This is a genomic window from Streptomyces sp. NPDC002276 (assembly GCF_053891435.1).
Map to the genome: position 1 here is coordinate 1 of NZ_JBSFCQ010000004.1, position 57,671 is coordinate 57,671.

The 57,671-nt window shown below is 69.0% G+C and carries 30 protein-coding genes (1 of these 30 running past the window's edge); 20 read left to right on the forward strand and 10 right to left on the reverse strand.

Annotated elements, in window-relative coordinates; all coding sequences use genetic code 11:
- The first annotated feature begins 18 nt into the window (after positions 1 to 18).
- The 7 genes from ACWIHT_RS12150 (at position 19) to ACWIHT_RS12180 (ending at position 33,018) form a co-directional block, all read left to right on the forward strand.
- Entirely contained in the window at positions 19 to 12,321 is a 12,303-nt protein-coding gene (locus ACWIHT_RS12150) for an amino acid adenylation domain-containing protein (RefSeq protein WP_456167125.1), read from the forward strand.
- Positions 12,322 to 12,379: 58 nt separating this feature from the next.
- Positions 12,380 to 25,657: an amino acid adenylation domain-containing protein gene (locus ACWIHT_RS12155; RefSeq protein ID WP_456167127.1), complete on the forward strand. Its 13,278-nt coding sequence runs from the start codon at positions 12,380 to 12,382 to the stop codon at positions 25,655 to 25,657.
- 65 nt (positions 25,658 to 25,722) lie between these two features.
- The gene (locus ACWIHT_RS12160) at positions 25,723 to 25,941 is read left to right on the forward strand and encodes an MbtH family protein (RefSeq protein ID WP_456167129.1); all 219 of its coding nucleotides are present in this window, start codon (positions 25,723 to 25,725) and stop codon (positions 25,939 to 25,941) included.
- 279 nt (positions 25,942 to 26,220) lie between these two features.
- Entirely contained in the window at positions 26,221 to 29,640 is a 3,420-nt protein-coding gene (locus tag ACWIHT_RS12165; RefSeq protein ID WP_456167131.1) for an amino acid adenylation domain-containing protein, read from the forward strand.
- A 16-nt stretch (positions 29,641 to 29,656) separates the two neighbouring features.
- Positions 29,657 to 30,718 (forward strand): 2,3-diaminopropionate biosynthesis protein SbnB, encoded by a 1,062-nt coding sequence (gene sbnB / locus ACWIHT_RS12170; RefSeq protein WP_456167133.1) that lies wholly within the window; start codon positions 29,657 to 29,659, stop codon positions 30,716 to 30,718.
- A gap of 15 nt (positions 30,719 to 30,733) precedes the next feature.
- Positions 30,734 to 31,732, forward strand: a complete 999-nt coding sequence (gene sbnA, locus ACWIHT_RS12175) for a 2,3-diaminopropionate biosynthesis protein SbnA (RefSeq protein ID WP_456167135.1) — start codon at positions 30,734 to 30,736, stop codon at positions 31,730 to 31,732.
- Entirely contained in the window at positions 31,729 to 33,018 is a 1,290-nt protein-coding gene (locus ACWIHT_RS12180) for a condensation domain-containing protein (protein WP_456167137.1), read from the forward strand. Before sbnA ends, ACWIHT_RS12180 begins: the two co-directional genes overlap by 4 nt.
- Before the next feature lie 113 nt (positions 33,019 to 33,131).
- Here the strand turns inward: ACWIHT_RS12180 and ACWIHT_RS12185 are convergent, their stop codons facing one another.
- Positions 33,132 to 34,310 (reverse strand): magnesium and cobalt transport protein CorA, encoded by a 1,179-nt coding sequence (locus ACWIHT_RS12185; RefSeq protein ID WP_456167993.1) that lies wholly within the window; start codon positions 34,308 to 34,310, stop codon positions 33,132 to 33,134.
- A gap of 252 nt (positions 34,311 to 34,562) precedes the next feature.
- Between ACWIHT_RS12185 and ACWIHT_RS12190 the strand changes: the two genes are divergently transcribed.
- Entirely contained in the window at positions 34,563 to 35,675 is a 1,113-nt protein-coding gene (locus tag ACWIHT_RS12190) for a winged helix DNA-binding domain-containing protein (RefSeq protein ID WP_456167995.1), read from the forward strand.
- A 73-nt stretch (positions 35,676 to 35,748) separates the two neighbouring features.
- Here the strand turns inward: ACWIHT_RS12190 and ACWIHT_RS12195 are convergent, their stop codons facing one another.
- Positions 35,749 to 36,396 (reverse strand): LysE family translocator, encoded by a 648-nt coding sequence (locus tag ACWIHT_RS12195; protein ID WP_456167997.1) that lies wholly within the window; start codon positions 36,394 to 36,396, stop codon positions 35,749 to 35,751.
- Between the two features lie 76 nt (positions 36,397 to 36,472).
- On the opposite strand from ACWIHT_RS12195, the gene ACWIHT_RS12200 reads away from it, so the two are divergent.
- Positions 36,473 to 37,375, forward strand: coding sequence for a LysR substrate-binding domain-containing protein (locus tag ACWIHT_RS12200; RefSeq protein WP_456167139.1), 903 nt, complete (start codon positions 36,473 to 36,475; stop codon positions 37,373 to 37,375).
- A 58-nt stretch (positions 37,376 to 37,433) separates the two neighbouring features.
- Positions 37,434 to 37,649 (forward strand): 4-oxalocrotonate tautomerase DmpI, encoded by a 216-nt coding sequence (dmpI, locus tag ACWIHT_RS12205; protein ID WP_456167999.1) that lies wholly within the window; start codon positions 37,434 to 37,436, stop codon positions 37,647 to 37,649.
- A gap of 112 nt (positions 37,650 to 37,761) precedes the next feature.
- On the opposite strand, the gene ACWIHT_RS12210 is transcribed toward dmpI, so the two are convergent.
- From ACWIHT_RS12210 to ACWIHT_RS12220, 3 genes are all read right to left on the reverse strand, one after another.
- Positions 37,762 to 38,553, reverse strand: coding sequence for a S1 family peptidase (locus ACWIHT_RS12210; RefSeq protein ID WP_456167141.1), 792 nt, complete (start codon positions 38,551 to 38,553; stop codon positions 37,762 to 37,764).
- Positions 38,554 to 38,756: 203 nt separating this feature from the next.
- Positions 38,757 to 41,567, reverse strand: coding sequence for an ATP-binding protein (locus tag ACWIHT_RS12215; RefSeq protein WP_456167143.1), 2,811 nt, complete (start codon positions 41,565 to 41,567; stop codon positions 38,757 to 38,759).
- A 184-nt stretch (positions 41,568 to 41,751) separates the two neighbouring features.
- On the reverse strand, positions 41,752 to 42,585 hold the full coding sequence (locus ACWIHT_RS12220) for a response regulator transcription factor (RefSeq protein ID WP_456167145.1): 834 nt from the start codon (positions 42,583 to 42,585) through the stop codon (positions 41,752 to 41,754).
- Positions 42,586 to 42,710: 125 nt separating this feature from the next.
- Here ACWIHT_RS12220 and ACWIHT_RS12225 point away from each other — a divergent pair, with 125 nt between their 5' ends.
- Complete coding sequence (locus ACWIHT_RS12225) at positions 42,711 to 44,387, forward strand: AMP-binding protein (RefSeq protein ID WP_456167147.1); 1,677 nt, start codon at positions 42,711 to 42,713, stop codon at positions 44,385 to 44,387.
- A 32-nt stretch (positions 44,388 to 44,419) separates the two neighbouring features.
- Positions 44,420 to 46,045 (forward strand): AMP-binding protein, encoded by a 1,626-nt coding sequence (locus tag ACWIHT_RS12230; protein WP_456168001.1) that lies wholly within the window; start codon positions 44,420 to 44,422, stop codon positions 46,043 to 46,045.
- On the opposite strand, the gene ACWIHT_RS12235 is transcribed toward ACWIHT_RS12230, so the two are convergent.
- Positions 46,042 to 46,749: a hypothetical protein gene (locus ACWIHT_RS12235; protein ID WP_456167149.1), complete on the reverse strand. Its 708-nt coding sequence runs from the start codon at positions 46,747 to 46,749 to the stop codon at positions 46,042 to 46,044. The genes ACWIHT_RS12230 and ACWIHT_RS12235 overlap by 4 nt on opposite strands.
- A gap of 181 nt (positions 46,750 to 46,930) precedes the next feature.
- Between ACWIHT_RS12235 and gcl the strand changes: the two genes are divergently transcribed.
- The gene (gene gcl, locus ACWIHT_RS12240) at positions 46,931 to 48,715 is read left to right on the forward strand and encodes a glyoxylate carboligase (protein ID WP_456167150.1); all 1,785 of its coding nucleotides are present in this window, start codon (positions 46,931 to 46,933) and stop codon (positions 48,713 to 48,715) included.
- A 71-nt stretch (positions 48,716 to 48,786) separates the two neighbouring features.
- On the opposite strand, the gene ACWIHT_RS12245 is transcribed toward gcl, so the two are convergent.
- The 3 genes from ACWIHT_RS12245 to ACWIHT_RS12255 all read right to left on the reverse strand — a co-directional run bounded on the left by ACWIHT_RS12245 (position 48,787) and on the right by ACWIHT_RS12255 (position 51,224).
- Entirely contained in the window at positions 48,787 to 49,026 is a 240-nt protein-coding gene (locus ACWIHT_RS12245) for a hypothetical protein (protein WP_456167152.1), read from the reverse strand.
- Positions 49,027 to 49,465: 439 nt separating this feature from the next.
- Positions 49,466 to 50,359 (reverse strand): 2-hydroxy-3-oxopropionate reductase, encoded by an 894-nt coding sequence (locus tag ACWIHT_RS12250; RefSeq protein WP_456167154.1) that lies wholly within the window; start codon positions 50,357 to 50,359, stop codon positions 49,466 to 49,468.
- A 25-nt stretch (positions 50,360 to 50,384) separates the two neighbouring features.
- A complete protein-coding gene (locus tag ACWIHT_RS12255; RefSeq protein WP_456167156.1) occupies positions 50,385 to 51,224 on the reverse strand; it encodes a TIM barrel protein in 840 nt (279 codons plus the stop codon).
- 161 nt (positions 51,225 to 51,385) lie between these two features.
- Between ACWIHT_RS12255 and ACWIHT_RS12260 the strand changes: the two genes are divergently transcribed.
- The 7 genes from ACWIHT_RS12260 (at position 51,386) to ACWIHT_RS12290 (ending at position 56,907) form a co-directional block, all read left to right on the forward strand.
- The gene (locus ACWIHT_RS12260) at positions 51,386 to 51,637 is read left to right on the forward strand and encodes a hypothetical protein (protein WP_456167158.1); all 252 of its coding nucleotides are present in this window, start codon (positions 51,386 to 51,388) and stop codon (positions 51,635 to 51,637) included.
- Complete coding sequence (locus ACWIHT_RS12265) at positions 51,634 to 52,002, forward strand: helix-turn-helix domain-containing protein (protein WP_093629992.1); 369 nt, start codon at positions 51,634 to 51,636, stop codon at positions 52,000 to 52,002. Before ACWIHT_RS12260 ends, ACWIHT_RS12265 begins: the two co-directional genes overlap by 4 nt.
- Before the next feature lie 123 nt (positions 52,003 to 52,125).
- Positions 52,126 to 52,641, forward strand: a complete 516-nt coding sequence (uraD, locus tag ACWIHT_RS12270) for a 2-oxo-4-hydroxy-4-carboxy-5-ureidoimidazoline decarboxylase (protein WP_456167160.1) — start codon at positions 52,126 to 52,128, stop codon at positions 52,639 to 52,641.
- Positions 52,638 to 53,045: a hydroxyisourate hydrolase gene (gene uraH, locus ACWIHT_RS12275; protein ID WP_456167162.1), complete on the forward strand. Its 408-nt coding sequence runs from the start codon at positions 52,638 to 52,640 to the stop codon at positions 53,043 to 53,045. The genes uraD and uraH overlap by 4 nt, the downstream gene beginning before the upstream one ends.
- A gap of 3 nt (positions 53,046 to 53,048) precedes the next feature.
- Positions 53,049 to 53,933, forward strand: coding sequence for a factor-independent urate hydroxylase (pucL, locus tag ACWIHT_RS12280; RefSeq protein ID WP_456167164.1), 885 nt, complete (start codon positions 53,049 to 53,051; stop codon positions 53,931 to 53,933).
- Positions 53,934 to 53,943: 10 nt separating this feature from the next.
- Positions 53,944 to 55,323, forward strand: coding sequence for an 8-oxoguanine deaminase (locus ACWIHT_RS12285; protein WP_456167166.1), 1,380 nt, complete (start codon positions 53,944 to 53,946; stop codon positions 55,321 to 55,323).
- A gap of 207 nt (positions 55,324 to 55,530) precedes the next feature.
- On the forward strand, positions 55,531 to 56,907 hold the full coding sequence (locus ACWIHT_RS12290) for a nucleobase:cation symporter-2 family protein (protein WP_456167168.1): 1,377 nt from the start codon (positions 55,531 to 55,533) through the stop codon (positions 56,905 to 56,907).
- Positions 56,908 to 56,935: 28 nt separating this feature from the next.
- On the opposite strand, the gene ACWIHT_RS12295 is transcribed toward ACWIHT_RS12290, so the two are convergent.
- On the reverse strand, positions 56,936 to 57,671 hold the 3' portion of the coding sequence (locus ACWIHT_RS12295) for a helix-turn-helix domain-containing protein (protein WP_456167170.1). The gene runs 65 nt beyond the window's last position; the window shows 736 of its 801 coding nt (coding positions 66–801); its start codon lies off the right edge, out of view; it ends in the stop codon at positions 56,936 to 56,938.

Here is a 57,671-nt window from a genome sequence, read left to right on the forward strand (position 1 = left end):
CCGGCGGGTGTCGAGGGCGTGCTGCAATACAGCAGTGACCTCTTCGATGTCACCACCGCCGAGAAGCTCTGCTCCCGGCTCGTGCTGTTGCTTGCCTCGGTCGTCGCCTGTCCGGACGGTGCCCTCAGCGGTATCGATCTCCTCCTGCCGGGAGAGCGGCACACGCTGCTCGCCGAGTGGAACGCCGACGCGCACACCGCATCCCAGGCCTCCGACACGACACTGCCCGAACTGTTCACGGCACAGGCAGCACGCACACCCGAAGCCCCGGCGGTCGTCTTCGAGGGCAAGACGCTGACCTACGCGGAAGTCAACGCGCGCGCCAATCGGCTCGCCCATCTGCTGATCGCACACGGCGTCGGTCCCGAAAGCGTCGTGGCACTGTCGGTACCTCGCTCCGACAACATGATCGTGGCGCTCCTCGCCATCCTGAAGGCCGGCGCCGCCTACCTTCCGGTGGACCCCGGTTACCCGGCCGAGCGGATCGCCTACATGCTCGACGACGCCGAGCCGCGGATGGTGCTCACGGTCACCGGGACGACCACGACCCGGACCGCGGCCGACGGCGGGACCGTACTGCTCCTCGACACCCCCGAGACGGCCGAACTGCTCGCCGGGCACCCCGACCACAACCCCACCGACGCCGACCGTGCCGCACCGCTGCGGCCGCAGCATCCCGCGTACGTGATCTACACCTCGGGCTCCACCGGCCGGCCCAAGGGCGTCGTGGTCTCCCACTCCAGCGCCGTCGACCTCGTGACCTGGGCGGCCACCGACATCGGACCCCGACAGCTCAGCCGCGTCCTCGCATCGACTTCGCTCAACTTCGACGTCTCGGTCTTCGAGATGTTCGGACCACTGTGCTGCGGCGGGAGCATCGAGGTGGTGCGAGACCTGCTCGCCCTCACCGAACGGACCGCGGACGGCTGGTCGGGCAGCCTCGTCAGCGCCGTGCCGTCGGCGATCGCCCAGGTCCTCGCGCACGGCGAGGTGAACGCCCGCGCAGAAACCGTTGTCCTGGCCGGCGAGGCCCTGTCCGCCCACGCCGTCACCGCCATCCGCTCCGCCATCCCGGGCTGCCGTATCGCCAACATCTACGGCCCGACCGAGGCCACCGTCTACGCCACCGCCTGGTACAGCGACCGTGAAGCGGACCCGGGCACACAGGCACCGCCGATCGGCCGTCCCATCTCCAACACCCGGGCGTATGTGCTCGACTCCGGGCTGCGGTTGGCGCCCGTGGGCGTCACGGGAGAGCTCTACCTCGCCGGTGACGGTCTGGCCCGCGGCTATCTGAGGCGTCCCGGGCTGACGGCTGAGCGGTTTGTGGCGGATCCGTTCGGTGGCCCGGGCGGCCGGATGTATCGCACGGGTGATGTGGTGCGGTGGCGTGCGGACGGGGTGATCGAGTACGTCGGCCGTGCGGATGAGCAGGTGAAGATCCGCGGTTTCCGGATCGAACTGGGCGAGATCGAGGCGGCTCTGGCGCGGCATCCGCAAGTGCGGCATGCGGCGGTGATCGCCCGGGAGGACCGGGCGGGCGAGAAGCAGCTGGTGGCGTATGTCGTGGCCGACGATGCGGCGGATGTCGCGGGGCTGCGCAAGCACCTCGGCGCGGAGTTGCCGGAGTACATGGTGCCGTCCGCCGTGATCCCACTGGACCGCCTGCCGCTGACACCGAACGGGAAGCTGGACCGGAAGGCGCTGCCCGCCCCCGTGTACGCCGCCGCTGCTCCCCGTGCCCCGCGCACCCCGCACGAGGAGGGGCTGTGCGCTCTCTTCGCCGAGGTGCTGGGGGTGGAGACGGTAGGCGTCGACGACAGCTTCTTCGACCTCGGGGGGCATTCCCTCCTCGCCACCCGGCTCGTCAGCCGTATCCGCACGGTGCTCGGCACGGAACTGCCGATCAAGGCTGTCTTCGAAGCACCGACGGTGAGCCTGCTGGCCGAGCGCTTCGGCGACAGCGAAAGGCGCCGCATGCCTCTGGTCCCCGTCGAACGGCCGGGCATCGTGCCGCTGTCGTTCGCGCAGCGCCGCCTCTGGTTCCTGCACAAGCTGCATGGCCGGACGGCGACGTACAACCTGCCGGTGGCACTCCGGCTGACCGGGCCGGTGGACGTCGAGGCACTACACGTGGCCCTGCTCGATGTGCTGGCCCGGCACGAGTCGCTGCGCACGGTGTTTCCCGAGTTCGACGGTGAGCCGTTCCAGCTCGTCATGGACCCGGAGGACGCGGAACTCCCGTGGGAACGGCGCTCGTTGACGGAGGCCGAATTGCCGGCGGCTTTGGAGGAGGCCGCCGGGTACGGATTCGAGCTGGCCGCCGAAGTCCCCGTACGCGCCTGCTACTTCGACGTCGGCCCCGACGACGGCGTCCTGCTGTTGCTGCTGCATCACATAGGCGGCGACGGCTGGTCGGTGAGCCCGCTCGTGCGTGACGTCCTCTCCGCCTACACCGCCCGTGCGCGTGGAGAGGCGCCTTCGTGGGCCTCGCTGCCGGTTCAGTACGTCGACTACACGCTCTGGCAGCGTGCTCTGCTCGGCGACGAGCACGACCCGGACAGCATCTACAACAGCCAAGTCGGTTACTGGCGTCGGCAGTTGGCAGGGTTGCCGGAGCAGCTCAGCCTTCCCGTGGACCGGCCGCGTCCCGTCACTCCCTCGCACCTGGGGGACTCCGTGCTCCTGGAGTGGAGCCCGGAGCTGCACGAGCGGCTCGTGGCGTTGGCGCGGAGGACGAACACCACCCTCTTCATGGTGCTACAGGCAGGACTGTCCGCCCTGCTGACCCGCCTCGGCGCGGGCACCGACGTCGCCCTGGGCTCCTCCATCGCGGGCCGGATGGACGATGCTCTGGACGACCTCGTGGGCTTCTTCGTCAACACGCTCGTCCTGCGCACCGACACCTCCGCCGACCCCACCTTCGAGGAACTCCTCGCCCGCGTGCGCACGACGAATCTGGCCGCCTACGCGCACCAGGACGTGCCGTTCGAGCATCTGGTCGAGCTCCTCAACCCGCCGCGCTCCGCCTCACAGCACCCCTTCTTCCAGATCATGCTCGTCCTCCAGGCCGGCCTCACCCCCGAGTTCGATGTCCCCGGCCTGTCGGTGGGCGCGGAGCAGGCGGACCCCGAGACGGCCAAGTTCGATCTCGCCGCGCACCTCAGGGAGCAGTACGACGAAGCGGGCCGGCCGACTGGCGTTTTCGGCGTACTGCGGTACGCGAAGGACCTGTTCGACCGCCCGACGGTCGAGGGGCTGCTGGCCCGGTGGGCGCGATTGCTGGAACAGGTGGCGGCCGACCCCTCGCTGCGCATCGGGCAGGTGGACCTGCTGGGCGACACCGAGCGCGGCCGGATGCTGACCGAGTGGAACGACACGGCCGTCGAGGTGCCCGAGGCGACCCTGGCCGAACTGTTCGAGATCCAGGTGCGGCGAGCACCGGACGCCGTGGCCCTGGTGTGCGACGAAGAGAGCCTGGTGTACGGCGACTTGAACGCCCGGGCCAACCGCAGGGCGCACTGGCTGATCGCGCGGGGCGTGAGGCCCGAGGATCTGGTGGCGGTGGTGCTGTCGCGATCGGTCGACCTGCTGGTGGCGATCCTCGCGGTGCTCAAGTCCGGTGCTGCCTACGTACCCGTGGACCCCGAATACCCGGCCGAACGCCGCGCGTTCATCCTCGCCGACTCGGCACCGGTCGTCGTCCTGGACGAGGAGACGATGCGCCTCGACGTCTCCTCGTTCCCCGACACCGATCCCGAGCCCGACGTCGATCCGCGGCATCCCGCCTACGTCATCTACACCTCGGGTTCCACGGGAACCCCCAAGGGCGTCGTGGTGGAGCACCGGTCCATTGTCAACTACCTCAACTGGTCGACCCACCACTACCCCGCGGCACGCGGCGCCACCCTGGTGCCGACGTCCATGGCGTTCGACCTCACGATCACGGGCCTGTACACCACCCTGACCGTGGGCGGGCGGGTCTACCTGTCGACGTTGCAGGACGCGCCGTCGAACAACGCCGATGTCCCCGTGGCCCTGCTGAAGGCCACTCCCTCGCATCTGCCGATGCTGGCGAAGCTGCCGAAGGCATGGTCGCCCGGCGAGATGCTGATCCTCGGCGGTGAGGCACTGACCGGCGAGGCCGTCGCCCAATGGCGCAAGGACCACAAGCGGGTCACGATCGTCAATGACTACGGACCGACCGAAACCACCGTCGCCTGCACGGAGTTCCGTATCGGTCCCAGGGACACGGTGCCGTCGGGGCCGATCCCGATCGGCCGCCCCTTCTGGAACATGCGCGTCTACGTCCTCGACTCCCGCCTCGACCTGGTGCCCACCGGCGCGGTCGGTGAGCTCTACGTGTCCGGCGAGCAGCTGGCACGAGGCTATCTGGGCCGTACAGGCCTCACGGCCGAGCGCTTCGTGGCGAACCCCTTCGAGCCCGGCGCGCGCATGTACCGGACGGGCGACCTGGCCCGCCGGCTCCCCGACGGCCAACTGGTGTACGTGGGGCGCAGCGACGAACAGGTCAAGATACGGGGGTTCCGCATCGAGCCCCATGAGATCGCCACCGTCCTGCTGACGCATCCCGCGGTGGACCAGGCCGTCGTCGTGCCCCGGGAGATCCACGGGAGCGTCCAGCTGATCGGCTACGTGGTGGCCGCGGCCGCTGCGGACGCGTCCGAAGCCGTCGAGCGGGACGGTGTGGACACCGGCGCGCTGCGCGACTATCTCGCCGACCGCCTGCCCGAACACATGGTCCCGGCGACCGTGGTGGCGATCGACGCCGTGCCCCTGACGCCCAACGGCAAGGTGGACCGGCGGGTGTTGCCCGCACCGGACTTCGGCAGCGCGGGTGGGCGCGCGCCGCGCACCCCGCAGGAGGAGACGCTCTGCGCGTTGTTCACCGAGGTCCTGCAACTGGACCGGGTGAGCATCGACGACAACTTCTTCGGCCTCGGGGGCCACTCGCTCCTGGCGACCCGGCTGGTCAGCCTCATCCGCTCGGAGCTGGGGGCGGAGATCCCCATCGCCGCCGTGTTCGAGGCTCCGACCGTCGCCGGACTCGCGGCACTCCTGGAGCTGGGCGGTTCCACTCGCGCCCCCCTGGTGCCCATGCCCCGGCCCGATGTGCTGCCGCTCTCCTTCGCTCAGCGTCGGCTGTGGGTCCTGGATCGCCTTGAGGGCCCGACGTCCGCCTACAACTGGCCCTTGGTCGTCCGCTTGTCCCCGTCGCTGGACGAGGACGCGCTGCGGGCGGCCCTGCGGGATCTGGTGGAGCGCCATGAGCCGCTGCGCACGGTCTTCCCCGAAGCGGGCGGCGAACCGCGCCAGGTGGTGCTCGCGCCGGCCGAAGCCCCGCTCGACCTGCGGGTCGAGCGGGTGGCGCGGGACCGGCTGCACCAGGCCGTGCAGGAGGCGATCGGCCGCCCCTTCACCCTCGACAGCGCACCGCCTGTGCGGGCGTCGCTGTTCGTACCCGACACAGAGTCCGGCGGCATGCCCGAAGGGCCCGTCCTGGCGGTCGTGATGCACCACACCGTCAGCGACGGCGCTTCACGGGCTCCCCTGATGAAGGACCTCAAGACGGCCTACGAGGCACGGCTCGCGGGGAGGGCCCCCAACTGGCAGCCGCTGCCCGTCCAGTACGCGGACTACGCGCTCTGGCAGCACGAGTTGCTCGGTGACACCGACGACCCGGACAGCCTGATGTCGCGGCAGGTGGCGTACTGGAAGGACGCCCTCGACGGCATCCCCTTCCAGATCGAACTGCCCACGGACCGGCCCCGGCCGATGGTGTCGAGCTACCGCGGCGACACCGTCACCTTCGCCCTGGACGCCGAACTGTACACCGCGCTGCGCGGCCTGGCGGCCGACTCCCGCTCGACCATGTTCATGGTCCTCCAGGCGGGTTTCGCCGCCCTCCTCAGCCGGCTCGGCGCCGGAGACGACATCTCCGTCGGCGTGCCCATCGCGGGCCGCGCCGACGAGGCGCTGAACGACCTGGTCGGCTTCTTCGTCAACACCCTGGTGCTGCGGACGGACACCTCGGGCGACCCCCGGTTCGACGAACTCCTCGCACATGTCAGGGAGCGCTCACTCGGGGCGTACGCCCACCAGGACCTGCCGTTCGAGTACCTGGTCGAGGCACTGAACCCGGTGCGTACCCGGTCCGGCAACGCCCTGTTCCAGGTGATGTTCGCGCTCCAGAACACGGACATGTCGACGCTTCACCTCCACGACGAAGAAGTCGCCGACTACCCCTTGGACCAGGACAGCGCCAAGTTCGACCTCTCCTTGCATCTCGTCGAGATCGAGTCGGACGAGGGCGGGCCCGCCGGGATCGCCGGGGTCCTGGAGTACGCCACGGAGCTGTTCGACGCCGCCACGGTGGAGCGGATCGCCGCCCGGTACGAGCGGCTGCTCCGGGCGATGACACTCGACCCGACCGCGCGGATCTCGGAGGCCGAACTGCTCTCCGCCGAGGAACGGGCAACGGCGCTGGACGCTCCGGCGTATACGGCGACGCCACCGGCCGCCACGCTTCACGGACGCTTCGAGTCGCAGGCGGCGCTGACGCCCGCTGCCGTCGCCGTGTACGCCGGAGCCGAGCGGAGCGACTACGCCACCCTCAACGAGCGCGCCAACCGACTGGCTCGCCTGCTCGTCGGCCGAGGGATCGGCGGTGAGGACGTCGTGGTGCTGGCACTCCCTCGGTCGGTGGACCTGGCCGTCGCCATGCTGGCCGTCCTCAAGGCCGGTGCGGTCTTCCTCTGCGTGGATGCCGACGGCGGTCCTTCCGGCCTCCTGGAAGGTTTCGACGGCCCGGTACCGGACGCCCTGATCACCACGGCGGAAATCCAGCGTGGATTCACGGAGTCGCCGCCGGTCACCGTGTGTCTCGGTGTCACCGAAACCGAGGCCGGGCTGGCGGCCCACGCGCCGCACGACCTCACCGACACCGAACGGGCAACGCCTGTACACGCCCACAGCGCGGCGTACATCGCGCACACCGCGAGGACGCGGACGGGCGTCGTGCTCTCCCACGCGAACGCGGCCGAAGTCCTCGACTCGCTCCTCGAACGCGTGCCGATGGGCAAGGACGACCGGATACTGGCCGCCACGGCGGCCGGTCACGGCACCGCGGTACTGGAGCTGTTCGCCGCGCTCCTCTCGGGCGGCAGCGTGGTCATCGCGCCGTCCGCGGCCCTGCACGATGCGGCGGCCCTGCGTCGCCTCCTCGTGGACAGCGGCACGAACGTCTTCCTGACGACGCCTTCCGTCCATCGCTCGCTGATGTCCACGCACCCCGACGGGCAGGGCCGCGCATCCCTCGCCGGCCTTCGCCTGCTGATCGGTGGCGAGCCCCTGCGCGCCCCGCAGAGGGACGCGGTCGGTCTCTACGGGACGACGGAGACCACGGGTTGGGTGACCGCCGTCGAGCCGCCGCGGCCCGGTGCCGCCGACCTCGCCCCGTCGGACCGGCCGACGCTCGGAACACCCCTCGGCGACTCCCGGCTGTATGTCCTCGACTCCCGGCTGCGGCCGGTGCCGGACGGAGTCGTGGGCGAACTGTATGTGGCGGGCCCGGTCCTGGGCCGCGGCTACCGGGACCGGCCCGGGCTCACCGCCGCACGGTTCGTCGCGAACCCGTACGACGGATCCGGCAGCCGGATGTTCCACACGGGCGACCTGGTGAAGCGGCGGGCCGGAGGCGGCCTGGAGTTCGTCCGCAGGGCCGACGAACCCGTCACCGTGGGCGGGGTCCGCATGGACCTGCGGGGAATCGAGGACGCGGTCGAGGCGGAGAGCGACATCGCCGTCGCCGCCGTCCAGGTGCGGGAGGACGGTGGTGCACCGCGGCTGGTGGCCCACGTCGTGCCCGCACGCCGAGACGCCGGTGACCCGGACGTCGCGGACCTGCGCGAACGTCTGCGGCGACGGATGCCGGAGCATCTCGTACCGGCCGTTTTCGTGGCCCTCGACGGCCTGCCCCTGACCCCGGCCGGCAGGCTGGACCACGCCGCGCTGCCGGCCCCCGGCCACCAGGACTCCGATCCGGCGCGCGGGCCCCGGACACCGGAGGAGGAGACGCTGTGCGGCCTCTTCGCCGAGGTCCTCGGGGTGGAGCGGGTGAGCATCGACGACAGCTTCTTCGCTCTCGGAGGCCACTCCCTCTCGGCCATCCGCCTGCTGGTACGCGTACGTGGGGCGCTGGGCGTGGAGGTGCCCCTCGGGGCGCTGTTCGAGGCCCCGACCGTCGCCGGTCTCGCCGCCCGGCTCGACGGGGACGGCCCGGTACGTCCGTCGCCGGCGCCTCAGCTCCGTCCCGAGGCGGTTCCGCTCTCCTTCGCCCAGCGGCGCCTGTGGTTCCTGCACAAGCTGGAGGGCCGCTCGGCCACGTACAACGTCCCGTTCGCGGTGCGCCTCAAGGGCCCCGTCGACGAGGTGGCCCTGCGGGCAGCCCTCCTCGACGTGATCACTCGTCACGAGGCACTGCGCACGGTCTTCCCCGAGAGCGACGGGGAGCCCCGCCAAGAGGTCCGGGACATCGGCGAGGCCGACTTCGGCTGGCGGATCCGCCGCGCAGCTGAATCGCAGCTGTCGCAGCGGCTGACGGACGCCGCGCTGTACACGTTCGACCTGTCCTCCGAGATCCCGGTGCGCGCCGAGCTGTGGCAGGTCGGCGACGAGGAGGGCGACGTCTCCTCCCGCGTGCTGATGGTGCTCATGCACCACATCGCGAGTGACGGCTGGTCACTGCTGGTCTTCCTCCGCGACCTTTCCACCGCGTACGACGCCCGGCGCGGCGGCGGGTCGCCCCGGTGGGCCGACCTGCCGGTGCAGTACGTCGACTACACCCTGTGGCAGCGGGACTTCCTCGGCGACGAGGAGGACCCCGACAGCACGGCCGGGAAGCAGATCGCGTACTGGCGCGAGGTGTTGGCGGGGGCGCCGGACGAACTGACCCTGCCGGTCGACCGCCCCCGGCCGGCGGAGCCGAGCTACGCGGGCGCGACCGTCCCGTTCGAGCTGCCCGCCGAACTCCACCGCGCCGTCGTCTCCTTGGCGGCACACTCCGATGCGAGCCCGGCCATGGTGCTCCAGACCGCCGTGGCGGTCCTGCTGTCCAAACTGGGGGCCGGTGACGACATCGTCCTCGGCACCGACACGGCGGGCCGGGTCGACGAGGCCCTGGAGGACCTGATCGGGTTCTTCGTCAACATGCTCGTGTTGCGGACCGATCTCTCCGGAGACCCCGGCTTCGGCGAGCTGGTCCAGCGGGTCCGGGAGTCGAGCGTTTCCGCGTACGAGCACCAGGACCTTCCGTTCGAGCGCCTCGTCGAGATCATCAATCCGAGCCGGTCCGTCGCACGGCACCCGCTGTTCCAGGTCCTGGTGAGCTTCGGTGTCAGGGGAGAGAGCGCGGAGCAGGGCGCGGGAGACCTCGATGCCGAGTGGCTCCCTCTTGACACGGACGCGGCCAAGTTCGACTTGGAGTTCTCCTTCAACGAGCGCCTCGCGGAGGACGGAACGCCCGATGGGATCGTGTGCTCCCTGCGTTACGCCACAGAGCTCTTCGACCGCTCGACCGCGCTGACCTTCACCGATCGCCTGACCGCGTTGCTGGATGCCGCGACCGCCGACCCCGCCCAGAAGGTCAGTGGGCTGGACGTGCTCACACCTGAGGAGTACCGGGCCCTGGAGGCGTACGCGGCACGGGCCGGGCGCGTGACGGACGGAAGCCTCGGCACGGCCGCCACCGTGGTCCAGATGTTCGAGGAGCAAGTCGCGGCGACACCCGACGAGACGGCGGTGGTCGCGGAGGACGCGTCGCTCACCTTCGCGCAGCTCAACGCGGAGGCCAACGGACTGGCCCGCCATCTGATCGGCCACGGAGCCGCACCCGCCCAGGTGGTCGCTCTCGCGATGCCACCGTCCACCCGGGCTGTCGTCGGCCTGCTCGCGGTGCTCAAGACCGGCGCCGCCTACTTGGCGCTCGACGTCCCAGCGGGACACCAGGGATGCCCGGAGACCGCCGAGTCGGCCGCCGCGCTCCTGGTCGTCACGGAGACCGGCCTCTACGGACCGGCTGGAGACGGCGCGAGCCGGCCGCTGCTCTCCCACGGCACGCAGCGGGCCGAACCAGGCGCGGCCCACGGTGACGTGACGGACGCGGAACGTACGCGGCCTCTCCTGCCCACGCACCCGGCGCAGACCTTCGCGGAGCCCGCGGCCCGTCCTGTCCCGCACACCGTTCTGGCTGGGCTGCTTGAGGAGCACCGGCGGACCATCTGCGCGCGGGCCGCGGCCGAAGCCGGCCGGCGGTTGCGGGTGGCCACGACCCTGCCGCTCTCCGCCGCCCACTCCTGGGACGCGCTGTCCGCGCTGGTCGCCGGTCATGAACTGCATGTGCTCGGCGTCGAGGGGCGGCAGAGCCCCGAGGAGACCGTGTGGGCCGTCCGGTCAGCGGGGGTCGACCTGCTGGGCACCACACCGCTCCAGGCCGAAGAGCTGCTGTCCGTCGGCCTGTTGTCCGAGGGCGATCACCGGCCGACCACGGTCGTGCTCTCCGGGGACCCGGTCGGCGCGGCGCTGTGGCGGCGACTGACGGAGGAGCCAGGGGTCGAGACGTACGCGGTCCATCGCCCCGATGGCCACGGCGGAGCAGCACTGGCCACCCGTCTCAAGGCCGCCGCGACACCCGTACTCGGCCATCCCGTCGCCGGGACCCGGGCCTACGCGCTCGATACGGCGTCGCACCCCACAGCACCCGGCACGGTGGGCGAACTGCACGTGGCGTACGGCCCGCACCACGATGCTGAATCGCCCCGCGCCACAGGAGAGTTGGTGCGCCACCGTGCGGGCGAGCACGGCCTGGAGCTGGAGTTCGTCGCGCATGCCCGGGACTGCTCGGTCGACGGGAAACCACATCGCGAACCGCGGAACACCGTGGACACGCTCACCTCGCACCCCGCTCTGTCGCAGGCCGTCGTACTCGTACGGAAGGACGCCACGGGACATGAGGTCCTGACCGCCTACGTGGTGCCCCGGCGCACGGACGCGGATCCCGGTCAGGGCTCCGGGCACGGGCCCACCCCTGAGGCGCTGCGGTCCTACGTGGCCGAGCGGCTCTCGGAGATCCACGTCCCCGCAGCCGTGATCCCACTGGATCGGCTCCCGCTCACCGCTCACGGGGAGCTGGACCGGCAGGCGCTGCCGGTACCCCACGCCGTGCCCGCCGAGGGCTTCGGCCAGGGGCCGCGCAATCCCACGGAGGAGCAACTCTGCGCCCTGTTCCAAGAGGTGCTGAACGCACCGCGGGTCTCCGTGGACGACAACTTCTTCGAACTGGGCGGTCACTCCCTCTCCGCGGTCAAGCTGCTGGTCAGGGTGCGTGCCGTGCTGGGCGTCGAACTCCCGGTCAGGGCCATGCTGGAGAACCCCACGGTGGCCGGACTCGCGCGGCGCGTCGCAGGCGACACCGCCGGGAGCGCGCTGGCGGTCGTCCTGCCGCTCAGGGCCCATGGAGACCGTCCTCCGGTCTTCTGCATCCACCCCGGCAGCGGCCTCGGTTGGACGTACTCCGGACTGCTCCGCCACATCGACCAGGACACACCCGTCTACGCCGTGCAGGCACGTGGGCTCTCGGGTGACGAACCCCTGGCGGACTCCGTCGAGGAGATGGCCGAGGACTACGTGGCCCGCATCACCGAGATCCGCCCTGAAGGGCCGTACCACCTTCTCGGCTACTCCTTCGGTGGCGTCGTGGCGCACAAGATGGCGGAGATTCTGGAACGACGAGGGGAACGAGTCGGGTTTCTCGCCCTGCTGGACTGCAATCCGACCCCTGACGTCACCAGGCAGGAAGTCGAGAACGCACAGAACAAGGCCCGGGTGACCGACGTGTACCGCGCCATGCTCGGCATCTTCGACATCGAACTGAGCGACGAGGAAGCCGCCCGGCTCACCGACGAGACGACGGCCCGGCTGCTCAGCACGGAGAACACGGCTCTGGCCGGCATCAAGGAGGCCGAGGCCCGAGCCATGATGCACGTGACGCTCAACAACCTCCATCTCGGCCTGGAGGTGACGCACCGTCCCGTTGCCGCGTCGGCGCTGGTGTTCGCCGCGATCGACGACGAACTGAACCGCCGACTCGAACACGACGAGTGGACTCCCTACGTCAAGGGCGACGTCGATTTCCGGGAAATCGACTGCAAGCACACGCACATGCTCAATCCCGAACCGCTCGGTGAAATCGGGCCGGTCATCGCCGCGAAGCTGCGCGAAGCGTTCCAGGACGCCATGGAGTGACCCCCTCCTTCGACAGCACCATCAGCCGCCGAGCAACGGCACCGGCACTTTCAGGAGAGTGAGCAAGAAGTTGGACACCAAGGCGTCTCCGTCGAACCCCACCCCGCACAATCCTGGCGAGGGCGAGCAGTCGAACCGCACGGACGAGCAGGTACTGCGCGGTCTGATCGCCGAGGTCCTGAATGTGCCGGAGGTCGGTCCGCACGACGATCTCTTCGAACTCGGCGGCCATTCGCTGTCGGCGATCCGGCTGCTCGTCCGGATCCGCGGCGAGTTCGGCGTCACGTTGCAGATCAAGGACATCTTCGAGGCATCGACGGCGGCCGCTCTCGCCGCGCGGCTCCGTGGTGGCTCGAACGGCGCGGCGGGAGACACGGCCCATGCACTGGTGCCGGTGACCCGTCCCGCCAAGGTGCCCCTCTCCTTCGCCCAGCGCCGGCTGTGGTTCCTGCACAAACTGGAAGGCCGCTCCGCCACGTACAACGTGCCGCTGGCGCTGCGCATGTCGGGCACCGTCGACGCCACCGCACTGCACGCCGCCCTGCGCGACGTGATCGCCCGGCACGAGTCGCTGCGCACCGTCTTCCCCGAGGTCGAAGGGGAGCCGTACCAGCTCGTGCTGGAGCCGGCGAAGGCGGAATTCCACTGGGAGCACCAGCGGATATCCGTCCCCGAACTGCCCCGGGCGCTGCGTGAGGCGGCACGCCACGGCTTCGACCTGGCGACCGAAACTCCCCTCCGGGCCAAGCTGTTCCACACGGGGCCCGACGAGGCCACGCTGCTGCTGTTGCTCCACCACATCGCGGCCGACGGCTGGTCGATGGCCCCGCTGGCCATGGACGTCATGAAGTCGTACGCCGCTCGCACCGAAGGCCACGCCCCCGAGTGGTCCGAACTTTCCGTCCAGTACGCGGACTACACCCTGTGGCAGCGTGAGCGCCTGGGCGACGAGTCGGACCCCGAGAGCGACTACGCGCGGCAACTCTCCTTCTGGCAGGAGACTCTGCGGAACCTCCCCTCCGAGGTCACCTTCCCCACCGACCGCCCCCGGACCGCGGCGCCCACCTACGAGGGCGCCCGCCTCGACCTTCGCTTGGACGGTCAACTCCACCAGCGCATGGTGGAGTTGGCGCAGCGGTCGGGCAGCACGGTGTTCATGGTGCTCCAGGCGGGGATGGCGGCGCTTCTGACTCGGCTTGGCGCCGGCCACGACATTCCCCTGGGCAGTGGGGTCGCCGGACGTACCGATGAGGCACTCGACGATCTCGTCGGTCTCTTCGTCAACACTTTCGTCCTGCGTACGGACACGTCGGGGGATCCCACCTTCGAGGAACTCCTGCACCGTGTGCGCGAAACGAGCCTTGCCGCGTACGCGCACCAGGACGTTCCCTTCGAGCACCTTGTCGAACTCCTCAACCCGCACCGCACCACCAGCCACCACCCCCTCTTCCAAGTGGCGATGGTGATGCAGAACGTCCCGCGGGAGGAGTTCCGCCTACCGGACCTCCAAGTGCGGAGCGAATTCATCGGCACCGGCACCTCACGGTTCGACGTACTGATCGAAATGTACGAGCGGCACGGCGCATCAGGTGATCCGGAAGGCATCCAAATCCACGCCGAGTATTCGACCGATCTTTTTGATGGTGTGTCGGTTGAGGGTTTTTTGGCGCGTTGGGTGGGGTTGTTGGAGCAGGTTGTGGTGGATCCGTTGGTGGTGTTGGGGCGTTTGGGGGTGGTGTCCGGTGTTGAGCGTGATCGGCTTGTGGGGGTGTGGAGTGGTTCGGCTGTCGAGGTTCGGGAGGGGGGTTTGGTCGAGCTGTTCGAGGAGTCGGTGGGGCGGTTTCCTGGGGCGGTTGCTGTGGAGTGTGGGCTGGGGTCGTTGACGTATGGGGAGTTGAACGGTCGGGCGAATCGGCTGGCGCGGTGGTTGGTTTCTCGGGGGGTGGGGCCGGAGCGGTTGGTGGGGGTTCTGCTGTCGCGTTCGGTGGAGATGGTGGTGGCGGTTCTCGCTGTGTTGAAGGCGGGGGGTGCGTTTGTTCCGGTGGATCCGGATTATCCGGTGGAGCGCCGGGATTTCATGCTGGCGGATGCGGCTCCGGTGGTTGTGCTGGATGAGGCGGTTCTTGCCCAGGATCTGTCGGGGTTTTCGGATGGGGATTTGGGTGTGCGGGTGGGGCTGGGGTCTGCGGCGTATGTGATTTATACGTCTGGGTCTACTGGGGTTCCGAAGGGTGTGGTGGTTTCACATCGGGGTGTGGCGAGTCTGGCGCACAGTCAGGCGGAGCGGCTCGGGGTGAGTGCCGGGAGTCGGGTGTTGCAGTTCGCGTCGCCGAGTTTCGATGCGGCGGTGTGGGAGTTGGTGATGGCCTTCTCGAACGGCGCCACACTCGTCATACCTGAGGACACGCGTCTGGCCGGAGAGGACCTGCGAGGAACGCTGGAAGGCCGGCGCATCACACACGTGACGCTGCCGCCGTCGGTCCTGGGCACGCTGCCCGCGGGGGCTGAATCCGCGTTGCCGCTCCTGCGATCGGTGGTTCTGGCGGGCGAAGCCGTCTCGCCCGAGTTGGTGACGCGATGGTCGGCGACGGGCCGTCAGGTCGTCAACGCGTACGGTCCGACCGAATCGACTGTGTGCGTGTCGATGGGCGAAGGAACCACGGACACAGTCGTTCCCATCGGCACTGCGGTGACCAACTCACGCGTCTACGTACTGGATTCAGGCCTTGAGCCGTCCCCTGTGGGGGTCGTCGGCGAGCTGTACGTGTCGGGAGCGGGCCTGGCGCGAGGCTATGCGGGCCGTGCCGCCCTGACGGCTGAACGCTTCGTCGCGTGTCCGTTCGCGGCGGGTGAGCGCATGTACCGCACTGGCGATCTGGTGCGCTGGCGCGGTGACGGGCAGTTGGAGTTCGTCGGGCGTGCCGACGAGCAAGTGAAGTTGCGCGGCTTCCGAGTGGAGCCCGGCGAGGTGGAAGCACTCCTGACCGCCGACCCGGGGGTACGCCAAGCGGCCGTGGTGGTACGCGAGGACACACTCGGCGACCAGCGCCTGGTGGCCTATGTGGTGCCGGACCAGACGGTGACCGAAGACGCCCCGGCCGATGAGAACGCCCAGGTGGAGGAGTGGCAGGAGCTTTACGACTCCGTTTACACGGGAGCCGGTGGGTTCGCCTTCGGTGAGGACTTCTCCGGGTGGGACAGTTCTTATACCGGTGAGCCGATTCCGTTGGAGGAAATGCGGGCTTGGCGGGACGCGGCTGTGGACCAGGTTCGTGGGCTGGGTGCGGAACGCGTTCTCGAAATCGGTGTGGGTTCAGGCCTGTTGATGGCGCACCTGGCTCCCCACGTCCGGGAGTACTGGGGTACTGATTTCTCCAGTGCGGTCATCGAGCGGCTGCGGGGCGAAGTCGAAGAGGCGGGTCTTGCTGACCGGGTCCAGCTGCGCTGCCGGCCTGCTGACGCCTTCGAGGGGCTGCCGGCCGGCCACTTCGACACGGTGCTGATCAACTCGGTCATCCAGTATTTCCCCGACCGTGCCTATCTCACCCGGGTTATCGACGGGGCTCTGGATCTGCTTGCTCCGGGCGGTCGTGTCGTCATCGGTGATGTCCGCAACGGTGGAACGCTGCGTGCCCTGCATGCGGCCGTCCACCAATACCGCGGAACGGCGACCCCGACTCTCGTGGACCGTGCCGTCATGCTCGAAAAGGAACTCGTCGTCGCCCCCGAGTACTTCACGTATTTCGCCGAACACGATGAGTGTGTCACCGGGGTCGATATCCGGCTCAAGCAGGGTGAGTATCACAACGAGCTGACCCGCCACCGCTATGAAGTCGTTCTTCACAAGAGCACCCGTGACGTCATCGACCTCGCGAACGCACACCATCTCCCGTGGGAGCCGGACACCGATCTGGCCGAACTTCTCGGCAGCGTGGACGGGCCCGTACGCGTAACGGGAATCCCCAACGCACGCCTGATGACGGATATCGCCGCGGAGCGTCAACTCGACGGGCTCGATGCTCCGTTGAGGGCGGGCGTAGACCCGGACGAGCTGGTCGCACTCGGGGCTCGACACCACCGACGCGTCATCACCACCTGGTCATCCCACTCCGTAGAACTCTTCGACGCCGTCGTCCTCCCGCCGAGCGCCGACGCCGTAGCGCTGTCCGGGACTTACCTGCCGCACGCCACGTCCGGCCCCCGGACGAACAGTCCGCGCACCGCCCGCGGTATCGGAGCGGTCGTGGAGGCGGTACGCCGACGCCTGATCGAGCACCTGCCCGACTACATGGTGCCCTCGGCGGTTGTGGCACTGGGCAGACTGCCGCGTACACCGAACGGAAAGCTCGACCGCAGAGCGCTGCCGATGCCCGACCACGCGATCGGCATCGACCGTCGCGGCCCGCGCACCGCCGAGGAACAGGTGCTGTCCACGCTCTTCGCGGAAGTCCTCGGCATCGACCAGGTCGGCATCGGCGACAGCTTCTTCGACCTCGGGGGGCATTCCCTCCTCGCCACCCGGCTCACCAGCCGCATCCGCAGCGTTCTCGGCGCTGAACTTCAGGTCAGGGACGTCTTCGAGACGCCTACCGTTGCGGGGCTCGCGCAGCGGGTGAACCAGGGCAGTCGAACCCGCGCGGCACTCACCGCAGTTGAGCGCCCCAACCTCATCCCCCTCTCGTTCGCCCAGCGGCGACTGTGGTTCCTGCACAAGCTGGAGGGCCGTTCGGCCACGTACAACATGCCCTTGGCCTTCCGCCTGACGGGGGCCCTGGACTCCGAGGCGTTGCACGGCGCGCTGCGAGACGTCCTTGGCCGGCATGAGTCGCTGCGCACGGTCTTCCCGGAGATCGACGGCCGGCCGTATCAGCGGGTGCTGGACGTCACTAAGGCGGACTTCGGCTGGGAGCACCGCACGGTCGCCGAGTCAGAACTCGCACCGGCGCTCGAAGAGGCGGCACGCCACGGCTTCGACCTCTCCACCGAAATACCGGTGCGCGCTTGGCTCTTCGAGGTGAACGACGGCGAGAGCGTCCTGCTGCTGCTGTTGCATCACATCGCGGCCGACGGCTGGTCGATGGGCCCGTTGGCCCGAGACGTGGTCACGGCATACACCGCCCGGTCCCAGGAAACCGCCCCTCAGTGGACGGAACTCTCCGTCCAGTACGTGGACTACACCCTGTGGCAGCGCGACCTGCTCGGAGAGGAGAGCGACCCGGACAGCCTCTTCCGGCGGCAGATCGACTACTGGACGCGGCAGTTGCACGACATGCCGGAACTGGTGAGCTTCCCCACCGACCGGGCGCGGCCCGCGGTCGCCTCGTACGCAGGGACAACCGCCAAGTTCAGGGTGGACGGTCAACTCCACCGTCGCATGGTGGAGTTGGCGCAGCGGTCGGGCAGCACGGTGTTCATGGTGCTCCAGGCGGGAATGGCGGCGCTGCTGACTCGGCTTGGCGCCGGCCACGACATCCCTCTGGGCAGTGGGGTCGCCGGTCGCACCGATGAGGCACTCGACGATCTCGTCGGTCTCTTCGTCAACACTTTCGTCCTGCGTACGGACACGTCGGGGGATCCCACCTTCGAGGAACTCCTGCACCGTGTGCGCGAAACGAGCCTTGCCGCGTACGCGCACCAGGACGTTCCCTTCGAGCACCTTGTCGAACTCCTCAACCCGCACCGCACCACCAGCCACCACCCCCTCTTCCAAGTCGCGCTCGTCCTCCAGAACACCGCCCAGGGAGACTTCGACCTCCCCGGCCTCCGCGTCCGGCCCAAGGAAGTCGGGACCGGCAGGTCACGCTTCGACATGCTCTTCTCCCTCACGGAGCGCTTCACCGCCGCCGGGGCCCCGGCCGGCATCGAGGCTGAGGTCGAGTACTCCACCGACCTCTTCCACCGGTCCACCATCGAGCAGATCTTCGATCGGTGGACACGTCTCATCGACCAAGTACTGAGCGCTCCGGACCAGCCGATCGGCCTGCTCGGTCTGCTGACGGCCGTCGAGCGACAGCAGGTGCTGACGGAGTGGAACGGCGCCGAGACCGAAGTGCGCCCGGACACGATGGTCGGCCTGCTCGAAGCACAGGTCCGGCGCACCCCCGACGCGGCCGCCGTGCTCTTCGCGAACACCACGCTCACGTACGCCGAACTGCACGGCCGGGCGAACCAGTTGTCTCGTCACCTGGTCGGTTTGGGCGTCGGCCCCGAAAGCGTGGTGGCGGTGGCGCTAGCGCGCTCAGCCGACACGATCGTCGCGTTGCTCGCGGTGATCAAGGCCGGTGGCGCGTATCTTCCGTTGGACCCTGACGATCCGAGCGAGCGCCTGCGCACCATGCTGCTCGATGCGCGCCCGGTGGTGGCCATCGTCTCGGCCAAGAGCCGTCTGATCGCCTCGGGCCAGGGCGTGCCGTGCGTGGTCATCGACGACGAGGAGACAAGCGCCGTCATCGCCGGACAGCCCACGACCGATCTGTCGGCGGACGAGCGCACGGCCGCCCTGACGCCGGGCAACGCGTTCTACGTCATCTACACCTCGGGATCCTCCGGCCGACCCAAGGGCGTCGTGGTCGAGCACCGAGGCATGGCCAACAACCTTCAGTGGATGCGGTCGGCTCACCCTGTGGGCGCGGACGACGTGGTGCTGTTCCGGACCTCGGTGCGGTTCGACTCGGTGGGGCTGGAGATCTGGTACCCGCTGCTGTCCGGGGCCGCGGTCTGTGTGGCGCCCGGCGATGTCATCCGCGATCCGCAAAGGCTTACCTCGTACATCGCGGAGAACGGCGTCACCGTCGCCCAGTTCCCGCCCTCTCTGCTGGCGAACCTGCCCCATCCTCCCGCGACGCACCGCGTCAGCCGCATCTGGTCCAGCGGCGAGGTACTCCGCACTGATCTCGCGGCAGCAATAGCCGATTCCTGGGGGAGCGAACTCTCCAATCTGTACGGCCCGACCGAGATGACCATCCAGGTCGCTTCCTCCACCTGGCAGCGAGTCACGGAGAGAGGCGTAGGCTCCGCGGTCCCCATCGGCCGACCCACTTGGAATACGCGGGTATTCGTGTTGGACGCGCTGCTGGAGCCGGTTCCGGTGGGCGTGGTCGGCGAATTGTACGTCGCCGGTGTTCAGGTGGCTCGGGGCTATCTGGGGCGTCAGGCGTTGACGGCTGAACGCTTCGTCGCGTGTCCGTTCGCGGCGGGTGAGCGCATGTACCGTACGGGCGATCTGGTGCGCTGGCGTAGTGACGGGCAGTTGGAGTTCGTCGGGCGTGCCGATGAGCAAGTGAAGTTGCGCGGTTTCCGGGTGGAGCCGGGCGAGGTGGAATCCCGTCTGTCCGAATGTGCGGGAGTGCGTCAGGCTGCTGTGCTGGTGCGCGAGGACGAGCCTGGTGATCAGCGTCTGGTCGCCTATATCGTTCCCGATCTGGAAGCGGCTGCGGCAGCAGACACCGAAACGATCGGTGACATCCAGGGCAATCAAGTGGCGGAGTGGCGAGAGATCTACGACTCCGTTTACACGGGAGCCGGTGGGTTCGCCTTCGGTGAGGACTTCTCCGGGTGGGACAGTTCTTATACCGGTGAGCCGATTCCGTTGGAGGAAATGCGGGCTTGGCGGGATGCGGCTGTGGACCAGGTTCGTGGGCTGGGTGCGGAACGCGTTCTCGAAATCGGTGTGGGTTCAGGCCTGTTGATGGCTCATCTCGCTCCTCACATGCGGGAGTACTGGGGTACTGATTTCTCCAGTGCGGTCATCGAGCGGCTGCGCGGTGAAGTCGAAGAGGCGGGTCTTGCTGACCGGGTCCAGCTGCGCTGTCGGCCCGCGGATGCCTTCGAGGGGCTGCCGGCCGGCCATTTCGACACGGTGCTGATCAATTCGGTCATCCAGTATTTCCCTGACCGTGCCTATCTCACCCGGGTCATCGACGGGGCTCTGGATCTGCTTGCTCCGGGCGGTCGCGTCGTCATCGGTGACGTCCGCAACGGTGGAACGCTGCGTGCGCTGCATGCGGCCGTCCACCAATACCGCGGAACGGCGACTCCTACTCTTGTGGACCGTGCCGTCATGCTCGAAAAGGAACTCGTCGTTGCCCCTGAGTACTTCGCGCATTTCGCCGAGCACGATGAGCGTGTCACTGCGGTCGATATCCGGATCAAGCAGGGTGAGTATCACAACGAGCTGACCCGCCACCGCTATGAAGTCGTCTTTCACAAGAGCACCCCCGACGTGATCGACCTCGCGAACGCAAGCCTTCTCCCGTGGGAGCCGGACACTGATCTGGCCGAGCTTCTCGGCAGTGTGAACGGGCCCGTGCGCGTAACGGGGATCCCCAACGCGCGCCTGATGGCCGATGTCGCCGCGGAGCGTCAACTCGACGGGCTCGATGCTCCGTTGAGGGCGGGCGTCGACCCGGACGAGCTGGTCGCACTCGGGGCTCGACACCACCGACGCGTTATCACCACCTGGTCATCCCACTCCGTAGAACTCTTCGATGCCGTCGTCCTTCCCGTGACCATGACGGGAACCGCACCTCTCTCCGGCGTCTACGCGCCCCGTGCCACCAGCGGCACGGACACCAACACCCCGGCCGCTGCCCGCGGTATCGGCACAGTGGTCAAAGCGGCCCGTGAATATCTCACCCACCATCTGCCCGATTACATGGTCCCCTCGGCGATCATGGCTCTCCACCGGCTGCCGCTCACACCCAACGCGAAACTCGACCGCAAGGCACTCCCCAAACCCGACCACCTGCCCACCACAAAGACCCGCCACCCCCGCACCCCCCAAGAACAAACCCTCGCCACACTCTTCGCAGAAATACTCGGCATCGACCAAGTCGGCATCGACGACAACTTCTTCGACCTCGGCGGACACTCCCTCCTCATCACGCGCTTGGTAAGCCGGATTCGAAGCACGCTCGGGGTGGAAGTCCAGATTGCGGCGGTATTCGAGGCGCCCACTGTGGCCGAACTGGCGATTCGCCTCACGAACGGCGGCCAGACCCGCAAGGCGTTGGTACCGATGCCACGCCCAGAGGTGGTTCCTCTCTCGTTCGCCCAGCGCCGCCTTTGGTTCCTGCACAAGCTGGAGGGCCGGACGGCGACGTACAACATGCCCCTGGCCTTCCACCTCAGCGGCTCGGTGGATCCGCATGCGCTGCACGCGGCGCTGCGTGACGTGGTGGAACGTCATGAGTCGCTGCGCACCGTCTTCACCGAAGTCGGAGGCGAGCCGTGCCAAGTGGTGCTGGACAGCACCACGGACCGGAATTTCGTGTGGGAGCACCGCGTGGTCGCCGCGGACGAGCTTTCGGCCGAGTTGGAGGAAGCGGCCCGTTATGGCTTCGATCTCTCCACCGAAGTGCCCGTTCGCGTCTGGCTGTTCGAGGTGAGCAAGGGCGAGAGCGTCCTGCTGCTGTTGCTCCACCACATCGCGGCGGACGGCTGGTCGATGGCCCCGTTGGCCCGCGACCTGGTCGCCGCCTACGCGGCACGTGCGCAGCGTAGCTCTCCGCGATGGTGTGCTCTGCCGGTCCAGTACGTCGACTACACCCTGTGGCAGCGTGAGCTGCTGGGGGACGAGTCCGATCCGGAAAGCCCCTATATCCAGCAGATCGATTACTGGCGGCGGCAGTTGACCGGCCTGCCGGAGTTGGTGACCTTCCCCACCGACCGTCCTCGACCGACCGTCGCCACCTACAAGGGCACCCATCTCGAATTCGAGCTGAGCCCCGAACTCCATCAGGGGCTGATACGGCTGGCGCAGCGGTCGGGCAGCACGGTGTTCATGGTGCTGCAAGCGGGAATGGCGGCGCTGCTGACTCGGCTTGGCGCCGGCCACGACATTCCCCTGGGGAGTGGGCTGGCCGGACGTACCGATGAGGCGCTCGACGATCTCGTGGGTCTCTTCGTCAACACTTTCGTTCTGCGTACGGACACGTCGGGGGATCCCACCTTCGAGGAGCTCCTGCACCGTGTGCGCGAAGCCAGTCTTGCCGCGTACGCGCACCAGGACGTTCCCTTCGAGCACCTTGTCGAACTCCTCAACCCGCACCGCACCACCAGCCACCACCCCCTCTTCCAAGTCGCGCTCGTCCTCCAGAACACCGCCCAGGGAGACTTCGACCTCCCCGGCCTCCGCGTCCGGCCCGAGGAAGTCGGGATCGGCAGGTCGCGTTTCGACATGCTGTTCAGCCTTGCCGAGCGGCCCGGGGACCACGGGATCGCTGGAACCGTCGAGTATTCGACCGATCTTTTCGATGGTGTGTCGGTTGAGGGTTTTTTGGCGCGTTGGGCGGGGTTGTTGGAGCAGGTTGTGGTGGATCCGTTGGTGGTGTTGGGGCGTTTGGGGGTGGTGTCCGGTGTTGAGCGTGATCGGCTTGTGGGGGTGTGGAGTGGTTCGGTTGTAGCGGTTCGGGAGGGGGGTTTGGTCGAGCTGTTCGAGGAGTCGGTGGGGCGGTTTCCTGGGGCGGTTGCTGTGGAGTGTGGGATTGGGTCGTTGACGTATGGGGAGTTGAACGGTCGGGCGAATCGGCTGGCGCGGTGGTTGGTTTCTCGGGGGGTGGGGCCGGAGCGGTTGGTGGGGGTTCTGCTGTCGCGTTCGGTGGAGATGGTGGTGGCGGTTCTCGCTGTGTTGAAGGCGGGGGGTGCGTTTGTTCCGGTGGATCCGGAGTATCCGGTGGAGCGCCGGGATTTCATGCTGGCGGATGCGGCTCCGGTGGTTGTGCTGGATGAGGCGGTTCTTGCCCGGGATCTGTCGGGGTTTTCGGATGGGGATTTGGGTGTGCGGGTGGGGCTGGGGTCTTCGGCGTATGTGATTTATACGTCGGGGTCCACTGGGGTTCCGAAGGGTGTGGTGGTTTCACATCGGGGTGTGGCGAGTCTGGCGCACAGTCAGGCGGAGCGGCTCGGGGTGAGTGCCGGTAGTCGGGTGTTGCAGTTCGCGTCGCCGAGTTTCGATGCGGCGGTGTGGGAGTTGGTGATGGCGTTCACAAACGGCGCCACACTCGTCATACCCGATGGGAAGGACCTGACGGGCGATGCTCTCGGGGAATTGCTGGCCACCGAGGGCGTGACGCACGCGCTTATTCCACCATCGGTGGTCGCAACGATTCCGGTGAGTGATGCTGAGAGGCTCACTGCTTTGGAATGCCTGGTACTTGGCGCCGAGGCGGTGCCGCCCGAATTGGCGAAGCGATGGTCGATGCCGTCCCGGCGCGTGGCGAACGCCTACGGACCGACCGAGTCCACCGTGTGCGTCACGCTGAGCGAAGGGGCTTCGGGCGGTACGTTTCCGATCGGTACCGCGGTGGCGAACACTCGGGTGTTCGTGTTGGACGCGGCGCTGGAGCCGACCCCTGTGGGGGTCGCCGGTGAACTGTACGTGTCGGGAGCGGGCCTGGCGCGAGGCTATGCGGGCCGTGCCGCCCTGACGGCTGAACGCTTCGTCGCGTGTCCGTTCGCGGCGGGTGAGCGCATGTACCGTACCGGCGATCTGGTGCGCTGGCGTAGTGACGGGCAGTTGGAGTTCGTCGGGCGTGCCGATGAGCAAGTGAAGTTGCGGGGCTTCCGGGTGGAGCCGGGCGAGGTGGAATCCCGTCTGTCCGAATGTGCGGGAGTGCGTCAGGCAGCTGTGCTGGTGCGTGAGGACGAGCCTGGTGATCAGCGTCTGGTCGCTTATATCGTTCCCGATCTGGAAGCGGCTGCGGCAGCAGACACCGAAACGATCGGTGACATCCAGGGCAATCAAGTGGCGGAGTGGCGGGAGATCTACGATTCCGTCTACGCCGGAGCCGGGTCGGGAGTTGCCGGGGCTGCCTTCGGCGAGGACTTCTCCGGGTGGGACAGCTCCTATACCGGTGAGCCGATTCCGTTGGAGGAAATGCGGGCCTGGCGGGACGCGGCAGTGGACCAGGTGCGTGCACTGAGCCCGGAACGCGTTCTTGAAATCGGTGTGGGATCAGGCCTGTTGATGGCGCACCTCGCCCCTCATACTCAGGAGTACTGGGGAACCGACCTCTCCAGCGCGGTCATCGAGCGGCTGCGGGGCGAAGCCGAAAAGGCCGGTCTCGCCGACCGGATCCAACTGCGCTGCCGTCCTGCTGACACCTTCGAGGGGCTGCCAGCCGGCCACTTCGACACGGTACTGATCAACTCGGTCATCCAGTATTTCCCTGACCGTGCCTATCTCGCCCGGGTCATCGACGGGGCTCTAGATCTGCTTGCTCCGGGCGGTCGCATCGTCATCGGTGACGTTCGCAACGGTGGAACGCTGCGTGCCCTGCATGCGGCGGTCCACCGAAACCGCGGAACGGCGACCCCCACTCTCGTGGACCGTGCCGTCATGCTCGAAAAAGAACTCGTCGTCGCCCCCGAGTACTTCACGCATTTCGCCGAACACGATGAGCGTGTCACCGCGGTCGATATCCGGCTCAAGCAGGGTGAGTACCACAACGAGCTGACCCGCCACCGCTATGAAGTCGTCCTTCACAAGAACACCCGTGACGTCATCGACCTCGCGAACGCAAGCCTTCTCCCGTGGGAGCCGGATACCGATCTGGCCGAGCTTTTCGACAGTGTGAACGGGCCCGTACGCGTAACGGGAATCCCCAACGCCCGCCTGATGGCCGATATCGCCGCGGAGCGTCAACTCGACGGGCTCGATGCTCCGTTGAAGGCGGGCGTCGACCCGGACGAGCTGGTCGCACTCGGGGCTCGACACCACCGACGCGTCATCACCACCTGGTCACCCCAGGCCGTAGAACTCTTCGACGCCGTCGTCCTTCCCGTGACCATGACGGGAACCGCACCTCTTTCCGGCGTCTACGCGCCCCGTGCCACCAGCGGCACGGACACCAACACCCCGGCCGCTGCCCGCGGTATCGGCACGGTGGTCAAAGCGGCCCGTGAATACCTCACCCATCACCTGCCCGATTACATGGTCCCCTCGGCGATCATGGCTCTCCACCGGCTGCCGCTCACACCCAACGCGAAACTCGACCGCAAGGCACTCCCCAAACCCGACCACCTGCCCACCACAAAGACCCGCCACCCCCAAACCCCCCAAGAAAAAACCCTCGCCACACTCTTCGCCGAAATACTCGGCATCGACCAAGTCGGCATCGACGACAACTTCTTCGACCTCGGCGGACACTCGCTCCTCGCCACCCGGCTCACCAGCCGCATTCGCGGCGAGCTGGAAGTGGAAGTGTCCATCGGCAAGGTGTTCGAGTTCCCGACCGTGGCGGGGCTGGCCGACTACCTGGCCACGGCACCCGAGAAGCCGAAGGAAATGCGTCCGGCACTGCGTCGTATGGCGCGGCCGAACGGCAAGACCCCCTAAATCCTGGCGAGGGAGCCACTCCCGCCAGGCAGTTGTCCATACGCGAACACGAATGAGGAAGAATTATGACGAATCCTTTTGAGAATCCCGAGGGCGTCTACGTCGTACTCGTCAACGACGAGGGGCAGCACTCGCTGTGGCCCGAGTTCGCCGAAGTGCCGGACGGTTGGCGTGTGGTGAAGGCCGCGGACAGTCGGGAGGCGTGCCTCGCGTACGTGGAAGAGAACTGGACGGACATGCGGCCGGCCAGCCTGGTGAAGGCCATGGCCGTCGCCGAGGGCTGAGGTACACCCTGCCAAATGCATTTCCCAAGGGGCTCTCGGCGGAGAGCCCCTTGGATGCCCCGCGCCGAAGGTACGGAGAAGATGGGTACACCCACAGCATTCCACGCACATGAATCCAGTGAATCCGGTGTTGTCTTTACAATTCCGCGATGGCGTTCCGAGGATTGTCATGCCGGTGCAGATACGACGACCGAATACGCGTGCTCAATCCCCACCGAAACGACGGCACAACTTCGTGCCCTCGCCGAGCGCCTGGACGTACCGATCGACTCCTTGTTGTTGGCGGCGCACGCGAAGGTGCTCGCCCTGCTCACAGGTGAGCGGTCCGTTCTGACGGGGTACGTCGCCCCTGGCGGCGACGGCCCCGTCCCATGCGCACTGCGCGTCGATGAAGGAGCTTGGTCGACGCTGGCGCTGCATGCCCAGCACGCGGCAAGGCAGGCAACGCGTTCGGCGACAACACCCGTCGTCCTTGCGGCAAAGCCCGCTTACGAGGTCGTTCTCGATCTCTCCGGCCTGGCCGGGAACACCGCGCCCGCTTCACACGACCAGCCCGCGCAGCCGATGCTCTCGGAAGCCGTCGTGCTCCGCATCAGCTTCGCGGCGGTGCCGGACGGGACGCGATTGCGCGTACAGGGCCGGAGCGATGTCCTGGACATGGCCTACGCACGTCGGATCGCCGGTTACCTGCTCACTTCCCTGAAGTGCATGGCCGCCGACGGCTCGGCCGAGCATCAGCGCCAGAGCCTCCTCTCCTCCGAGGAACTGGCCCAGCAACTCGACGGGATGGCCGGACCGCGCCGTGATCTCCCGGACCGTCGGATGCACGAGTTGTTCGAGGAGAAGGTGCGTGAGCACCCCCACCGAATCGCCGCTGTGCACGCCGGCACGGAGTGGACGTACGACAAGCTGAACCGTCGCGCGAACCGCATCGCCCACGCGTTGCTCGCCCATGGCCTGGCGGCTGAGGACGTGGTGGCTGTGGTCACCGAGAGAGACCTCGAATGGATGGCCGCGGTACTCGGCGTCTTCAAGGCCGGCGGCGTCTACCTGCCGGTGGAACCCCACTTCCCCGACCAGCGCATCGCCGCCATGCTCCGCCGCAGCAACTGCCGTTTCGTGCTCACCGAGTTCGGTTCGGCCTCCCGGTTGCCCGAGCCGTCCTCGTCGCCCGAGTCGCACCGCCTCCTGATCGCCGACCTGCTCGCGGAGGGCGGGGAGGGCGATGCCGCGCCGTCGTACCAGGAGAGCGACCCCGGTGTTCCCGTCGGCGCGGGCCAGCTCGCCTACATCTACTTCACCTCCGGTTCGACGGGCGAACCGAAGGGTGCGATGTGCGAGCACGCGGGCATGCTCAACCATCTGCTCGCCAAGATCGAGGACTTGGAGCTGGGCCCCGGCCAGACGGTGGCCCAGACCGCGCCCCAGTGCTTCGACATCTCGCTCTGGCAGTTGGTCAGTGGGCTGCTGGTGGGCGCGCGGACCCACATCATCGGGCAGAAGGAGATCCTGGACGTCCGCCGGTACCTCGACGTGGTGGTCGACGGCGGCGTCGAGGTGCTCCAAGTCGTCCCGTCGTATCTGGAGGTGATCCTCACTCACCTTGAGGAGCAGCCGCGCGGCCTGGGACGGCTGCGTGTCGTCTCCGCGACCGGTGAAGCGCTCAAGAAGGAATTGGTCGAGCGCTGGTTCACGGCCTTCCCCGGCATCAAGCTGATGAACGCCTATGGCCTGACCGAGACCTCGGACGACACCAATCACGAGGTCATGGACCGCGTTCCGGACCTCGAACGCGTTCCTCTCGGTTCAGCGATCAGGAACGTCCATGTGTACGTGGTCGACGAGCAGCTTCAACCGGTCCCACTCGGTGCTCCCGGAGAGATCGTCTTCTCCGGGGTGTGCGTGGGCCGGGGCTACATCAACGACCCGGAACGGACCGCCGCCGTGTTCGGGACGGATCCCCACCGCCCCGGTCGGCGGCTCTACCGCTCCGGCGACATCGGCAGGTGGCTGCCGCAGGGCACCCTGGAGTTCCTCGGCAGGCGGGACGCACAGACGAAGATCAGAGGGTTCCGGATCGAGATCGGTGAGATCGAGAACCATCTGCTTCGCGTTCCCGGCGTACGGGATTCCAGCGTCGTCGTGCTGGAAGGCCCCGACGGCGAGAAGCACCTTGTCGCCTTCTACGCCGGGGAGTCCGCGTTGGACCCGGCCGGCCTACGGGAGTTCCTGGGTGACGCGCTTCCCCCGTACATGGTCCCCCGGGTCTTCCACCACCGGTCCGCTCTGCCGCTGACCGGCAACGGGAAGATCGACAAGAAGGCCCTCGTCCGCGACGCCGGTGAAAGAGCCGTCACTGGTCTCACCGCTCCGTCCGGGACCGCTGATGGCATGCCACGGACGGCGACGGAAAAGCACCTCGCCGCGCTGTGGGCCCAGGTATTGGGCATCCCGATCGGGGAGATAACCCGGAGCCGGCACTTCTTCGATGCCGGAGGCACGTCACTGTCGGCCGTGCGCCTCGGGGCCGCCACCGGTGGGTCGCTGGCACTCGCCGAAATCGTCGGGCACCCGGTGCTGGCCGAGCTGGCCGAGGTCATGGACCGGCAGCCTCAGCAGGGTGCGGAGCACGGGGGAACGACCCAGTCCCACACGTCGAGGGGTGTCGTGTCGACGGCGCCCTCCACGGAGGCTGCACACGGCGCGGAACGCCACGTGTCCGACGAACTCGGCCTCGATCTGCATCCGGGCAAGCCGCCGATCCTCCGCGTCACGGAAGCCGTGGCGGAGGACCGGCTCCGGGCCTGGACCGTCGAACACCGCAGCGCGCTGGAAGCGGCGTTGCTGACTCATGGAGCCGTCCTGATACGTGGTCTCGGCGTGCACGACGCGGGCGCCCTCGCCCAGGTCGCCGAGCCGATGTCCGGGGCGATCGTGCCGGCGACGGAGGCGTTCGCCCGTCGGCGTCCCCTCGGCGGCCCGGTGATGTCGTCTCTGGAGTGGCCGCCCGACCAAGTGATGTGCATGCATCACGAGTTGAGCTACGGCCTTGAGTTTCCCCGACTGCTCACGATCGGCTGCTTCACTCCACCGGCGGACGGCGGCATCACCGGGCTCGCGGACGCGCAGGCCGTCCTCTCCGCCCTGCCCCGAGCCGTCGTCGAACGCTTCACCGAACTGGGCTGGTCACTGACCCGCTCGTACAACGACCTGGTGGGCGTCCCGTGGTCGGAGTCACTGGGCGCCGCGGACCGTGCCGCGGCGGAGGCGTACTGCCGGGCGAACGCGACCGGTTTCGCATGGCAGGAGGACGGAGGGCTCCGGACCGTCCAGCGCCGCTCCGCGGTCATCACACACCCCTTGACCGGGCGCCAAGTCTGGTTCAACCAGATCGCGTTCCTCAATGAGTGGACCATGGAGCCGGCCATCCGCGAGTACCTCGTCGGGCAGTTCGGCTTGGACGGACTGCCGTTCAACACGAGCTACGGGGACGGGTCTCCCATCGACGCGGACACCGTGCGGGCCATCAACGAGGTGTACGAGAAGACCACTCTGCGCGAGCCCTGGCATGCGGGCGACGTCCTACTGGTCGACAACATCCGCATGGCCCACAGCCGTGAGCCGTACTCGGGGCGGCGTGAGATCGGCATGGTCCTCGGCACCCCGGTCCGGCTGTCCGACTGCTCACCCACTCTCTGAACGGAGCCCCTTCGTCATGCACCCGCAGATCCCCCCTTTCTCCGTCGTCACCGGCGCCCAGGTCCATCGAGCCGTCGCCGGGCAGGAACGGCAGATCATCTCCTTGATCGAAGACGCGTACCGGGTCCACGGTGAGGGTGACTCGGTCAATCCTCCCTCGTACTTCCTTCGCTTCCCCGACCGGCCCTCGTCGAGAATCATCGCGCTGCCCGCCTCGATCGGCGGGCAGACCCAGGTCGACGGCATGAAGTGGATATCCAGCTTTCCGGGGAACGTCCAGGCAGGCATCCCCCGCGCCTCCGCCGTACTGATCCTCAACGACCCCCGGACCGGCTATCCGATCGCCTGCATGGAGAGTTCCATCATCAGCGCCACACGTACGGCGGCCTCCGCCGCGCTGGCGGCCGACTGGCTCACCCGAGAACGGCCCCAGGGGCGTCCGCGTCGCGTCGGCTTCTTCGGTACGGGGCTCATCGCGAGGTACATCCACACCTATCTACGGGGCGCGGGATGGGAGTTCGACGAGCTGGGCGTCCACGATCTGGACCCGGACAGCGCGAAGGCCTTCAGCACCTATGTCGAAGGCAGCGGTGACGGCGCTCGGGTCACCGTGCACGAGACCGCTGAACAGCTGATCCGGTCGAGCGACCTGACGGTGTTCGCCACGATCGCCGGGGAACCACACGTCACCGAGCCGGGCTGGTTCTCGCACAACCCGATCGTGCTCCACGTCTCGCTCCGGGACCTCTCACCGGAGATCGTGCTCTCTTCCGCCAACGTCGTGGACGACGTGGAGCACTGCCTCAAGGCGAACACCTCGGTGCATCTGGCCGAGCAGTCGGTGGGGCACCGGTCCTTCATCGACGGCACCCTCTTCGATCTGATGTCCGGTCGATCGACCTTGCCCGAGGACCGCCCGGTCGTCTTCTCGCCCTTCGGGCTGGGCGTGCTCGACCTGGCGGTGGGCAAGCACATCCACGACCAGCTCAGGGAACGCGGCGAACTCGCGGTCGTGCCCGACTTCTTCTACGACATCGACCGTTACGGGCGGCAGAACGCGGGCGGCGAACGTGCGTGAGGAGAGGGGACAGTCGTGCCCGTGATCACATCCCCCCAGGAATTCAACGCGGACGACCTCTACGTCGACCTGCGTCCGGCGCTCGGCAGCCCGCTGTATCTGAAGTGCGAGGGGTTCAACTTCGCCGGTTCCATCAAACTCAAGGCAGCGGCGGCCATGGTCGAACAGGCCGAGGAATCGGGCGTGCTCGGCCCCGACTCCATTCTGGTGGAGTCCTCCTCGGGGAATCTCGGTGTGGCCTTGAGCCTGATCGCCGCCGACAAGGGATACCGGTTCCTGTGCGTGACGGACAGCCGCTGCAACCTCGCTACCCGGCAGATGATGCGGGCGCTGGGCGCCGAGGTCGTCATGGTGGAACAGCCCCGCGCGGGAACGGGCTTCCTCGCCGCCCGCCTTGAGCATGTCCGCCGACTGTGCGCGTCCGACACCCGCTACGTATGGCTGAACCAGTACACGAACGCGTTCAACTGGATCGCTCACCAGCGCACCACGGCACCGGCCATCGACCGCCAATTCCCCGACCTCGACGTCCTGTTCGTGGGTGCCGGCACCACGGGCACACTGATGGGGTGCGCCAGGTACTTCAAGGAATCCGGACGCCCGGTGACCGTCGTGGCCGTGGACACGGTCGGTTCGGTGACCTTCGGCGGTCCCGCTCGGACGCGGATGATCCCGGGACTGGGCGCGGGGGTGCGGCCGGAGCTGCTGGACCTCTCCTACGTCGACGACGTGGTGATGGTGCCCGAGACCGAGACGGTGCGCACCTGCCATCGGCTCGCCTCGACGGGATTTCTCTTCGGCGGATCGACCGGCACAGTCGTGGCCGGGGCGGAACGCTGGCTTGCCGCACACCGCCCGGACTCGGAGGCCACCGCCGTGGCGATCTCTCCGGACCTCGGGGAGCGCTATCTGGGCACGCTCTATCAGGAGTCGTGGATCAAGGAGGCCTACGGCGACGCGATGACCGCCTCCTCGGCCGGCGCGGACCTGGACCCGATCGGAGGCCGACCGTGACCGAACAGCTCGCCCTGACCTCCGCGCAGACCGGGGTGTGGGTCGCTCAGCAACTGAACTCCGCCGACAGGTCCTTCGCGTTCCAGGAGTACTGCGAGATCGCCGGAGCCGTCAACCCCGTCCTCTTCGAGCGGGCGATCCAGCAGGTGGTGGCCACCACCCCCGCGCTCCGGGCCCGGTTCGACATCGGTGACGAGGGGCTGTGCCAGTTCATCGACGAGGCGGTCGAGATTCCGGTGCACGTGCTCGACATGAGCGACACCGCGGATCCCCGGGCCTCGGCGGAAGACTGGATCGCCGGGGACCTGAGAAAGGAGTACGACCTGGCCAAGGGCCCTCTCGCGTCCTGCGCACTGATCAAGATCGCCCCTGAGCTCTGGCTCTGGTACCGCTCCACGCATCACATCGTCGTGGACGGATTCGCACACGCTCTGTTCGCCTCACGCGTCGCCGCCGTCTATGCGGCGCTGATGACCGGGACTCGGCATCGGTCGCATTTCCCGGCCGACCTGCGAAGGGTCGTCGAGGCGGACAAGGCCTACCAGGAGTCCGACGCGTTTCGCGACGACGGTGAGTTCTGGCGGGCGAAACTGGCAGGGCTGTCCGGCTTCGCGAGCCTCACCTCGTGGCGGCCTGCGCCGAGCGCCGAATCGGTCCGAGCGAGCGGCCGTCTCGAACCCGAGGATGTCGCCGTCCTCCGGTCCGTTGCCGGGCGCCTGGATGTTCCCTGGCCGGCGCTCGTCATCGCGACGGTGGCCGTACATCTGCACCGGGCAAGCGGGGTGAGGCAACTCGCGCTCGGCCTGCCGGTGAGCAATCGCAAGGACCCCGTGCTCCGCGAGATCCCGTCGATGGTGACCAACACCGTGCCCTTGCGGCTCACTCTGACACCGGACATGGACTTCGTGGCCCTGGCCCGGCAGACCGCGGAAGGAGTGAGGGAGGCGCTGAGCCATCAGCGCTACCCGATGGAGAGGCTGGCCCGGGAACTGCCGGGGCTCACAGCCGGGCGACGACAGTTCGGCCCGGACGTCAACATCATGTCCTTCGACTACCCGGGGGACTACGCGGGCGCCCCGGCCGTGCTCCACAACCTGAACGCGGGACCGATGGAGGACATGGCGTTCAACGTCTACAACCGCGGGCCCGCCGAGGGAATGCCGATAGCCATCGACGGCAACGTCGCGCTGTACACCAAGGAGGAACTGGCGACCCACGTGAGCGACTTCGTGACGCTGATCCGATCGGTAAGGGAATGGGCGGAGACCGGTCCAATCGCTCCGTGAACCGGTCGCCCCAACGAGAATGGGCCGCGATACTCCGATTGCGGCCCATTCCCGCACACGTCCGCCTCCACGTCCGGCGAGCTACCGCAGGTCGTGTCTCCCAGGACGACTACTCAGAGCCAGTCCTTCCGCTTGAAGATCACGTACAAACTGCTACATACAACCGCCATCAACAGAATCGCGAACGGATACCCGAGCACCCAGTGCAACTCCGGCATCCGATCGAAGTTCATCCCGTAGATCGTCCCGACCAACGTCGGCGCGAACAGAATCGCCGCCCAAGAAGAGATCTTCTTGATCTCCTCGTTCTGTTCGAACCCCGCCTCCGCCAACGCCCGCATCTCCGCGTTCTGTTGCTGGGTGACCAGGGTCGCGTTCACCGTGAGGATGTCCGTGAGGGCCTGGCGGAAGCCGTCGACCTGTTCGCTGGTGTGGGTGACGTGGTCGGCCACGTCGCGGAGGTAGCGCTGGAGTTCCTCGTCCGTGCCGTACTTCGCGAAGCCCGCCATCAGGCTGTGCAGCATGCCCACCAGGGGACGGGTGGCGCGCTGGAACTCGACCATTTCCCGGGAGAGTTCGTAGATGCGGCGGGAGACCGCCGGATCGCCGCGGAAGACCTCCGTCTCGATCTCGTCGATGTCGGTCTGGACGCCGGCGACCACGGGCGCGTAGCCGTCGACGACCGCGTCGAGGATCGCGTACAGCACCGCCTCGGGGCCGAGCTTCAGCAACTCCGGTGATTCCTCCATGCGTTGGCGGACGGCGGAGAGGTCGGGGGCCGCGCCGTGCCGGACCGTGATCACGAAGTCCGGGCCTACGAAGACATGGAGTTCGCCGAAGTCGACCTCCTCCGGTGTGTCCAAGTACCGGGCGGCGCTCAGGACTACGAACAACGTCTCGCCGTAGCGTTCCAGTTTCGGGCGCTGGTGGGCCTCCATCGCGTCCTCGACCGCGAGTGGGTGGAGGTCGAACTCGGCGGCCAGGGAGAGGAGTTCGCTCTCGGTGGGGCGGGCGAGGCCGATCCAGGCCATGCCGGACGGCTGTTCGCGCAGTTCGCGGAAGGTGTCGGCGAGGGTGTCCGGCGCCGAGACCCGCACCCCGTCCCGGTACAGCGCGGCCTGGACGACGCTGCCCGCGTCGGAGGGTTCGGAGGGGGGTGCGTCGGTGGAGGAGGAGGGTGAGGGTTCGGGCGTGGGCGTCGGGGGCGGGGCGGGGGTGCGGCGCCAACCGGACAGCCTGCCGGTCTTGCCGCTCTTGCCGTTCCTGTCGCTCTTCCCGTTCCTGCCGTTCATCCCATTTCCGCCGCTCTTGCCGTTCCTGCCGGTCCAGCCGTTCTTCGCGGTGGGGCGGGCGCGTCGCTGGGGCATCGCGGTGCCTCTCGATCGGGCCTGTGGCTGCGTGATCACGGAGCAGGGGCACGAGCAGGATATACGGGGCCAAACAACCTCGGCGTGTGATCGGGTCCGGGATTCGGTGAGAGTTGCGGACCGAACGTGTCCGCAATCCTCGCTAGCGTGCGGAGTGTGACCAAGGAGAAGACCACGATGGCGAAGAACCCGACCGCTCCCGTACTCGACCTCCGCGCCCTCAACCGCGCCACCCTCGACCGGCAGCTCCTCCTGCGCCGCTCCGCCCTCTCCGCCCACGCCGCCGTCGAACATCTCCTCGGCCTCCAGGCCCAGAACGTCAAGCCGCCGTACTACGCCCTCGCCGCCCGCCTCGACGGCTTCACGCCCGAGGAACTGTCCGGGCCGATGGCCGAGCGGGAGGTCGTCCGGATCGTCACCATGCGGTCCACCATCCACACCCACACGGCCGCCGACGCCCTCACCCTGCGCCCACTCGTGCAGGCCGCCCGCGACCGTGAGCTGGGCGCCTTCCGCAGGGGGCTCGTCGGCGTCGACCTGGACCGGCTCGCCGTACTCGCCCGGGAACTCGTCGAGGCCGAGCCGCGCACCATGAAGGAGTTGCGCGAGGCGCTGCTCGTGGAGTGGCCGGACGCCGATCCGCAGGCCCTCGCGATCGCCGCCCGCTGCCGGCTCCCGCTCGTCCAGGTCACCCCGCGCGGGCTGTGGGGGAGGAGCGGTCAGGTCGCGCTCACCACCGTCGAGCACTGGCTCGGCCGGCCCGCCGAACCCGTCCCCACCCCCGACGCGACCGTGCTGCGCTATCTCGCCGCCTTCGGCCCCGCCTCCGTCAAGGACATGCAGACCTGGGCCGGCCTGACCCGGCTGCGCGAGGCCTTCGAACGGCTGCGCCCGCGACTCGTCACCTTCTACGACCCCAACGGCGTCGAACTCTTCGACCTCCCGGACGCGCCCCGCCCCGCCGCCGACACCCCGGCCCCGCCGCGCTTCCTGCCCGAGTTCGACAACCTGCTCCTCTCCCACGCCGACCGCACCCGGGTCGTACCGGCCGAGTACTGGGGCCGCGCCTGGCAGGGCAACGTCGCCCACCGCACGCTCCTCGTCGACGGCTTCCTCGCCGGGGTCTGGAAGATCGAGGACGGCGACGGCCACCACCTCGTCGTCGAACCCTTCGGCCGACTGACCAAGGCTCAGCGCGACGACGTGACCGCCGAAGGGGCGCGCATGCTCGACACCATGCACCCGGGGACGTCGTACGACATCCGGTTCGGGACCGTCGTAGGGCAGTAGAGGTCGCTGTAGAGGTCGGGACAGTAGAGGTCGCGGTAGAGATCAGGACAGTAGAGGTCGGGGCAGTAGAGGTTCAGTCCGCTCGGCCCGTCAGCGCGACCGTCACGCCCAGGCCGATCATCGTGCAGCCGCCCGCGCCGCCGATCAGGGACAGACGGCGGTCGGAGCCGGCGAACCAGGTGCGGGCCGCCGAGGCCGTCAGGCCCCACAGGGTGTCCGTGACCAGGCCGATGGAGATGGGGATCAGGCCCAGCAGGAGCATCTGGAGGGGGACACTGCCCGCCGAGTGGTTCACGAACTGGGGGAGTACGGCGGCGAAGAACACCACGCCCTTGGGGTTCGTGACGCCGACGAGGGCGCCGTCCAGGACCGTGCGCAGGTCGCCGCGCGGCTCTGATGACGAGTCGGTCCGCATCGCCGAGGCCTTCAGGTCCTTGCGGTGGCGGAAGGCCTGGACCCCGAGGTACACGAGGTAGGCCGCGCCCGCGAGTTTCACCGTCAGGTAGATCGTGACCGAGCGTTCGACGAGCGAGCCGATGCCGAACGCGACCGCCGTCACCAGCAGGTACGAGCCGAAGACGTTGCCGATCGCCGTCGCCACCGCCGTACGGCGGCCGTGGGCGAGCGCGCGGCCGATGACGAACAGGACGCTCGGTCCCGGGATCACGATCACCAGCAACGACATCGCCGCGAAGGCGAGAAAACGGTCCGTGGACACCATGGCCATCACTCCCATCCGGCGCTCATTGAAAGCTCATTGAAACAGGAGTGCGGGAGCCCCCTCTAGAGTCGAACCCATGGAACTGCGGCAGCTCAGCTACTTCGTCGCGGTCGCCGAGGAGCTGCACTTCGGGCGGGCCGCCGAGCGGCTGCACATCGTGCAGTCGGCGGTCAGTCAGCAAGTCCGGCGGCTGGAGCGGGAGTTGGGCGCCGAGCTGTTCGACCGGTCGCCCCGGCGGGTGCGGCTCACGGGGGCGGGGGAGCGGCTGCTGCCCGAGGCGCGGGCGGTGCTGGCCGCCGCCGAGCGGGCCCGTGCCGCCGTCGCCCCGCCGCCGGGGCTGCGGATCGGGACCAGTACCGGGCTCGGCGCGCATCTGGACCGGGTCCTCGGCGCGTTCGCCGAGCGGGCGCCGGACGTGCCCGTCGAGCTGTTCTCACTGCCGGTCGGGGAGCGGCTGGCCCGGGTCGCGGGCGGGCAGCTGGACGCCGCGTTCGTGCGGGCCGTCGAGCCGGTGCCGGGTGTACGGGTGCTGCCCCTGTGGCCCGATCCCCTTGTCGCGGCCGTCCCGGCCTCGCATCCGCTCGCCCGGCGCCCCGAGATCCGCGTCGCCGAACTGGCCGCGCTGCCCCTCGCCCTCACCGAGCGCCGGAACAATCCGGCGCTGGTCGATCTGGTCGTCGGCGCCTGTCACTCGGCCGGGTTCGAGCCGCTGCCCGGACCGGTGAGCGGATCCCTCCAGGACACCCTCGCCAGCATCGGCACCCTCCCCCACTCTCGACTTCGCTCGACCGGGGGGACCCCCATGCTGTGGACCGTCGTCTACGCCTCCCACGCGCGCATGCTGCACCACCCGCGCGTGGCCTTCGTACCGTTCGCGGCGCCGGGGCTGGCCCTCTCGACGGGGCTCGCCGTGCACGCCACGAACCCGTCCCCGCATCTCGACACCCTGCTGCTGGCCTGCGGCGATCACGAGAACTGATCGCCGCGTTCGCGAGCTGCCGCTTGGTCGGGGACGGCCGGCGCGATGAACTGGAGTCATCCGACAGGCGCACCACTCAAGGGAGTTCAGCATGCCCATCGTGACCATCCAGCAGGGACCGCGTGACGTCGAGCTGAAGCGGGACCTCGTCAAGCGGGTCACCGACGCGTTCGTCGACGCGTACAAGATCCCCGCCGAGACCGTGCAGGTGTGGATCCACGAGGTGCCCGCCGACAGCTGGGGCGCGGCCGGACAGCTCATCGCCGACAAGTAGCGGGCATCGAAAGGCTCACCGGGCACATGGATAGGGTGCGTTGCGGGCTGCTCGTGGAAGCCCGCAACGCACCCTGGTTTTTCCCTGAGGAGTACTCAGGAGACCTTCCGGGTTACGAGTTGACCTGTGTGGTCACCAGGCTGGAGAACGTGGTCAGCCGGGTGTAGACACCCGGGTAACCCGCCTCGGCACAGCCCTCGCCCCAAGAAGTGATCCCTGCCAGGACGCCCCCGATGAGCAGGGGACCGCCGCTGTCGCCCTGGCAGGTGTCTACGCCACCGGATGTGTATCCGGCGCAAACCATGTCGGACGCGATGTAGTCCGAACCGTAGGAGCTCTTGCAGCTGGTGTCGGACACGATCGGCACGGTCGCCGTCCGCAGCTGGTTGGAGGAGCTGCCGTTCTCCGAGGTGGTGCCCCAGCCGAGGATGCGGGCGGTGGTGCCGGCCGCGTACACGCTGGTCTGTGAGGAGGAGACGTACGACGCCGTCGTGTACGGCATCGAGGTCGAGAGGGTCAGCACGGCCACGTCGTCGCCGTTGGTGGCGTCGGTGTAGCTGGGGTTGATCCAGATCTTGCTGACCTTGCTGACGGTGCCGTTCGTACCGTTGAGGTACGTACGGCCGCCGACCACGCGGACGCTGCTGGTGGTCTCGCCGACCATACAGTGGGCGGCGGTGACCACCTTGGTCGCGGAGACGAGCGTGCCGCCGCAGAACTGGTTCTGCGAGGCGTCCGTGATCTGCATGACGAACGGGTACGACGTCGTCGTGGTCGTGGAACCGCCGACGATGGGCTGGGGGGCTGCCACAGCGGTGGGGGCGCTGAGCAGTGCGGTCGCTGCGGCAGCGGCGGCTGCTGCGACGACTGCGGTGGTTCTCTTGGCGCGGTTGAGCCCGAACATGAGTCTCCTCATTGGGTTGCCGGTGGGGGGTCGCGCGGGTGTGGGGGTGTGCTACGGGGGTCGCGGGACCGACCCCCGTATGCCCGGGCGAGCGGCACACCCATAAGCTAGAACCCGGCACACCCTGCTCCCAATGAGGGAACCCCCTAGGGGAGTTGGGCAGGGAAAACCCTCGGTCGCCGCACAGTTAACCCGTAGGGTCCTCAGTTCGGACGGCGCCCCGCCGCCAGTCGGACGATATCCACCCGCGAGCGGATCCCCAGCTTCCGGTAGACCCTGGTCAGCGTGGCCTCGACCGTCTTGACGCTGATGAACAGCCGGGCGGCGATCTCCCGGTTGGTGGCGCCCTCCATGACCAGCGCGGCGACCTGACGCTCCATCGAGGCCAGCCCGTCGAGCCCCTCCAGAGCGGGCGCGGGTGCGGGCACGGGCGTCGGCGGCCGGGTGACGGCCGCCTCGTCCACCTGCCGCAGCCAGGGCAGCGCCCGGCAGCGCCGGAACAGCCGGGCCGCCTCGTCGTACGACGTCGGTCCGGGCTCCCCGGTGCGCAGCGACGCCAGCGCGAACGCGGCGCGGGCCTCCTCCAGGCCGTAGCCGAGCTTGGCGAGCCGGTCCTGAACGGACGTCAGTTGCGCTACGGCGGCGTCGTGTTCGCCGCGTGCCGCCCGCACCAGGGCCTCGGCGCGGTCGAGTACGGCGAGGACGCTCTCGCGGCCGAGCCGCAGCGCGCGTTCGCGGGTCACGTCGATGACGTCCTGGGCCTCGGCGGTCTCGCCGATCCGCACGAGGGCCTCGGCGAGGTCGCCGTGCCAGCGTCCGCGTGCCGGGTCGGTCACCTTGAGGGCCTGCTCCAGTTCGCGCACGCGGCGCAGTGAGCGGACCGTGCCGTGGGCGTCCCCGGCGACCAACTGGGCGTATCCCAGGGCGCCGAGGGCCCGGGACAGATACATCTGGTCGCCGTCCTCCTCGGCGTGCTCGACCGCCTCCCGGGCGAGTGCGAGGGCTTCCTCGACGTCACCGCCGGAGGCTTCGGCGAGTGCGGTGAGCATCGCGGACGCGGTCTGCCCTATGCCGGAGTCGCGGGCCAGGCGGAGGCCCTCGCGGGCCAGGTCGAGGGCGCGTCCGCAGTGCCCGGAGCGCAGTTCGGTCTCGGCGAAGCCGCGCAGGAAGTGCACCTCGCTCTCCACCGAGCCGCGCCGCCGCACCTCGCGCAGCAGCGCGGTGATGGTGGCGCGGGCCTCCGGCAGCTGATCGCTCATCACCAGCCAGCGGAAGCGGGCCGAACCGGCGCCGTTGTGATGGCAGGCCACTCTCGGGTCCTGGGGTTCCTTCAGCGCGCGCTTGATGGTGAGGGGCGCGTCCGGATGGCCCATCAGGGTCTCGGCCTGGGCCTGGAAGGAGAGCGCGAGGAGTTCGGTGCGCCGGTCGCCGGCGAGTGCCGCGAGTTCGGCCGAACGGGCGGTCTCCGCCCGGGCCTCGGCGAAGTCGCCCTCCACGAGCAGGGCGCGCCAGGCCAGTTGGTAGCGGACCAGGGCGAGCAGCCGGGGGTCGTCGCCCGCGTCGGCGAGGGCCTGCGGGAAGACGGCGTCGACGTCCGCCATGGAGTGACCGGCCGTGTCGATGACGATGATCCAGGCCCGCACCCGCTCGGCGGGCACCGAGGTACGGGTCAGCACCTCGCGCGCGATGTCCCGGGCGAGGTCCAGCTCGCCCGCGGTGATCGCGTCCTCGGAGGCCTGCAACCGCCGCTCGTCGGGCCCCGGCACGCTGTCGCCCGGGGTGTGCCGGGCGGCCAGCAGTCCGAGGGAGGCGGCGACCGAGGGCGCCCCGCGATCACGGGCCAGGGTGGCGGCCTCGGCGAGCCGTGCGGCGACCTCCGGGTCGGTGCCGGTGGTCGCGAGGGCCAGGTGCCGGGCGCGCTCGATGGGGTCGGAGGCCGCCGTCGACAGCGCCGCGTGCGCGGCCCGCCGTTCCTGCGCGGGGGCCTCCGCGTACAGCGCGGCGGAGATCAGCGGATGCGCGAACCGTACGGCGGGACCCTCGGGTTCCGTTGCCAGCAGGCCGAGTTCGGCCGCCTGCGCGGTCTCCGCCTCCGCGTTCTCGCGGCCGGCCGTCTGGAGCAGGGCTACGGTCGGACGGGCGCCCGCGCTCGCGACCAGCAGGGTGCGGCGGGCCTCGGCGGGCAGCATGTCGAGCCGGCTCAGCACCAACGCGCGTAGTGACGTCGGCACGGGGAGCGGCTCGCCGGGTCTGGGCGGGGTCGGGTTCTCGGCCAGGGCGCGGCCCAACTCCAGTGCGAACAGCGGGTTTCCGCCGCTGGTGCGGTGGATCTCGCGGACCGTGGAGCGGGGCAGCCCGGTGTAGCCGCGGTCGTCGAGCAGCGCGGAGACCTGCGCCCGGGAGAGCGGGCTGAGCCGGAACGCGAGGGTGTCCGGCGGCGAGGCGTTCAGATAGCGGTCGTACTCCTGGCCCTCGGTGCGCACCGCGAAGATCATCTGCACCTGGGTGTCGCCGAGGCGGCGGGCGGCGAAGCCGAGCAGCTCCGCGCTGGCCGGGTCCAGCCACTGCAAATCGTCCGCCACGACGAGGACGGGGCCGTCGGTGGCGAGGGCGCGCAGCGCGGACAGGACGGCGAGGCGCAGGGCGAGTCCGTCGCGCTGGAGGGAGGACTCGCCGCGTCCGGTCAGCGCGGATTCCAGTGCCGTGCGCTGGGCGGCGGGCAGCCGCTCGGACACCTCGTCGAGGACCAGACCGAGGAGGTCGGCGAGGGCCAGGAAGGGGAGGTGCGATTCGGACTCCGTGGCCGAGCAGCGCAACACGGTCCGCGCCGAGTCGCCGTATTCCGCGCTCAGCGCCCGCAGGACGGTCGACTTTCCTATTCCGGCGGGGCCGTGGAGCAGCACACTGCCACCGCCGGCGAGCTGGTCACGGGCGGCGTTGAACATGTCCTCCCGGCCGATGACCAGGTCGGGGCGGCATCTGGCAGGCTCCTTGAAGTCCCGTCGCACGGTCACCGCTCCCCTCGTGTCGTGTCCGGGCCAATATTAGGCAATCAGTCCTTGAAATTCGGATGGATGGGGTCGTGAGGGAAATAACAACCGTGTGACAGAAGGAAATTCAAAGCTCCGATGAATGAATAGACTGCCTTCACCGGAGTCGGTCCCCGAGCCCGCATCTGGGCCCGCACCCGGGCCCGTCTCATGGCAGCACCCCCGCCCGCCGGGCCGCCACCACGGCCTCCCCGCGGGTGTGCGCGCCGAGCTTCCGCATCGCCGAGCGCAGATACCCCTTCACCGTCTCCGGCCGCAGCCCGAGCCGCTCCGCCGTCACCGCGTTCGTTGCCCCGGCCGCCACACACGCCAGTACGTCCATTTCCCGGGGCGCCAGTTCCACCTCCCCGGCGGCCGCCTCGGACGTCAACAGGCCGCAGGCGTCGAGGAGTTCGGCCCGCAGCGCCGGGTCCGGGATACGCGGGGCCAGTGCCCGCAGCGCCGCGTGCGCCTCCCGCACCTGCTCCCACACCGCGCTCGCCGCCGGGTCGGGGGCCGGTGCCGGACGCGCCGCGCTCAGCAGCTCCCGCACCTCCTCCCGGACCACCAGCGCCTGTTCCACGTCCCGGGCCGCCGCCATCGCCGCGCTCAGCATCCGGTCGCCCAACGGCTGGGCGGTGCGCAGCGCGCCGTAGAGGACACCGCGCACCCGGCGTCGTACGACGACCGGGACCGCGAGGATCGCGCGCAGGCCCTCGGCGGCCACCTGGGCGTCGTACTCGTGGCTGATCTGGCGGGAGGCCGAGTAGTCCAGGACCGCGCACGGGCGGGCGAGGGCGACGGCCTTGCCGCCGAGACCGTTGCCCGAGTTCACCGCGAGGGCGCGCAGCGACGGGGTCAGCGTGCCGCTCAGTTCGCTGATGCGCATCTGCTGCCGACCGCTCTCCACCAGGCCGCCGAAGGCGACTGGCAGCCCCGTGCCGCGCCGGAGCCGTACCAGTGCCGCCTGAATCTCCACCATCCCCGCCGCGTCCGTCGCCACCCGCTTGCCCCTTCGTTGCGGCCGTTCTGCTGCACACACCCCCGTACGGGGGTAGTGAGACCCACATCACGGATTACACGATGTCAGAGAGCCGCCCGGCAATGGTCCGGTTACTAGGAGGACAGATGACGACGGCGAGTGAGTCGTTCCGCGGTGCGCGGGATTTCCTGTTGGCACATCGCGAGGACTATGCCACGGCCTACGAGGGTTTCTCCTGGCCCCGGCCCGAGCACTTCAACTGGGCGACCGACTGGTTCGACGTCATCGCGTACGGCAACGGCGCCACCGCGCTGCACATCGTCGAGGAGGACGGCCGCGAGACCCAGCTGTCCTTCGGTGAGCTGTCCGTCCGCTCGGACCAGGCCGCCCACTGGCTGCGCACCCGGGGCGTCCGCGCCGAGGACCGGATCCTGGTCATGCTCGGCAACCAGTCCGAACTGTGGATCACCGCCCTGGCCGCGATGAAGCTGCGTGCCGTCGTCATCCCGGCCACCCCGCTGCTGGGCCCCGCCGACCTGCGCGACCGCGTCGAGCGCGGCCGGGTCCGGCATGTCATCGTGCGCGCCGAGGACACCGGCAAGTTCGACGAGGTGCCCGGCGACTACACACGTATCGCCGTCGGCGGCGAGCGGCCGGGCTGGCAGGACTTCCAGGAGATGTACGACACCTCCGCCTCCCGCTACGTACCGGATCCCGACCCGACCCGGGCCGACGACCCGCTGATGCTGTACTTCACCTCGGGTACCACCGCCCACCCCAAGCTGGTCGAGCACACCCACACCTCGTACCCGATCGGCCATCTGGCCACCATGTACTGGATCGGCCTCCAGCCCGGCGACGTGCACCTCAACATCTCCTCGCCCGGCTGGGCCAAGCACGCCTGGTCGAACCTGTTCGCGCCCTGGAACGCCGAGGCGACCGTCTTCATCCACAACTACACGCGCTTCGACCCGGTCCGGCTGATGGCCGAGATGGACCGCGCGGGCGTCACCACGTTCTGTGCCCCGCCGACCGTGTGGCGGATGCTCATCCAGGCCGACCTGACCCAGCTGCGCACCCCGCCCCGCGAGGCGCTGGCCGCCGGGGAACCCCTGAACCCCGAGGTCATCGAGCAGGTGCGGCGGGCCTGGGGCGTCACGATCCGGGACGGCTTCGGGCAGACGGAGACCGCCGTCCAGGTCTCCAACAGCCCCGGCCAGCCGCTGAAGACCGGCTCCATGGGCCGGCCGACTCCCGGCTACCGCGTCGAACTCCTCGACCCGGTGTCCGGTGCCCCGGGCGCGACCGAGGGCGAGATCGCGCTCGACCTGTCCAACCGCCCGGTGGGCCTGATGACCGGCTACCACGGAGACCCCGACCGTACGGCGGAGGCGATGGCAGGCGGCTACTACCGCACCGGGGACATCGGCTCCCGCGACGAGGACGGCTACATCACCTACGTCGGCCGCTCCGACGACGTCTTCAAGGCCTCCGACTACAAGATCTCGCCGTTCGAGCTGGAGAGTGCGCTGCTGGAGCACGAGGCGGTGGCCGAGGCCGCCGTGGTGCCCGCGCCGGACGAACTGCGGCTCGCGGTACCGAAGGCGTACGTCGTGCTCGCGGCGGGCTGGGAGCCGGGGCCCGACACCGCGAAGGTGCTGTTCGAGCACTCGCGCCAGATCCTCGCCCCCTACAAGCGCATCCGGCGGCTGGAGTTCGCCGACCTGCCCAAGACCGTCTCCGGCAAGATCCGCCGGATCGAACTGCGCGAGGCGACGGCCGCGGGGTCGGCCGCCGAGTACCGCGAGGAGGACTTCCGATGAACTCGCCGTCGAACCCGCCGTCGAACTCGCCGATGAACTCGTACAGCCATGGAACCAGCGGGACTTCACTTCTCGGCGACACCATCGGCGCCAACCTCGACCGGGCGGTCGCCGCCTGGCCCGACCGCGAGGCGCTCGTCGACGTACCGTCCGGGCGACGCTGGACCTACGGCCAATTCGCCGCCGACATCGACCGGTTGGCGGGCGCGCTGCTCGCGAGCGGGGTGGCGAAGGGCGACCGGGTCGGGATCTGGGCGATCAACTGCCCCGAGTGGGTGCTCGTCCAGTACGCCACCGCCCGCATCGGCGCGGTCATGGTGAACATCAACCCGGCCTACCGCACCCACGAGGTCGAGTACGTCCTCCAACAGGCGGGCATCTCGGTCCTGTTCGCCTCGGTCGCCCACAAGAGCAGCGACTACCGGGGGATGGTCGACCAAGTGCGGGGCAAGTGCCCGGAGTTGCGCGAGGTCGTGTACATCGGCGACCCGAGCTGGGATGCGCTGCTGAGCCGTGGCACGGGAAACGAGCCGTACCCGGAACTCTCCTGCGACGACCCCATCAACATCCAGTACACCTCGGGCACGACCGGCTTCCCCAAGGGCGCCACCCTCTCCCACCACAACATCCTCAACAACGGTTATTTCGTGGGCGAGTTGATCACGTACACCGAGCAGGACAGGGTCTGCGTCCCGGTGCCCTTCTACCACTGCTTCGGCATGGTGATGGGCAACCTGGCGGCGACCTCGCACGGCGCGTGCATCGTCATCCCGGCCCCGTCCTTCGACCCGGCGGCGACACTGGACGCCGTACAGCGGGAGCGCTGCACCTCCCTCTACGGCGTACCGACCATGTTCATCGCGGAGTTGAACCTCCCCGACTTCGCGTCCTACGACCTCTCGTCCCTCCGTACCGGCATCATGGCGGGCTCGCCCTGTCCGGTCGAGGTGATGAAACGGGTGGTCGCCGAGATGCACATGGCGGAGGTCTCCATCTGTTACGGCATGACGGAGACGTCCCCGGTCTCGCTCCAGACGCGGCGGGAGGACGACCTGGAACACCGCACGGGCACGGTCGGGCGGGTGCTGCCCCACCTGGAGGTCAAGGTCGTGGACCCGGCGACCGGAGTCACCCAACCCCGGGGTACCGCAGGGGAGTTGTGCACCCGCGGCTACAGCGTGATGCTCGGCTACTGGAACGAGCCCGAGAAGACCGCCGAGGCGATCGACGCGGGCCGCTGGATGCACACGGGTGACCTGGCCATGATGCGCGAGGACGGCTACGTCGAGATCGTCGGCCGCATCAAGGACATGATCATCCGGGGCGGCGAGAACATCTACCCGCGCGAGATCGAGGAGTTCCTCTACACCCACCCGAGGATCGCCGACGTCCAGGTGGTCGGAGTGCCTCACGAGCGCTACGGCGAGGAGGTGTTGGCCTGTGTCATCCCACGCGACCCGGCGGACCCCCTGACCCTGGAGGAACTCCGCGCCTTCTGCGAGGACAGGCTGGCCCACTACAAGATCCCGACCCTGCTCCAGATCATGGACGCCTTCCCGATGACGGTCTCGGGGAAGGTACGGAAGATCGAACTGCGGGAACGGGCGGTACGGGACCGTCGCCCCGGGGGCGACTCCTCGAACCAGCCCTCGAACTAACCGCCCGCCGCGTCGAGTTGGTCCGCCGGTTCGTTCATCGGCTGGGGTGTGCCCGTGAGGTCGAGGACGAAGAGGGGGACGCCGAGGGCGTCGGCGCGGACTCGGGCGTCGTCGGCGTATCCGGCCAGGGAGAAGTAGACGCAGCCCGTGGACTCCGTCATCGCCGTCAGCCACAGGCACTCCACGTCCCGGAGTGAGGCGGGGCGCACGGTGGGGTCCACCTGCGCCAGGATGCCGCGGGCGGCCAGGCCGATGCCGGACGGGGGCCGCTGGTCGGCGCGGCGGATGTCCCGGTAGCCGAGCCAGCGCAGATAGAGCGCGGCGGCCGTGACCGCGTCGCGCGCGGTGCGGATCGTGACGGGCTGGAACGCGGGCCGGTCCCGCGCGCCGGTGTCGACCAAGGCGACGCTCGCGGCCGGTTGCGCCGGCGGCTCCTCCCCGGCGACGGGAATCCGCAGCAGCGTCCCGCACGGGCAGCCCAGCTCCGGGTACGGCCACTCGTCCAGCCGCCCGCAGGCCTCGCAGCGCACCGCGATCCAGTCCTCGTCCCAGACCCGGTGGCTCACGACCGTGGCCGCGCTGCGCGGATCGAGCGGCGGGGCCACGGGGGCACCGCAGACACAGGGATAGGACGGCGCGGCGTAGACGTGCTCACGGCGGCAGGCCGGACAGCGCACCGGCACGCTCTCGGACATGCGCCCCATAGTCCTCCTGGAAACCCCTGCTTGTCCGTCTCTTGACGGCCTTCGTGCCTCCACTTACATTTCTTCCAGATAGTAGAATTCAAGTTCCACAATGTGGAAGTTGATGTGGAACCCGATGCGGAATCGCTCACCGCGGGGCGCGCCGGTGACGCGAGTCCGACAGCCGAAGCAGGAGTACTCCATGGCTCGTATGACCGCTGCCCGCGCGGCAGTCGAGATCCTCAAGCGCGAGGGCGTCAGCGACGCGTTCGGCGTCCCCGGCGCGGCGATCAACCCCTTCTACGCCGCCCTCAAGGCCGCCGGCGGCATCCACCACACCCTCGCCCGCCATGTCGAGGGCGCCTCGCACATGGCCGAGGGCTACACCCGTACCCGCCCCGGCAACATCGGCGTCTGCGTCGGCACCTCGGGCCCGGCCGGCACCGACATGATCACCGGCCTCTACTCCGCGACCGGCGACTCCATCCCGATCCTCTGCATCACGGGCCAGGCCCCGACCTCCGTGATCCACAAGGAGGACTTCCAGGCCGTCGACATCGCCGCCATCGCGGGACCGGTCACGAAGATGGCGGTCACCGTCCTGGAGGCGGCCCAGGTCCCGGGCGTCTTCCAGCAGGCCTTCCACCTGATGCGCTCGGGCCGTCCCGGCCCGGTCCTCGTCGACCTGCCGATCGACGTCCAGCTCACCGAGATCGAGTTCGACCCGGAGACGTACGAGCCGCTGCCGGTCTACAAGCCCTCCGCCACCCGCGCCCAGATCGAGAAGGCGCTCGGGATGCTGAACGCCTCCGAACGGCCGCTGATCGTCGCCGGCGGCGGTGTCATCAACGCCGACGCGGCCGAACTCCTCGTCGAGTTCGCCGAGTTGACCGGCGTCCCGGTCGTCCCCACCCTGATGGGCTGGGGCGCCCTGCCCGACGACCACGAGCTGAACGCCGGCATGGTCGGCCTCCAGACCTCGCACCGCTACGGCAACGCGACCTTCCTGGAGTCCGACTTCGTCCTCGGCATCGGCAACCGCTGGGCCAACCGCCACACGGGAAAGCTGGACGTCTACACCGCCGGGCGCACCTTCGTCCACGTCGACATCGAGCCCACCCAGATCGGCCGGATCTTCGCCCCCGACTACGGCATCGCCTCCGACGCGAAGGCGGCGCTGGAGCTTTTCGTGGACGTGGCAAGGGAGTTGAAGACCGCGGGCAGCCTGCCCGACCGCTCCGCCTGGGCCGCCTCGGCGCAGGACAAGAAGTCAACTCTCCAGCGCCGTACGCACTTCGACGACATCCCGATCAAACCGCAGCGCGTCTACGAGGAGATGAACAAGGCCTTCGGCCCGGAGACCCGGTACGTCTCCACGATCGGTCTCTCGCAGATCGCCGGCGCCCAGATGCTGCACGTCTACCGCCCCCGCCACTGGATCAACTGCGGCCAGGCGGGCCCCCTCGGCTGGACGATCCCGGCCGCGCTCGGCGTCGCCAAGGCCGACCCCGAGGCGTCCGTCGTCGCGCTCTCCGGCGACTACGACTTCCAGTTCATGATCGAGGAACTGGCAGTTGGGGCTCAGCACCGCATCCCGTACGTCCATGTCCTGGTGAACAACGCCTACTTGGGCCTCATCCGGCAGGCGCAGCTCGGCCTGGACATCAACTTCCAGGTCAACTTGGAATTCGAGAACATCAACTCGCCGGAGCTGGGCGTCTACGGCGTCGACCACGTCAAGGTCGTCGAGGGCCTGGGCTGCAAGGCGATCCGGGTCACCGACCCCGCCGACCTCGGCACCGCCTTCGAACAGGCGAAGAAGCTCGCCGCGGAGTTCCGGGTGCCGGTCGTCGTCGAGGCGATCCTGGAGCGCGTCACCAACATCTCGATGAGCCGGACGAACGACATCGGCGAGGTGGTGGAGTTCGAGGAGATCGCGACGGAACCGGGGCATGCCCCGACGTCCATCAGGCCGCTGAAGGTCTGAGACCGCGGGAGGAACAGAGGGGGCCGTCCTTGAGGGACGGCCCCCTCTGTTCTGCTCCGAACTGCTCACTCCTACTGATCGTGGTGTTCCGACAGCCCCGGCCAGGCCTCCGGTCCGCCGCCCTGCCACTCGATGAGATCGCTCTCCTCGACCTCGATCCGGTCCAGGTCGGCCAGCCGCAGGATCTCGACGACGTCGTCCAGATGGGAGGCGAGGCCGAGGGTCTCGTCGCCGGTGGTGACCCGACGGGAGCCGTCCAGGGCCGGGGGATGGACCACGATGTGCGGAAACTCCGTCGGTGGATGTGTCATGCGTCAAGGCTCCTGCGAGTACGACGGATCCGCACCCGGAAACACCGAAGAGCGCCGTCTCCGGCGCTCTGTGTGGTGGCCGTCCGACGGCGCGAGGCTGGGCGCGACAGGACATTCGCGCCGCCGGACGGGGTCATGGGGAGGAATGCTTCAGGTCGGTGCTTCGGGGGCCGGTGTGTCGGCTGGGACCGCGGCGGTCGCGACGGAACCGGGGCTCCTTCTCTCAGGTCGAGCAGGAGGTCCCGGGACCTTCACCACCGCACTGGCTCGCACTCCGCCGCGGTCCTGGCCCCGCCCGCGCCGTGCCGACGACCACCCCTCATCCGGGTCGTCCGGCACACACGGGCCGTCTGTTCGTACTCGGTCAGGCATGATTCCGGGCGGCGTCAACGCCTGGGCGCGACAGGACAGTTGTCGGCGCCGACGCCGCCCGGAAGTCTCAGAGCCGCGCGCCGGAGAGGCGCTCTACGGCGCGCAGCAGCGCCGAGTGGTCGAGGCCGCCGTCGCCCTGCGCCCGCAGGGACGCGACGAGTTGGGCCACCACCGCGCCGACCGGGAGCGCGGCGCCGACGTTGCGGGCCGCGTCCGTGACGATGCCCATGTCCTTGTGGTGCAGGTCGATCCGGAACCCCGGCTTGAAGTCGCGGTGGAGGAAGTTGTCCTTCTTCCGCGTCAGCACGGTCGAGCCCGCGAGCCCGCCGTTGAGGACGTCGAGGGCGGCGGCCAGGTCCACGCCCGACTTCTCCAGGAAGACCACGGCCTCCGCGCACGCCTGGATGTTCACGGCGACGATCAGCTGGTTGGCGGCCTTCACGGTCTGGCCGGAGCCGTGCGGACCGCACAGCACGATGGTGCTGCCGAGCGCGTCGAAGATCGGCCGCGCCTGGTCGAAGTCGGCCCGGTCGCCGCCGACCATGATGGACAGCACGGCCTCGATCGCACCGGCCTCACCGCCCGACACGGGGGCGTCCAGGACCCGAACTCCCTTGGCCGCGGCCGCCTTTGCGAGGTCGACCGAGGTCTGCGGGGTGATCGACGACATGTCGATCAGCAGGGCGCCGGCGCGTGCGTTCTCCAGGATGCCGTCCGGGCCGTAGGCGATGGTCTCGACCTGGGGGGACGCGGGCACCATCGTGATCACCACGTCGGCGTCGCGCACGGCCTCGGCGATGGAACCGGCCGCGCTGCCGCCGGCGCTGGCCAGGCGGTCCAACTTGTCCTGTTCCAGGGTGAATCCGGTGACGTCGTAGCCCGCCTTGAGGAGGTTCTCGGACATGGGGGAGCCCATGATGCCGAGGCCTATCCAGGCGATCTTGGGGAGTACGTTGCTCATGGGTGGGGGCCTTCCAGGAAAGGGGTCAGCGGGGCAGCCAGTCGAAGGCCTCGGCGCTCGGGCGGTCGCCGGGCTTGTACTCCAGGCCCACCCAGCCGTCGTAACCGGCCTTCCTCAGCCGGCCGAGGAGGTCTTCGAGGGGGAGCGTGCCGGTGCCGGGGGCGCCGCGGCCCGGGTTGTCCGCGATCTGCACATGGCCGGTCTTCGCCGCGAACTCCTCGATCACCGACGGGAGTTCCTCACCGTTCATGGACAGGTGGTAAAGGTCCATGAGGAAGCGCGCGTTGCCGAGGCCGGTCGCCGCGTTCACCTTGTCGACGACCCCCACGGCTGCGGGCGCGCTGACGAGCGGGTACAGCGGCGACTCGGGCCGGTTCAGCGCCTCGATCAGGAGGATCGCGCCGATCCGGTCGGCGGCGCGGGCCGCGAGGACCAGGTTCTCCAGCGCGAGCGCGTCCTGCTCGGCCGGGTCGACGCCCGCGACGCGGTTGCCGTAGAGCGCGTTGAGCGCGGTGGTGCCGAGCGAGCCCGCGAAGTCGGCGGCCACGTCGATGTTCGCGCGGAACCGCTCCGACTCCTCGCCCGGGATCGACAGGGCGCCGCGGTCCGGTCCGGGGAGCTGTCCGGCGTAGAAGTTCAGGCCGGTGAGCTGGACGCCCGCGTCCTCCAACGCCCGCTTGAGGGCGTCGAGTTCGGACTGTGCGGGGGTGGGGGAGTCGACCCAGGGCCACCACAGCTCGACCGCGGTGAAGCCCGCCGCGGCCGCTGCCGCGGGGCGCTCCAGGAGCGGGAGTTCGGTGAAGAGGATCGACAGGTTGACGTTGAAGCGCTGGTCTGCGGCTGTGTCCCATTTGAAAGCTGGCATCGGGGTCGCGCTCCCTTCCGTGTCGGGATGCCGTGTCGAGGCACTGCGTTGAGATTCCGTATCGTGGAATATTGTTTCTGCTTAATGGAAGATTGCCGTCGAGTGTCGAGGCTTGTCAAGGGGGCTCGGCGGAAAACGGCACCGCGCGTTAGGTTGTGCGCGTGCGATTGCGAGTGGAGTTCACGACAGAGCCCTTCGACCTCGACGAGGCCCCCGCGCATGCGCTGGTCGCCAGGGAGGTCATCGAGGGGGCGGAGCTGGACGCCGTGGACGTCGGGCCGTTCGGCAACACGGCCGAGGGGGGTGCCGACGCGGTGCTCGGCGCCGTCGACGCGGTGCTGCGCAGGACCCTGGAGGCCGGTGCCACCCGGATCTCGCTCCAGCTCAACGTGATCGGCGAGGGCGACCGGTGACCGGCCTCGGCGACGAGCCCTTCATCACGGCCGTGAAACCGCTGGTCGACGCGATGGGCGGCGAGCTGGTCCCGCCCGACGAGGCCGGCCCCGACGACGTCGTGCTCGCCTGGGAGGGCGCCGACGTGGTCGCCGTACGGCTGCCGCAGCTCGCGGACTCGCTGGATCACATCCTGGCCGCCATGGAGCGCAAGAAGGGCAAGCCCCTCGCGGACCTGGACCGCAAGGCCAAGCAGGAGGTCGTACGGATACTGGAGGCGCGCGGCGCCTTCTCGGTACGGCACGGCGTGGAGACCGTGGCGAGCGCCCTCGGGGTCAGCCGGTTCACCGTGTACAACTACCTGAACCGCGAGAAGGAGAGCTGAGTCGCGGGGAGGGGGCTGGGCGGCCCGGTTGTTACCCCGAATTTTCAACAAAGTGTTGACGTGGTGTTGCCGAGGGGCGTTAGCTACTGCCAGCCCGATCAGCACAAGGCCACGGAGGCTCCCGTGACGTCGACTTCCACGCCGCCGGGTCTCGCCCGGTTCAACACCCTGGAGGACCACGCGGCCTTCGCCGCCCTCCTGGAGGTGTGCGCATCCACGGCGTGGGCCAGGCGACTGCTCGCGAGCCGTCCGTACGGCGGACCCGAGGACCTCTACGCCGAGAGCGACGCCGCGATGGCCGACCTGACCGCCGACGACCTCGGCGAGGCGATGGCCGGCCACCCGCCGATCGGCCGCCCCAAGCCCGGCGACCCGACCTCCGCCCGCGAACAGCGCGGCATGGCGGGCGCCTCCGAGGAACTCAGGGCGGAGATGCTCGACCTCAACCTGGCGTACCAGGAGAGGTTCGGCCATGTCTTCCTGATCTGCGCCACCGGCCGCACCGGCGAGCAGATGCGCGACGCGGTCAGGGAACGGATCGGCAACCCGCCGGAGCGGGAACGCGAGATCGTCCGCACCGAGTTGGGGAAGATCAACCGCATCCGGCTGGCCAAGCTCGTAGAGGAAGAAGCGGTATGAGCAGCAGCACCACCGCCTCGGTGTCCACGCACGTCCTGGACACCAGCATCGGCCGCCCCGCCACCGGCGTCGCCGTCCAACTCGCCGCCCGCAGCGGTACGTTGGCGGACTGGCAGGCACTCGGCGGGTCCGCGACCGACGCGGACGGGCGGTGCAAGGACCTTCCGGCGCTGCCGGCGGGTACCACGCACGTGCGGCTCGACTTCGCCGTCGAGGCGTATTTCCAGCGTTCAGAGAACAAGCAAGCCGATGCGCAGCAGGACGCCCCCGCGAACCGGGACAGCGGTACGACCGGAGTGTTCTTCCCCGAGGTGGCGATCACGTTCGCCGTCGAGCCCGGCGAGCACTACCACGTACCGCTGCTGCTCAACCCGTTCGGCTACTCCGTATATCGAGGGAGCTAGCACATGACCACGATCCTGGGCCAGAACCAGTACGGCAAGGCCGAGAACCGAGTCGTCAAGATCACGCGGGACGGCGCCACCCACCACATCAAGGACCTCAACGTGTCCGTGTCGCTGAGCGGCGACATGGACGAGGTCCACTACTCCGGCTCGAACGCCAACGTGCTGCCGACCGACACCACCAAGAACACGGTGTACGCGTTCGCCAAGGAGCACGGCATCGAGTCCGCCGAGCAGTTCGGCATCCACCTCGCCCGGCACTTCGTGACCAGCCAGGAGCCGATCAGGACCGCGCGGATCCGCATAGAGGAGTACGCCTGGGAGCGTACGACGGGGGGCCACTCCTTCGTCCGCAAGGGCCAGGAGACCCGGCTCACCCAGATCACCTACGACGGCCGGAGCTGGGAAGTCGTCTCCGGGCTCAAGGACTTGACGGTACTCAACTCGACGGACTCCGAGTTCTGGGGCTACGTCAAGGACAAGTACACGACCCTCCCCGAGGCCTACGACCGCATCCTGGCGACCGAGGTCTCCGGGCGCTGGCGCTTCAACTGGTCCGACGACGCACAGGAGATGCCCGACTGGGAGTCCTCCTACGAGCGGACCAGGCAGCACATGCTCCAGGCGTTCGCCGAGACGTACTCGCTCTCGCTCCAGCAGACCCTGTACCAGATGGGTTCGCGGATCATCGACAACCGCGACGAGATAGACGAGGTCCGCTTCTCGCTCCCCAACAAGCACCATTTCCTTGTGGACTTGGCGCCGTTCGGGCTGAAGAACGACAACGAGGTGTACTTCGCCGCCGACCGCCCCTACGGCCTGATCGAGGCGACCGTCCTGCGGGACGGCTGCGCGGCGAAGATCCCGGCTGACCTCACCAACCTCTGAAGGACCCACCATGGCAGCCGTTGAGCGCATCGTCATCGAGAACTGTTCCCTTGCCACCGTCGACGCCCAGGACACCGAGTACGCCACCGGTCATCTCGTCATCGCGGGCAACCGCATCGAGTCGCTCGGCGCGGGCAGCGCCCCCGAGGGGCTCACGGATGTGGTCCGGCGCATCGACGCCACCGGTCACCTGGTGACCCCCGGCCTGGTCAACACCCACCACCACTTCTACCAGTGGATCACCCGGGGCCTGGCCACCGACCACAACCTTTTCGACTGGCTCGTCGCGCTGTACCCGACCTGGGCGCGCATCGACGAGCCGATGGTCCGCGCCGCCGCGCAGGGCTCCCTCGCGATGATGGCGCGCGGCGGGGTGACCACCGCGATGGACCACCACTACGTCTTCCCGAAGGGCTCCGGCGACCTCTCCGGCGCCATCATCGGCGCCGCCCGCGAGATGGGCGTCCGCTTCACGCTGGCCCGCGGCTCGATGGACCGCAGCGAGAAGGACGGCGGACTGCCGCCCGACTTCGCCGTGGAGACCCTGGAGGGCGCCCTTGCCGCGACCGAGGCGACGGTACGGGAGCACCACGACGCCTCCTTCGACGCGATGACCCAGGTCGCCGTCGCCCCCTGCTCGCCGTTCTCCGTCTCCACCGAACTCCTGCGGGAGGGCGCCGAGTTGGCCCGTCGGCTCGGGGTGCGGCTGCACACGCACGGCTCGGAGACGGTCGAGGAGGAGCAGTTCTGCAAGGAGCTGTTCGGCATGGGCCCGACCGACTACTTCGAGTCCACCGGCTGGCTCGGCGAGGACGTGTGGATGGCGCACTGCGTCCACATGAACGACTCCGACATCGCCGCCTTCGCCCGCACGAAGACCGGTGTCGCCCACTGCCCCTCGTCCAACGCCCGCCTCGCGGCCGGTATCGCCCGCGTCCCCGACATGCTCGCCGCCGGCGTCCCGGTCGGCCTCGGTGTCGACGGCACCGCCTCGAACGAGTCAGGCGAACTCCACACCGAACTGCGCAACGCGCTCCTGATCAACCGCCTCGGCGCCCACCGCGAGGCGGCCCTGAACGCCCGTCAGGCGCTGCGCCTCGGGACCTACGGCGGCGCCCAAGTCCTGGGCCGCGCAGGCGAGATCGGCTCCCTGGAGCCCGGCAAGCTGGCCGACCTGGTGCTGTGGAACCTGGACACCCTCGCCCACGCCTCGATCGCCGACCCGGTGACCGCGCTGGTCTTCGGCGCGGCGGCCCCGGTCACCGCGTCGTTCGTGAACGGCCGTCAGATCGTAGAAGCGGGACGCCTGTTGCACGTGGACGAGGACGCCATCGCCCGCGCGACGCGGGAAGAGGCCCGGCGGCTGGCACGGATCGCCGCACAGGGCTGAGCAGTTGGCCTACCAGCAGTCCAAGATCTCCGGTTGAGGGGGACGGCCCTCATCCGGTGGCCGTGGCCGGGGCGTGCATGCGCGCGCCCCGGAACGGCCTTGCCCATCCCTTTTGTTCGGTTCCGTCCTCCGGTCCCGCACGACCGCGCACCACCTCCACAAAACCCACGTCAGAGTCGACGTGTCAGCTGACCCGGAGGAACCGCCGTGACCACCCATCCCGTCGACGAGAAACTCCCCGCACTCAAGATGGCCACCACGGGCCTGCAACACGTGGCCGCCATGTACGCGGGCGTCGTCGCCCCGCCGCTGATCGTCGGGGCGGCCGTCGGCCTCTCCGGCACCGAACTCACCTTCCTCACCGGCGCCTGCCTCTTCACCGCGGGTCTCGCCACCTTCCTCCAGACCCTCGGGATCTGGAAGATCGGCGCCCGGCTGCCCTTCGTCAACGGCGTCACCTTCGCCGGGGTCGCCCCGATGACCGCCATCGCCGCCTCCACCAAGGACAAGTCCGACGCGCTGCCCGTGATCTTCGGCGCGGTGATCGTCGCCGGCCTGCTCGGGTTCCTCGCCGCCCCCTTCTTCAGCAGGGCGGTCCGCTTCTTCCCGCCGGTCGTCACCGGCACCGTGATCACCCTCATAGGCGTGTCCCTGCTGCCGGTCGCCTTCGGCTGGGCGCAGGGACCCAACCCCTCGGCGGACGACTACGGTTCGACGACCAACCTGGGACTCGCGGCGGCGACCCTCGTCATCGTGCTCGTCCTGCGCCGCTTCACCCGGGGCTTCGTCAGGCAAGTGGCCGTCCTGCTCGGCCTGTTGATCGGCACGCTCCTCGCGATCCCCTTCGGCGCCACGGACTTCGCCCCGGTCACCGACGCCGACCTGATCGGCTTCCCCACCCCCTTCCACTTCGGCGCACCGCAGTTCCAGCTCGCCGCGATCGTCTCGATGTGCGTCGTGATGGTGGTCTCGATGACCGAATCCACCGCGGACATGCTGGCGTTGGGCGAGATCGTGGACCGTCCGGCGGACGAGGCGACCATCGCCGCCGGCCTGCGCGCCGACACCCTCGGCTCGGCCATCAGCCCCCTCTTCAACGGCTTCATGTGCAGCGCCTTCGCCCAGAACATCGGCCTGGTCGCCATGACCCGCATCCGCAGCCGGTACGTCGTCGCCACCGGCGGCGGCTTCCTGGTGCTGATGGGCCTGTGCCCGATGGCCGCGTCGCTCATCGCCGTCGTACCACGCCCCGTGCTGGGCGGCGCGGGCGTCGTCCTCTTCGGCTCGGTCGCCGCGAGCGGCATCCAGACCCTGGTCAAGGCGGGCCTGGAGAAGGGCGACAACGTCCTGGTCGTGGCGGTCTCGCTGGCCGTCGGCATCATCCCGATCACGGCACCGGACTTCTACCACGCGTTCCCCGGGACCGTCCGGATCGTCCTCGACTCGGGCATCTCCACCGGCTGCGTGGCGGCGGTGGCCCTGAACCTGGTCTTCAACCACCTCGGCCGACGGCAGAAGACGCAGGAGGCACCCCGCACCGGCCGACTGTTCCCCTACGCCGGCGCCTCCGGCACGAACTCCTAGCCGACCGGCCGCGGTTCACGGCAGAAGGTCAGCCGCCCCGGACCGCCCGGCAGGGCATGGCCTCGGGGAGTCGGCCCGTGAAGTACGACCGGGGCGGGACACCCATCAGGGCGCGGAAGTCGGACGTCATGTGGGACTGGTCGTAGTAGCCGGTGACGGCGGCGAGTTCGGCCCAGGAGAGTTCGGTGGCGTGGGCCACCACGGCGCGCACCCGGTTGACGCGGGCGTAGTGCTTGGGGGAGAGACCGACCCCCTCGGCGAAGAGATTGCGCAACTGCCGCTCGCTGACCGCCAGTTCACGGGCGACAGCGGGTACCGGGCCGGGGAGGTGACCGGTGCGGATCGACATCGCGTCGACACCGGCCCGGACGAGTTCGGCGCGCGCGGAGTCCGCGACCGCGGCGAGGCGGTCCGGGACGACCTCCGTGAGTCGGGCGATCGCCGCCTCGGGCTCCAACCCGTGCAGTTCCACGGCCAGTTGGCGGGCGAACCGGCCGGGCAGGTCGCTCAGGGGCATGGCCCGGCCGACGAGATCGACGGCCGGAACACCCAGCAACGGCCGTGTCGTGCCCGGCGTCAGCCGCAATTCCGCACAGGACACGAGGTGTTTGGCCGCGTGGTAGGTGGCCCGGACGCGCGGCCCGACGACGAGGACACTGCGGCGGCCGTTCCCCTCCACGCGGACCACCAACTTCGTGGCCGCGTCCGGGAGATGGACGAACGGCTCCACCGGGAAGCGGTTCACGGTCAGGTCGGCGATGCGC

Bases quoted from the DNA above. Each gene is read 5' to 3' on its own strand.
- ACWIHT_RS12225 (WP_456167147.1), top strand. From the start codon at position 42,711: ATGACGACGGCGAGTGAGTCGTTCCGCGGTGCGCGGGATTTCCTGTTG.
- ACWIHT_RS12235 (WP_456167149.1), bottom strand. From the start codon at position 46,749: ATGGGGCGCATGTCCGAGAGCGTGCCGGTGCGCTGTCCGGCCTGCCGC.
- ACWIHT_RS12230 (WP_456168001.1), top strand. From the start codon at position 44,420: ATGAACTCGTACAGCCATGGAACCAGCGGGACTTCACTTCTCGGCGAC.
- ACWIHT_RS12190 (WP_456167995.1), top strand. From the start codon at position 34,563: ATGGCGAAGAACCCGACCGCTCCCGTACTCGACCTCCGCGCCCTCAAC.
- ACWIHT_RS12285 (WP_456167166.1), top strand. From the start codon at position 53,944: ATGGCAGCCGTTGAGCGCATCGTCATCGAGAACTGTTCCCTTGCCACC.
- ACWIHT_RS12210 (WP_456167141.1), bottom strand. From the start codon at position 38,553: ATGTTCGGGCTCAACCGCGCCAAGAGAACCACCGCAGTCGTCGCAGCA.
- uraH (WP_456167162.1), top strand. From the start codon at position 52,638: ATGAGCAGCAGCACCACCGCCTCGGTGTCCACGCACGTCCTGGACACC.
- ACWIHT_RS12200 (WP_456167139.1), top strand. From the start codon at position 36,473: ATGGAACTGCGGCAGCTCAGCTACTTCGTCGCGGTCGCCGAGGAGCTG.
- pucL (WP_456167164.1), top strand. From the start codon at position 53,049: ATGACCACGATCCTGGGCCAGAACCAGTACGGCAAGGCCGAGAACCGA.
- ACWIHT_RS12255 (WP_456167156.1), bottom strand. From the start codon at position 51,224: ATGCCAGCTTTCAAATGGGACACAGCCGCAGACCAGCGCTTCAACGTC.
- gcl (WP_456167150.1), top strand. From the start codon at position 46,931: ATGGCTCGTATGACCGCTGCCCGCGCGGCAGTCGAGATCCTCAAGCGC.
- ACWIHT_RS12245 (WP_456167152.1), bottom strand. From the start codon at position 49,026: ATGACACATCCACCGACGGAGTTTCCGCACATCGTGGTCCATCCCCCG.
- ACWIHT_RS12250 (WP_456167154.1), bottom strand. From the start codon at position 50,359: ATGAGCAACGTACTCCCCAAGATCGCCTGGATAGGCCTCGGCATCATG.
- ACWIHT_RS12160 (WP_456167129.1), top strand. From the start codon at position 25,723: ATGACGAATCCTTTTGAGAATCCCGAGGGCGTCTACGTCGTACTCGTC.
- ACWIHT_RS12195 (WP_456167997.1), bottom strand. From the start codon at position 36,396: ATGGTGTCCACGGACCGTTTTCTCGCCTTCGCGGCGATGTCGTTGCTG.
- sbnB (WP_456167133.1), top strand. From the start codon at position 29,657: ATGCACCCGCAGATCCCCCCTTTCTCCGTCGTCACCGGCGCCCAGGTC.
- ACWIHT_RS12185 (WP_456167993.1), bottom strand. From the start codon at position 34,310: ATGAACGGCAGGAACGGGAAGAGCGACAGGAACGGCAAGAGCGGCAAG.